Origin of the sequence: Geovibrio ferrireducens, from assembly GCF_026226615.1 — a bacterium.
GTDB classification, from domain to species: Bacteria; Chrysiogenota; Deferribacteres; order Deferribacterales; family Geovibrionaceae; genus Geovibrio; species Geovibrio ferrireducens.
Genome location: NZ_JAJAPB010000006.1, coordinates 115,343 through 171,969, shown reverse-complemented (window position 1 = coordinate 171,969; position 56,627 = coordinate 115,343). Strand labels below are relative to the sequence as shown.

Genomic DNA, 56,627 nt, shown 5'->3' with positions numbered 1-56,627 from the left:
AGTTTCAGCCTCGATTCCGCAAAGGTGCTAAAGCGGTGCTTGACACCTCCCTTGTTGACCCTTCGGCGGTGACAAGAACGGATGTTGAGTTCTACGGGCTGAACGCAGGGGACATTGCCCGCGATCTGGGGAATGTCAGGGTTGCCAACATGGTTATGATAGGCGGCCTTCTGGCTGTTTCCGGGCTCTTCACTCTGGAGGAGGCCGTTGCAGAGCTTCCCAATGCTCTCTCGAAGAAGCATCATGATCTGATACCTCTGAATGAACAGGCGCTGTCCAAAGGGTTCAGCGAGATTAAAAAAATAAACAAATAATTAAAAAGGGCGTCCTTCGGGACGCCCTGCCTGTTTTTGGAATAAAAATTAAACTAACCATAAAACTCTTTACAGTAAAGGGTTACGCAGTTGCTTAAGGGTTGCATAAGATTCATAAAATTTTCTATTGAGTTTTTTAATGTAATCCTCTAAAACAAAATACTTTTCTATTTTCGGAGGTTCTGATATGTCGCTTATGAATAAGTTCTGGGACATCGCCAAGTCCAGAAACAAGACGATTGTTTTGCCGGAAGGAACTGATGAAAGGACAATAGACGCCGCCAACGCCATAGTCGAAAACGGACTCGCCAAAGTTATAGTTCTCGGAGATGAGAAGGAAGTAAGGGGGCTCTTCGCACAGAAGGGCTACGCAGTGAAATGCGAAATCATCGACCCGAAAACCAGCAAATATCTTGAAGAATTTACAAACTATTATTACGAAAAGAGAAAATCCAAAGGGATGACAATGGAGGAAGCCTCCGAAAGCATGAAGGATGTGCTTTACTTCGGCTCCATGCTTGTGGAAAAGGGGATAGCAGACGGCGCAGTGACCGGAGCCTGTCACACAACGGGTGACGTTCTTAGAGCCGCCATCCGTGTTATCGGAACCAAAAAGGGGATGAGGACAGTTTCAAGCTGCTTCATCATGGTTACTCCCAAGCCCGAATTCGGCAAGGACGGCGCAGTTCTCTTTGCTGACTGTGCGGTTATCCCCAACCCTGACGCAAGAACGCTTGCTGAAATCGCCCTCGCCACAGCGGACAGCTGCAAAGCCTTCCTTGAGGTTGAACCGAAGGTGGCTATGCTCTCATTCTCCACAAAGGGGAGCGCTCAGCACGAAGATGTGGATAAGGTGACAGAAGCACTTAAAATAGCCAGAGAGCTTGCTCCGGAACTTGCCATTGACGGTGAACTTCAGGCGGATGCGGCGCTGCTTGCCTCTGTCGGTGCGAAAAAGGCTCCGGGAAGCAATGTGGCAGGACAGGCGAATGTCCTTGTTTTCCCCACTCTTGATGCAGGAAATATAGGCTACAAACTGGTGGAAAGAATTGCAGGCGCGGAAGCCATAGGCCCGGTTATTCAGGGGCTGGCAAAGCCTGTTAACGATCTCTCCAGAGGCTGTAAATACATGGATATAGTGAACGTTGCCGCCATTACGGCAGTTCAGGCTGATTAAGGAGGAAGTGCCGATGTTTATACTCGCTCTTAACTGCGGCAGTTCGTCCGCCAAGTACCAGCTTTATGACTGGGATAATAAGAAAGTTATCGCAAAAGGTGTTGTTGAGCGTGTCGGTATAGGTGACTCGTTCATAGTGCACGAAGTGGAAGGCAGGCCGACATACAGGGATGAATATGAGTGCCACGACCACGGAACTGCTGTGGAGCTCATAGTTAAGACCCTCACCGCCTCGGAAACCGGTGTTATCACCAATATGAAGGAGATCTCCGCTGTAGGGCACAGGGTTGTCCACGGCGGTGACAAGTTTAAGAGAAGCGTCAGGCTCGATGCGGATGTAATAAAAACCATAGAGGATGTTCAGCACCTCGCACCCCTTCACAACCCGCCCAACCTTGCGGGGATAAGGGCAGCATACGAGGTTCTGCCCGATGTGCCTCAGGTTGCTATTTTCGATACCGCTTTTCACCAGACAATGCCCGACTACGCATATATGTACGCAGTTCCCTATGAGTGGTATCAGGATTACGGCGTAAGGCGTTACGGATTCCACGGCACAAGCCACCTTTATGTCTCCAAGCGCGCGGCGGCTCTCCTCGGTAAAAACTCTAAAGACTGCAATATCATAACCATGCACATCGGCAACGGTGTTTCCCACACCGCCATCAAAAACGGCGTGTCCGTGGACACCTCCATGGGTCTCACACCCCTTGAGGGCGCAATAATGGGAACCAGATGCGGCGATCTCGATCCGGCCATCCCGCTTTTTATGCAGGGTCAGCTTGATATTGACTACCGCAAAATGGATGCAATCCTCAACAAAAAGTCCGGCATGCTGGGCATAAGCGGCAAATACACAGACAGAAGGGATATTCTCCAGTGTAACTTCCCGGACAGCAAGGACAGATGCCGTCTGGCAATTGATATGGAAGCCTACAGGCTCAAAAAATACATCGGCACATATTACGCGGTGCTCGGCAGGCTGGATGCGATCGTCTTCACCGCCGGAGTGGGCGAAAACGCCGGGATAATACGTCAGAAGGCTCTGGAAGGGCTTGAGGACATGGGTATTGTCGTGGATGAACAGAAAAACCTCACCACATTCTCCAAACACGGCGAGACTGAGATCTCCACTCCTGAGTCCAAGGTGAAGGTTTATGTGATCCCCACCAACGAGGAGCTTGTCTTTGTTGAGGACGTTGTGGCCATACTCAACGGAACCTACAAAGATCATACTGAGTATGAGTATTCATTTCTTAAATAGATAATCGCCGCACCTGCGTCCTGCGGTGCGGCTGAAACCGCTCGCGGACGGATAAACCGTCCTTCGCTCCGCACGGCGCAGTTCCATCCATGGAACTGTCATGGAACTGTTAAGACAATGCCGTGGTATTAAATAGCTGACGTATAATCGCCGCACCTGCGTTCTGCGGTGCGGCTTGTTCTCTTAAACTGTTCTGGTGTCATTGCGAACGAAGTGAAGCAATCTCTTACTGATATTGCCTGAGGTTTTCAGATCTGCTCAGAGTGATGCAGATGAACAGGACGTAAGCCTCCGGGAAAACGGAGGCTCATGTGTCTGCTAGGCTGCTCTTTCCAGAGCGTCGAATCTGCGTTTTGCCCTTGCGAGGCGAACTCTCTTAATCAGCAGGCTGAAATAGAGCAGAGTGAATATAAGGAGCGCGCACAGCATGGCGTGGAGCATCATGGGGTGAAGCCCGCCGCCCCCTTTCTGTACAACGTTGGGGTGTATGGTATTTTTCCAGATGCGGATAGAGAAGAAGACTATGGGTACGTCAATGAATCCGATTACACCCACAGCCGCAGCGAATCTCGCCCTTTTGCTGTCCTCGTCTATGAACTTTCTCAGCATTATGTAGCCGACGTAAATGAACCAGAGGATCGCCGTTGTGGTGAGTCTGGGATCCCATGTCCACCATGCGCCCCATGCCGCCTTGCCCCAGACGGGTCCGGTGGTGAGAACAATTGTGCAGAAAAGCAGACCTATCTCGGCGGAGCTTTCGGCAATATCGTCAAAGCGGAAGTCATCCTTAATCAGGTAAGCTATGCTGGCGCAGAAGGTTACGAAAAATGCGAAAAACGAAATCCATGCGGAAGCCACATGAAAGTAGAAAATCTTCTGATTAGGACCGAGTGATTTCGCCACAGGCGCGTAGATAAACGCCATATAAAGCCCGACAGGAACAAGGACAATAAGGGCTGCATCAAGAATTTTTTCTTTGCTCATAAGCTATTCCTCTACTATGAAGTCAAACACCGCAAACACGACTGCGGTGAAAATAATGTCAAAAACAAGGAGAATCTTAAGCCATGGATACGCCAGAGCGTGATCATGACCGAGAACGAAAATATTAAGACTCTGCACTGAGGCAAGAATTACCGGAACAAGTATCGGCAGAAGCAGAAGCGGAAGCATGACCTCCCTTGTTCTGGTGTTTACGGAAATGAGCGAGAACAGAGTTCCCAGAACGGCGAATCCGTATGTGCCGAGGAAGAAAACAGCAGCCGTCAGCGCTCCGCCTGCGAATACGTTTACGTTGTAAAGCACTGTGAAAATAGGGATAGTGATTATCTCCACCATAGCCATGAACGTGAAGTTGCTTATGACCTTGCCGAAAAAGACCGAACTGGGGTCAACGGGTGAGAGGAGAAGAGCCTGAAGGTTGCCCCCCTGAACCTCTGTCATCATGGATTTATTCAGCCCCAGAAGCCCCGCGAAAACAAAGCTCATCCACAATATGCCGCCTACAACCTCATTTTTCATATCGCTGCCGGGTTCAAATATGAAGCTGAAAACCACGACCACGAGGAGGGAGAAGACAAGCATGGAGTTAACCACTTCCTTAGACTTGAACTCCTCAAGAATATCTTTCCTGAAAATACAGAGAACAGTGTTGAAATAGCTCATTTCAGCTCACCGCCTGCATGTATATTTCCTCGAACTCCTTCTCCGGCACTTCTTCCTTCTTCTTATCCAGAGTGAATTTTCCGCCTTTGACAACGACAATCCTTGAGGCAAGCTCATAGCCTCTGGGGAGGTTGTGAGTGACCATCACAATGGTTTTTTTGAGGGAGAACTGTTCCTTGAGAATACCAGTGAGAACGAGGGATGCGTGCTGGTCAAGCCCTGTGTAGGGTTCATCCAGCAGTATAATATCGGGATCATGCATGAGCGCGCGGGCTATGGAAAGCCTTTGCAGCATGCCCCTTGAGAATGTTCTGACCCTGTCATGCTTTCTTGAAAGAAGCTCCACCCTTTTCAGGAGGAAATCCGCCCGTGCGGAAACATCCTTTATTCCGTAGAGCCTGCCGTAGAAGACAAGGTTTTCAAGCGCGCTGAGGTTTTCGTATAAAAAAGGCTGGTGAGAGATAACCCCGAAATGCTTTCTGAAATCATCCTTCATTTTCTTTATGGGCGTGCCTTTAAAAAAAATATCACCCTCACTCGGTTTAGTGAGGGTGGAAAGGATTTTCAGAAGGGTTGACTTGCCCGCGCCGTTTGGCCCGAACACGGACATAAAGTCCCCTTCGGCAAGTTCAAAGGTCACACCTTTAAGTGCTTCGGTGTGACCGTATCTCTTTTTAACATTATCCAGCCTGAAAATTGGTTCAGGCATTTTTTCTCCTGCCGGTAACAGTGTAGAAAGCGCCGATGCACATAATACCGCAGCCAATCCACAGCCACACGAGAAGAGGCTCGTAAACCACCTGAATCCCTATGTAGTTTTCAGGTTTGGAGTAGCTGGCGAGTATGAAGTAAAGATCGCCTTTCAGTTTGGAGTAGATAGCAACTTCCGCCCATGCTTCCTCGCGTTTTTCGTAGAAGCGTCTTTCCGGTGCGACAGTTACTATCTTCTTACCGTTTTCTGTTACTGTAACAGGAGCGTAGACAGATGTAAAGTTCTGACCCTGATTTACTGTGAGTTCGCCCACCTGCATTTCATAATTGCCGAAGGTGAAGCTTTCTCCCGGTGCTACCACATGCTCATCCTTGATGTTGTAGAAGGATGAGGCGATGATTCCGTAAGCCATGATAACAACGCCGATGTGAACCAGAAGGCCGCCGTAGTGCCTGCGCTGGGTAAGCACAACTTTGGGGCCGTTGTTTTTTATGGAGATTGCTATTCTTGTTATTATGGTAGCGAGTGAAAGGGTTGTCACCCCAGTGAGTATAAGGGGTATGGGGAGGGTGTAGCCCTTCACATACATGATTACCATTGAGGCAAGCGCCGCAATGACTCCGGGGATGATCTTTTTATAGAAGCTTTCACCTATCTCCTTACCGTACTGAGCCATGGGAGCAAGACCCGCAAAAAGCAGTATCAGTATAAAGAAAGGTGTGGAAACCTTGTTAAAGTAAGGGATGTTAACCGTAAGCTTGTTGCCCACAACCCCGAAAACGCCCATTACAGCATAATAAGCCTGAGAGATAAGGGGCATTGTTGTTCCCACGAGGACAACAACCATAAGACCGAGGAAAAGCCAGTTAGCGATAAAAAACATGCCTTCCCTGGAGGAGAAGTGGAAGTCTTTCTCTTCGGGGTCTTTGTAAAGTTTGATGTTGCTGAAGAGAACAATGGCGTATGCGATTGTGGAGACGATCATGAACACCACAAAGAAAGCGCCGAGGCTTGACTTTCCGAAGGAGTGAACAGAATCTATAACGCCGCTTCTCGTGAGGAAGGTTCCGAATATGCAGAGGATAAAGGATGTCATAAGGAGCGTGTGCGTCCATATTTTCAGCTTGTTTCTCTGCTCATATATGAGAGCGGAGTGGAGGTAAGCCGTTCCTGTTATCCACGGAAGGAGTGATGCGTTTTCAACAGGATCCCATGCCCAGTAGCCGCCCCAGCCGAGTTCAACATAAGCCCACTGGCCGCCGAGAACTATGCCTATTGTGAGGAAAACCCATGTGAATATAGCCCAGCCTCTGCTCTCTTTAACCCATAGGTTGGAGCCGTCGCCAGTCATCATGGATGCTATTGCGTGTCCGAGAGGCACGGTAAAGCCCGCATAACCGAGGAAAAGGGTAGGCGGATGGTAAATCATGCCGGGGTTCTGGAGAAGGGGGTTCATGCCCACGCCGTCCTGAGGAGTGAAGCCAAGCTCCGCAAAGGGGTTGGTCACAAAACAGGTAAGAATCAGGAAGAAGGAAGACGAAACGCTTATTACAAAGAGAACAGAGCTCTTGTATCTTGAATCGGAGTTCCTGAGCCTTACCATCTCAACTATGGCGAAAAGAACAAGAAGAAGCGCCCAGAAAAGGAGCGAACCGGCCTGACCGGCCCAGAAGGCGCTGAGTTTGTATGCCATGGGCAGCGCAAGGTCTGTGTACTGCGCGACATACTCAATTTTGAAGTTGCTTGTGACGAGTGCCAGAAGCAGAATAAGAGAGGCAACGCTTATTGCCGCAGTCTGTGCGATGAGGAAATATCCTCCGATTTTATCGTAAATTTTGTTTTCGCTTCTCATCCCTGTTAAGTAGAAGTAAGAAGCACCCGCGCCTGTTATCAGCGCAAGGAGCATAAACAAAAATCCTGCTCCGCCCACTGTTCACCTCGAAAATTTAAGATTTGCAAAACATCACCGCAGGTTTCAGCCGCATGGACAAAACCCGACTGCGTAATAAACTTTGCATAGTATACTAAGTTGATAAGGATTTGTATAAAAAGTTCTCTAAAGGATGCTTAATTTGTAAAAATTATCCTTTAGCGGCCTCTTCCTCAGGGTCTACCTCATATTTTGAGGGGCATTTGGTCAGAAGAGTTTTGGCAATAAACTTTTTGTTTTCAATATCATAGTTGCCTTCGATTATGACGTGGATCTCCTCTTTGAAGGTGTCGGGTATTATGCCTTTGTAATCAACGGTCATGACCGCTCCGCCCTCTTCAACATCCACAATATCGAAGACCAGGTGTCTTTCCTTTGTGTTTTTGGTGATAGTTCCGGCGATGACCTCACCGCTGACGCGCATACCTTTCTGGTTAAGTTTTTCAGGGTTGTGAAGAACTTCGCCTACTGTAAGATAGTAAACACCTTCCGATTTGAAGCCGCTGAAAAGCATGAATGAAATGGCAATGACAACGACCGCCGTGGCAACGAGAAACTTCTTGTTTTTGTTCATTGGCTGACTCCGTAATGTCCTGACTTTGGTTTATAATGTACATAAAAGGACAGTTGATCAAGGAAAAAGTTTAGTAAAAAATATAAACAAACTCAAGTTTTAAAGGGATTCTGATTATTGCTTTAACGTAATATCTGAATATAATATTGATTTTCTGCGGAACATTTCCGTCTCCCGTATGTCTTTACCTGTGAAAAAAATGAGTATAAGGTAGTGATTATGAATGAAATAGGATTTATTACGGCGTTTACTGCGGGTGTGCTCTCCTTTCTGTCACCTTGTGTGCTTCCGCTTCTGCCTGCTTATCTGTCTTTTATATCCGGCGAAACCATAGACACCCTCACATCCGGCGAATCAAAAAAAGCCAGAGTGAAGGCGGTTCTCGGTGCTGTCTGTTTCGGGCTGGGTTTTCTCCTTGTGTTTGTTATTCTGGGAGCCGGAGCAACCGCCGTGGGCAAGGCGCTCGCCCAGCATAAAATAATCCTTGGGCGCATAGCCGGGGTGCTTATAGTGATCCTCGGTCTGCATATGTCAGGTATTTTCCGCATAAACAGGCTTCTTGTACAGAAGAAGTGGAATTATCAGCGTAAATCCGGTGCGCCGTTTCTTATTCAGGCGTTTTTCCTTGGCGTGGCGCTCGTTCTCGGCTGGTCGCCCTGTCTGGGGCCTGTGATTGCGGCTATATTTGCCATGGCCTCCCAGCAGGAAACGGTCGGGCAGGGGATAGGGCTCCTTGTCACCTACGGCTTGGGTTTGTGGATACCTTTTCTGCTTGCCGCCCTCGCGGTCGGCCATGTTATCTCCGGTATGAGAAAGGCGGGCAGAGTGGTGATAGTTGTGGAGAAAATATCGGGAGCGCTTCTTATAGTAATCGGCCTTCTTATGGCCACAAACAGCATGGTGATTATGAGCGCCTATCTTGTAAGATGGTTTCCGATCCTCGGCAGCATAAACTTTTAGGCGCTTTCTGGCGATTTTATCCTTTTTTTGGAACTGAATTTATAATATTATATTCTGCTTTTTTCGGTCTGCCCGTTTTTATGCGGGTGTGCGAAGCGGTCTGAAAGATTAAAAATCTTATATTTATAAAGGAGCATTTTCAGTATGGCAGGACATAGTAAGTGGGCGAATATTAAACACAGAAAAGCGGCTCAGGATGCAAAAAAAGGCAAGGTCTTCACCAAAGTTGCCCGTGAAATCACGGTTGCGGCAAAGGAAGGGGGCGGAGATGCCGACATGAACCCCCGCCTGAGGCTGGCGCTTGATAAGGCAAGAGCCGTGAACCTGCCAAAGGACAATGTTGACAGAGCAATCAAAAAAGGCACGGGCGAAGGCAATGAGGCCGCATACGAGGATGTGACATACGAAGGTTACGGCCCCGGCGGTGTGGCTATTCTTGTCAAAACCCTTACAGATAACAGAAACAGGACAGTAGCCGAAGTGCGCAGCACCATGACGAAAAAAGGCGGCAGCATGGGCGAGGCCGGATGTGTTGCGTGGATTTTCGAGCAGAAAGGCATACTTGAAATATCCAAAACCAAGGCGGATGAGGACAAACTTCTGGAAGAAGCCCTCGAAGCCGGAGCAGAGGATGTTGTTGATGACGGCGATGTTTTCTCCGTTCAGTGCGCTTATGCCGACTTTATGGATGTAAAAACCGAGCTTGAAAAGAAGGGATATGCATTCGAGTTCGCGGAAATCACCATGAAGCCCAAGAACAGCGTTCCCGTCAGTGTTGAGGACCTGCGCAAAATCATGACCATTACCGATGCCCTTGAGGATCTGGATGATGTTCAGGAAGTTTACTCAAACTTTGAGGCTGACGACGAAGTTATGTCCCAGCTTGAGGACTAGTTGTCCCGGATAGTTATAGGGATAGACCCCGGTCTTAACTGCACAGGCGTTGGCATTGTACGGGCCTGGCCGGGCAAGGTGGAGCATGTTTTTCACGGTGTGCTCCGCACCGACAGTAAAAGAGAACTGCCCGAACGTCTCGGTGTCATATGCGCCGGACTGAGAGATATAATAGCGGAATACAGGCCGGAACTGTCCGCGGTTGAGGATGTTTTCCAGTCGGTAAATATAAAGAGCGCCATGCTTCTGGGGCAGACAAGGGGCGCTATAATTGCCACTCTGCTCTCCTGCGGGATGCCCGTGAGCGAATATACGGCGCTTCAGGTGAAGAAATCCGTTGTGGGCTACGGCAAGGCGGATAAGGAGCAGGTGCGCCACATGGTGGAGGTTCTGCTCGGCATTAAGATGGGCAAAACCCCGCTGGACGCATCGGATGCGCTGGCTGTGGCTGTGTGTCTGGGACTTGATATAACCGGGAGGCGGTATTGATCTACAGAGTTAAGGGCGAACTGCTGGAAAAACACCCGGATTTCGCAGTGATAGACACGGGAGCGGTTGCTTTCCGTGTGGGGATCTCCATGCAGAGTTTCGCTTCCCTGCCTGACATAGGGGAGAAGGCCTCTCTTTATACACTGATGAATGTCCGTGAGGACGACATAAGCCTGTTCGGTTTTGTCACCCTTGAGGAGAAAAAACTGTTCATCCTCCTCACTTCAATAAGTAAGGTGGGGCCTAAGATGGCGCTTGCCATCCTTTCCGGGCTTGATGTTAAGTCATTTGAGAAGGCTGTTGTCTCCGGGGATGTGGTGAAGATTAAGGGTATTCCCGGCATAGGGCTGAAAACGGCTGAGAGGATTATATTAGAGCTTAAGGATAAATTTGATCTCGTGTTCAAAACAGAGGCCAAGCCTGATGACAACTCGGAAGATGTGGTGAGCGCCCTGTGCAACCTCGGCTACTCAAGAAAGGATGCCGAAAACGCCGTCCGCGCCTCATACTCCGGTGACTGCTCATTTGAGGAAAACCTCAAGAAAGCTCTCAGGGGGCTTTCGGGGTAGCTTAACCTATTTGTATATAAGTGTTTAATATTATTTGTATTGACTTGCGGAGGTGAGAGGAATATAAACTCCGCATGCAAACTGTCGGATGTTCACATAAGAACACAGTAGTTTCAGATCTAAAAGCGGTACTTACTCCGCAAATATCATCAATCTTTCACACTCTTTTTCAGGAAAAAATTCAGCCTTAGAAATTTCAGGAGAATGTATGCGATTTGTATCGGGATTGAAGCCTTTTCAGTTTCTTGTACTGGGATTTTTATCCTATGTTATTATCGGAACAGCCTTTTTGTCCCTTCCGATCTCTCAGGTAACTGACGTAAAAGTAATAGACAATCTTTTTAATGTTACATCTGCCGTTTCCACAACAGGGTTGAGCACTGTCAGCGTATCGGATTCGTATACGCTTTTCGGACAGATAGTTATTCTGGTCTTATTCCAGCTTGGGGGAATAGGCTATATGACCCTGACTTCGTTTATCATACTCGCCAGAGGCAGGCAGCTTTCAAATGTGAGAAACGGAATACTGGGGACTGAGTTCAGCCTCCCTTCGGAGTTTAAAATCCACAGCTTTATTTTTCAGGTTGCAGTTTTTACACTGATAATTGAGTTTATCGGAACTCTGATCCTGTTTCTGGAGTTCAGGGCATCAGGTGTGGAGTCTCCGCTGTGGATGGCTTTATTTCATGCAGTGTCCGCATTCACCACTTCGGGTTTCAGCACTTTCAGCAACAGCATGGAGAGTTTTAAGGACAACTGGGTGATATGTGTAACGGTAGGTTCACTCTGCTATATGGGCTCGATAGGGTTTATTGTTCTGCATGATGCGTTTCTGGCGGTAAAGAGCAGAGCTTACAGGGTAACCTTCACATCAAAGGTTATTCTGGTGCTTACAGCACTGATCTTCTTCGTGTGTGTGCCTCTTTTTTATCTGTCCGAACCTTCGCTGAGAAACGCCGGATTCTCAGAAGGAATTCTTATTTCGTCTTTTCAGGTTATGACCGCCTCAACAACAGCCGGGTTTAACACCGTGCCTATCGGCAATCTTGCCCCTGCCTCTCTTACTCTTCTGATTATAGCTATGGTAATCGGAGCGTCGCCGAGCGGCACCGGAGGGGGGATAAAAACAACATCAGTATCCTCGTGCATAGGTATAGTGATGAGTATCTTAAGGGGCAGAAGCACCGTAACCTTTTTCGGACATTCAATTCCCGATATAAGACTTATGACTGCGGTTGCTTCCGTATCGATTTATATTGGAGTGCTTGCTGCGGGAGTTTTCACGCTGAGCATGGCGGAGGAGCAGGAATATATTAAGCTTGTGTTTGAGGCAGCCTCAGCATTGGGCACAGTAGGACTCAGCATGGGCATAACCGGTGAACTGGGAAATACGGGGAAAATCATTGTAACGCTTCTTATGTTTTTGGGAAGGGTCGGGCCGCTTACTGTGGGGCTTTCTCTTTTCCATTCGGGCAAAGAGTTGGGGAAAAACAAGAAAAGTGATTTGGCAGTCTAGTTTTAACGTCTCTTCCGTTGCTGAACACAGCGGAAGAGACTGCAGTCTTATTCCACTCTTTTTCCGGTTTCCGAATCTATAAGATGCAGGTCGCCGTTTGTTATGCCGATGCCCACTTCAAGGCAGCTGTAAACGAACTCTTCAAAGCTCATTCCGTTTACTTCGCAAGCCTGATTGATTTCGTCCATAAACTCTTTCTCCATGGCAAAAGCCATGCTCACCATATTCTCTTCATCAATTTCGTGGTCATGGTCGTGGCTGCCGCAGCCGCCGCTTCCGCATCCGCATTTGTCGCTCATGTTTTCTCCTTATATGAATCCGGTGAAATTATCTATCGTTCCGGTTAATGAGTCAATATCGAACTCTTTTGCATCTTTTGCAAGTTTTTCTGCCCAGTTTTTCAATTCTTTTATATTTTCCCTTTCGGCAAGGGAAAGAGCAAGTGCGGCGAAGTTTTCCATGTCGCTTATTACGAACCTGCGTGAGATCATCTGCCATCTATCATAGAGTTCGCTGCGGATAATTTTGCGCTGCTCTTCCGTTATATTCGCTGAAGGCTGGGGCGCTTCCTCTTCGGCCCGGTTCTCCTCACTGTGTTTAAGAAAGACCTTGAGTGCGTCGGTAAGTTCTGATGAAATTATGGGTTTTTTCACATATGCCGAGCAGCCGGAAGCGAATGCCTCCTCCACTCTGTCACTGAGTACATCCGCGGAAACGGCTATGAGCGGTATATGCGCTGTGGTCTGGTCGCTTTTAAAAAGCTTAGCCGCGGCGTAGCCGTCCGTTCCGGGCATTTTCATATCCAGAAGAACTGCATCCGGCAGATGCGCAGCCGCTTTTACGTATGCATCCCGCCCGTTTTCCGCCTCGATAAATGTAAAAGGATGATCTTTCAGCATCAGGCGGATCAGGAAACGGTTCTGCGGGCTGTCGTCCGCCACCAGTATAAGAGCCGGTTCAAAAGTCACTGTTCCCTTGGCTGCGGTTTTTTGCAGAGGCGCATCACATATTCTCACATCTCTGAACTTCACTGTGAAGAGCGAGCCACTGCCTTTCGTACTGGATACGGCAATCGTGCCGTTCATTGCTTCCGTGAGTTTTTTCGTTATGGCAAGCCCCAGCCCTGTGCCGCCGTATCTGGCGTGATCCTGCCCCTGCTGCTGTGCAAAGTTTTCGAATATGGTTTCAAGCTGACTTTCGTCAATACCCATGCCGCTGTCCTCCACCGTTATGATGACGGAACAGAGCCTGTCTCCTGTTTTTTCCTCACGGCACGAGAGCCTGATAAAGCCGGATTCTGTGAACTTCACGGCATTTCCCACCAGATTAAAGAGTATCTGCCGCAGTCTGATTCCGTCAAAAAGGATCTGCCCGCTGCATCCGCCAGTATTGAGAATGAGCTTAAGCCCCTTCTGCCCTGCTGTCTCGGAGAAGATTTTGACCGTTTCGTCAACAACGGAGCCTATGTTAAGCGGTGTGGGGTTGATGTCTATTTTGCCCGACTCTATTTTGGAAAGATCAAGCAGGTCGTTGATAAGTTTCATAAGGGTTTCGCCGCTGTCTCTGATGGAACTGAGGAGGCTGGCGTGTTCAGGCTCCCTTATGTCCCTGCCGAGTATTTCCGCAAAACCGAGGATGATATTCATGGGTGTGCGTATTTCATGGCTGATGTTGGCCAGAAACTCGCTTTTTGCTCTGTTGGCTGCATCCGCCGCTTCCTTGGCGGCTTTCAGTTCCTCTGTTCTGCTGACTTTCAGCAGGTTGTCGTGGTAGCGGGCAAAGAGGATATTAAGTGATTCTGTTAGTACGCCGAGCTCATCCTTGGCATGCCTTTCAGAAATATTAATGCTGTATATGGACTGGTTTGAGGGGTCTGCTCCGGCGAGCTTTTCGGCTATCTTCTGAATCTGCCGCACAAGGGTGAGGTGAAACGAAACAGCATAAAGCAGCGACAGAACAGCGGTGACAATGAATGTGCTTATGATTACCGTTCCGGCATGGGCGGCAAAGTCCTCTGAAATGCTTCGTATGTTGGGGTATATTTCGGCGTAGCCTGCATAGTGCCAGTTTTTGCCGTAGATCAGAGGGAAGCGGAAGGAGGTCTGCCCTGTGTACATATCTTCAAGGAACCTGATGGGGTATCCGGCTTCCGTGCTCCGTGCCTCGCTTATGGCTAGTATTTCATTTTTATCATTTACAAGGCTGACTTTTTTTACTATCCCCACTTCCACAAGGCCGTCTGTTATGCCCTGAGCGAGGCTTCTGTTTCCGGTGACAAGGGCATGCCCCGCCGTATGGGACATCATGGCGGTTATTTTTTCCAGACGCTCCTTCACACCTGCCTGTTCTTTCCTGAAATCGAACCAGAGCAGAACTATACTGAGCAGAAGCCCAAGGGTGAAGGCAATAAAAAAAGTCATCTTAGCCTGCTTATAAGGCAGACTTTGGGCAAATTTAACTTTCATAGCACATGATCAGGCAGAATCAGCAAATTATCAATATAAAAGTGTATGTTAAAGTGTATTTTCAGAGCCTTATCACTGTGCGTCCGGCGGCCTTTCCGTCCAGCATGGCTTTTATTTTTTCATCAAGCCCGCTGAGGTCTGTTTCCGCAGTGAACTCGGCGAGTGCGGCAGGTTTCCATTCCCCCGCAAGCCTGTTCCATGCCTTGATCCGCTTATCCTTCGGGCATTCCACGGAATCAACCCCTATGAGGCTTATCCCGCGGAGGATGAACGGGAAAACATTGATGTTAAGCTCCGGAGAGAGTGCGAGACCGCAGCAGGAAACAGCGCCGCCGTATTTAACTGATTTCAGCATGGCGGACAGGGCGCTTCCGCCGAGAACATCTATACCACCGTCCCACACGGGCTTCATAAGCGGCTTTTCCGAACCTGCGGTGAAGTCAGTAACGGAGATGACGTTTTCTGCTCCGAGGCTTCTGAGGAAAGGCTCAAGCTCCGGCTTACCGGTGACAGCCCATGGGGAAAAGCCTTCGGCAGCCAGAATTGAGAGAGCTACGCTCCCCACGCCGCCTGTTGCCCCTGTCACCGCTATGCTTCCGCCCCTGAGTCCCGAATGCAGCAGTCCGTCCACGCAGAGCGCAGCGGTGAGCCCCGCCGTGCCTAGGGACGTGCTCTCCTTCATTGTAAGCCCGTCAGGCAAGGGGAGAACCCACGCGGACGGAACACGTATATACTCTCCGAAGCCGCCTGAGGTGTTCATGCCGAGGTCATAGCCGGTGACAATTACCCTGTCGCCCTCTTTGAAGCTGCCGTCAGTGCATTTAGCCACCTCCCCGGCAGCGTCAATGCCGGGGGTGTGAGGATATTTTTTCGTAACGCCTTTATTGCCGGAGGCTGAGAGCGCATCCTTATAGTTCAGGGATGAATAGCGTACACGGATCAGTACCTCACCCGCGGGCAGATCATCCGTGCTGCGTTCGGTGATATTTCCTGAGTATGTGCCGTCTGTGTTTTCAGATACTACGTAAGCCCTGAATCCGATGCCCATATCCGCCTCCGTCAGTAAGCCATTTTGAGAATGGCAAGTATATCCTTTGATTTAAGCTTTCTGAACTCGCCTATTTCACCGAATCGCACAGCGCCTTCGGCCATTTTCTGAAGCGAATCCTCCTCCACTCCTGTTTCGGAGAGCCTTGCCGGGAGCCCTATGGAGCTGTAGAAGGCTCTCAGGCGGTCAATCCCCTCAAGGGCGGCGGCTTTTTTATCATCTCTTTCCGCAACGCCGAAAACATTTACCGCGAGACTGTAGAATTTATCGGCATTGCTGTCATCCATCACATATTTCATCCAGTTGGGAAAAAGGATCGCAAGCCCTGCCCCGTGGGAGATGTCAAATAATGCACTCACCTCATGCTCTATGGAGTGGTTCGCCCAGTCCCCTTCCCTGCCGAGGGAGAGGAGGGTGTTTAAGGCAAGGTTCCCCGCCCAGAGAATTTCCGCCCGCGCTGTGTAGTCGTGCGGGTTTTCCATAACTACCGGCGCGTATTTCAGGCATGTTTTCAGCAGTGCTTCTGAAAGCCTGTCCTGTGTGAAGGTGTCCGGCGTGGGGGAGAAATACTGCTCGAATATATGGCTCATTATGTCCGCAATGCCCGCCGCAGTGTGGAAGGGGGGCACGGTGTACGTGTATTCGGGATCAAGTATGGAAAACTTAGGCCAGAGTATGGGTGAGTACACCGCCAGCTTCTGACCTGTTTCGATGTTTGAGATTACTGCGTTTCCGTTTGATTCCGAGCCGGTGGCAGCGAGGGTGAGCACTGTGCCTATGGGCAGTGCTTTGTTTATGGCGGCTTTGCGCAGGCAGAAGTCCCACGGGTCGCCTTCATAGTTCACTGAACCCGCTATGAGCTTGGCGCAGTCTATAACGCTGCCGCCGCCGACAGCGAGGATGAAGTCTATGTTCTCCTCCCTGCATATGCGCACACCTTCGCGCACGCTTGTTATGCGGGGGTTAGGCGCGATTCCGCCCAGTTCTGTGTAAAAAAGCCCTCTGTCCGTGAGTTTGTCCGTGATGGTACGGAAAAGTCCGTCCTGTTTTATTCTTTTACTGCCGTAGCAGATGAGCACACGTGTTGCGCCGTATTTTTCTATCTGTCTGCCCAGAACCTTTATCTGGTTTCTGCCGAAGAAGATTTTAGTGGGGATGTTCAGTGTGAAGTTGTCCATTTATTGTCCTCCGTATTAATATAAGGATAGCATTTATACGGATTGGTTCAAGCCCCGTGTTCCCTATATTGCCTTTACTGTGTGCCTTTATTCTGGTATTAATCCGTTAAAGAGGGCGCTATGAAGAAAAACATAGGGAAAACAGCAATAAAGGTAATTATGGTTCTGCTCATACTCGGTCTGGTGGGCAGGGCTGTTTATGTTCTCAGCGGTGCACAGAGCGGTCATCTGCCGGAAAACACCGTGGCGGAGCTTTCGATAACCGGGATAATTTACGATGCTGATTCGGTTATAGAATCCCTTGAGGAACTTTCCAAAAACGAGAAGGTCAAGGGGATTATCATCAGGGTGAACAGCCCCGGCGGTGTCATAACGCCGACCAAGGAAATTTTCGACTATATCCAGACAATCAACAAGCCTGTTTATGCCTCCATGGAGAGTGTGGCGGCCTCCGGCGGATATTACGTTTCCGCTGCCTGCGACCGGATATTTGCCATGCCCACCACAATTACGGGGAGCATAGGGGTTATAATGCAGCTTTCCAACTACGAAAAGCTCATGAACACCATAGGCATAAAAAACTTTTCGCTGAAAAGCGGGGAATTCAAGGATATAGGCTCACCTGACAGGGAAATGACCGAGGCGGAGAAGCAGATCCTCATGACCACCGTGATGGATATGTATGAGCAGTTTATAGAGGATATACAAAAGCGCAGGAATATGGATGAGGCTGTGCTCCGCGCACAGGCGGACGGCAGAGTCTTCACCGGAAAACGCGCCTTTGACATGGGCTTTGTGGATAACCTCGGCAGCAGAAGGGACGCTTTCGAGGAGATGAAAAACGAGCTCAAACTTGAAAATGTGGAACTGAGAAACTTTGATAAAAAGATCTCCGTGTGGGATAAATTCTTCGGCAGAGTCGAAGGGCTGAATCTTGCGGGCGGAGCTCACTTCATGTATCTGTACAAAGGGTATTGAAAAATGCGTGTTTCGCTTCTGATCGCGCTTGCACTGGCTTTTCTGCTCTCTTCATGCACCAAAAGAAACATCTATGAAGGGATTCAGGCAAACGAGCGCAGGCAGTGCGAAGAACTCAGGGGAACAGACAGGGAAGACTGTCTGAAAAGGGCTGAACAGTCATACGACGAATACATGCGCGATATGGGGAAATAACCGCGGCTTAAAGGCTGCTCAGCTGCGGCGCGGTCTTCTTTTTCTCATCTTCGCATATGTGCTTTCTTGCGTGTGCAAAGGCTCCGCCCAGTGTAGGGAAAATATGCTGAGGCGGGAGATACCCGTTTATTTCAAGATCCGTAAGCCTTTCTTTCAGCGCGTCATTTGCCACTATCATGGCTATTATGCCGCTCTCTTTAATATTCACCAGCATTTCCGTGAGGGCGAAAAAACCCGAATAATCTATGAACGGAACCTTTGAACAGTTGAATATAATCACCTCATTGTCCAGTATGCTCCCCACCTTTCCCACAACCTGAGTTGCGGAACCGAAGAAGAACGGGCCGTTCACATCCACAACCCTTATCTGATGCCTGTTGCCCGCCGGTGAACCGCAGGGGGCGGAGTCTGCCGTTTCCAGATCCACGTCATCAACCTGAGTCTGTGTCTGTGTGGATATTCGGTAGGTGAGAAGAACGGAGGCCGCCACAAGCCCCACACCCACAGCCACAATGAGATCCACAAAGACCGTAAGCACAAGGACAATGGACATCACCGCTATGTCATGCCGCGGAGCCTTGCGGATTATTTTCAGGAAACGGTAGTCCACAATATCAAACCCGACCTTGATCAGTATCCCCGCCAGAACAGAGAGAGGCACTCTCTCAGCCTGTTCACCGAAGCCGAGAACGAACCCCAGAAGGAGAAGTGCATGTACGATCCCGGAGAGTCTTGTTGTTCCGCCGGATTTGACATTTATTACCGTGCGCATAGTTGCTCCCGCGCCGGGGATTCCGCCCGCCAGAGAGGAGAGCATGTTTCCCAGCCCCTGACCGAAAAGTTCCTTGTTGGGGTTATGTTTGGTACGGGTGAGCGAATCCGAAACAAGGGAGGTGAGCAGGCTGTCAATGGAACCGAGTACGGCGAGGCTCATCGCCGTGGTAACTATAAAAGTAAGCTGCGATATGGAAAACACCGGCAGATGAAACGAGGGCAGCCCGGATGGAATGTGGCCTATCACCGCAGTGTTAAATCCCATGAAACCGGCAAAAGCGGTTACCCCTATGAGCGCTATGAGCGGGGAGGGGAGAACGCGGGTCACCTTTTTAGGTGTGAGAAAAACAATGGCGAGGGTTATGAGCCCCAGCGCAAGGTCGTTTGGGCTGAAATCCGTGAAAATCCTGCCCGCCTCTGAAATCGCCATGATCGGGGAGCGCACGCTTCCGGCTCCGGTGAGCGGATGGATCTGGAGCAGGATTATAATTATGCCGATCCCAGTCATAAAGCCGGATATTACAGGATAGGGGATGTAGCGGATCAGTCCGCCTATGCGGCAGAAACCGAGAAGTACCTGAAACAGTCCGCCGAGGAAGATTATAGTGATGACAAAGGTCATATCCCCGTGGTAGAGAGCAACGGCGGATGCGGTAACCACCGTCATGGGGCCTGTGGGACCTGAAATCTGCACAGGTGTTCCCCCGAAGACTGCTGCTGTCAGCCCCAGAATTATTGCGCCGTAAAGCCCGGCCTGCGCACCTGCACCGCTGGCCACTCCGAAAGCCAGCGCAAGGGGGAGGGCAATAACCCCTGCGGTTATCCCACCGTATAAATCTCCTGCCAGCCGCTTTGTGTAGTCTCGCTTTCTCATAGGTTTGCCCCGCCTGTATGGGAAAGTTGTCAGTAAGCGCATGGGGTGGTTATGAACCATAACTTATAACCTGATTTTCCCTGTTTACTCAGCTTGTGTCAACCGCTTTTCAGGAAAAAGTTAAAAAAATATTGCTGCTGTATAAGCAGAAAATGAAATTTATTTAATAACAGTTAAAATGCCTGAGCTGTTCCCCTGTACTGCGCAAGCCTTTACTATTGAACATATCCTGTTTATTGACATATACTCCCATATTGTGACGGATTACGGAGGGGAGATGTTTTGCCGTATTTTTTCCGCCCATGTGGCAGGGATTGAGGGGGTTCTCATTGAGGTTGAGGTGGACACGGCTAATGTAGGCCTCCCGTCGTTCAGCATGGTGGGGCTTGCTGAGACCTCCGTGCGGGAAAGCAGGGACAGGGTGCGCTCCGCCCTGAAAAACATGGGTTTCTCCATATTCAACAAGCCGATCACAATCAACTTCGCCCCTGCGGACTTCCGCAAGGAGGGGACGGGTTTTGACCTGCCTGTTGCTGTGGGTCTTCTCAAATCCGCCGGGCACATAGACGCAGATACGGATAAAACCCTTTTCATAGGGGAACTTTCGCTGGACGGAAAGCTCCGCCCCGTGAGCGGGGTTTTGTCTGTAACCTATGCCGCCCGTGAGAAAGGGTTCGAGACTGTCATTCTGCCGAAGGAGAACATGGCTGAGGCCTCTCTCGTCAGCGGGATTAAGATAGGCGGTGCGGAAAACCTCTCGGAAGTGCTTGCGTGGCTTGGGGGAAACGGCGGGGTTACATTCGCCGGGAACAAGGATGCCTGTGAGCTTCCCGCCCGTGAGCTCATGCATGATTTCAGGGATGTAAAGGGGCAGTTCACAGCCCGCCGTGCAGCGGAGGTTGCCGCCGCCGGAATGCACAATATTCTCATGATCGGCCCGCCCGGAAGCGGCAAGACAATGATTGCCCGCAGGCTGCCGGGGATTCTGCCTCCGCTGGATATGGAGGAGGCTATAGAAACTCTCAAGATCCATTCTGTTGCGGGGCTTGTGAGGAATGTTTCCGATATAAGCTTTGAGCGCCCCTTTGTTTCGCCTCATCACACAAGCAGCTCTGTCTCAATAGTCGGGGGAACCTCCCGCGCCAAGCCCGGTCAGGTGAGCATAGCCCATAACGGAATACTCTTCATGGACGAGTTTCTGGAGTTTAACCGCAGTGTTCTTGAAACCCTCCGTCAGCCTATGGAGGACAAGGAGGTAACAGTGGCCAGAGCGGACAGAACAGTGAAATACCCTGCCTCGTTCATGCTTGTGGCAGCCTGCAACCCCTGCCCCTGCGGCTATTACGGCGATTCCAGACGGGAATGCACCTGCGCCCCCTCTCAGGTGCAGAAGTACCGCGCGCGCCTTTCAGGGCCTCTGCTGGACAGAATAGACATACATATGGAAGTGAAGGCGGTGGATTTGAAGGAACTGGCAGGGCTTGATGACGGAGAATCCTCCGAAAGCATGAGAGACAGAGTGATGAACGCCCACCGGATGCAGAAGGAACGTTTCAGGGGCGAGAAAATTCTCCTCAACTCCCAGATGGGTGAAAGGCAGATAAAGAAATACTGCAGGCTTGATGATAAAAGCATGAAACTTCTGGAAAATGCCTGCGACCGTTTCGGTTATTCCGCCAGGGCATATTCCAAAATCCTTAAAGTTGCCCGCACACTCGCTGATATGGATAACAGTTCTGATATTCAGTCTAAGCATGTGCTGGAGGCGCTCCACTACAGGCTTCTGGACAGGGAAAACTGAATAATAGCTAAATAGCGTATAAAAAGACTTTTTTCACCAAAACCGTCCTCTTTCACACTGATTATTAACTAGTAAATTATTTTTCATAATAAGCTATATGTCTGTGTAAATTTTAGGTCAGCCGTGATAATATGAATCATAATTAAGTACTAGGGTCTAACTTGGAATCTGATAATGTTTTTATAAGTAAAAACGCTCTTTGTGATCTGCTTGGCCATTCTTTTGAGAATGCTTCTGCTCCGCTTATCTGGCAGTCGGAAAACGGGGATATTCTGAGGGTCAATGCTGCTGCCTGCGCTTATTTCGGCTACAGCGCAGATGAAATGACAGGTATGAATGCAGTTAAGCTGTGCCCTGATCTGGATGCGGAAGCTCTTAAGACAGAGTGGAGGGAAATACTCCGCAGCGGCAGTATCTCTCTGTGCGCCCGCCATATATGTGCAGACGGGGGGATTAAGCACGCCGAGATTGTAAAAACACTTATCAGCACCGGTGAACACAAAATATCTCTGGTAACCGTTGAAAATGTCAGCCCCCTGAAACAGAAGACGGATGAGGTTCAGTTCCTCTACGGGATAATGGATATGTCCAGCGATGCGATCTTTGTGATACGCGCTGCGGACGGAAGAGTGATGTATGCCAATGACAAGGCCTGTGTAAGCCTCGGCTACACCGCGGAGGAGCTTAAGGATATGCATCTGGATGCCTTCCGTGTGCATCCCGCGGAGTGGGGTTCTTTTACGGCTTATCTTAACAGGCTTTCTGCAGCTAATGTAAATATGCTCTACTGTGTCCACAGGCGGAAGGACGGCTCATGTTATCCGGTGGAGACAAGCCTGAAAACCTTTGTCCGGGATAATGAGAAATACAACATAGCCGTGGTGAGAGACATAAGCGAAAGGCTGCGTTTTTTCACTGAGCTTGAGGATAAAAACACAGCACTTGAAAAGCTGAACGATATGCTCTCCGCCGAGGTGGAGGAGAGGACAAAGAAGCTTCTTTTTACCGAGGAGAAATACGAAACCTATGTGAAGAATGCTCCTGATCCGATCTTTTTCACTGACGAAAGCGGCAGACACAGGGATGTCAACGGGGCTCTGTGCCTCATAACCGGATATACGAAGGATGAGCTTCTGGCTATGGACTTTTTCGGCCTTGTGGCGGAGGAGAGCTTATCTGACGCTAAGAGCGCCTTCTCAGATATGCTGAAAACAGGCAGAGCCTCTGTTTCTCTCAAACTGGCAAAGAAAAACGGCGAGAAGTTTTATATATACCTCAATACCGCGGAGGTCGAGGGCGGGGTGTACATGGGCATCTGCAAGGATGTAACCCGCAGCGTTCTCCTTGAGGAGGCGCTCAAAAAGCTCAATGAGGAGCTTGCGGAGCGTGTGCGTGAGGAGGTTGCGCTCAGGCAGAAGCAGGAAGGCTTCCTGTTTGAGCAGAAAAAGCTTGAGGATATGGGGCTGCTCATAAACGCCATAGCCCACCAGTGGCGCCAGCCGATAAACGCCCTGATTCTGTATATTCAGGATATAATGGACACTTACGACTCCGGCGAGCTTTCAAGGGAGTATATACACACATTCGAAACCGTGTGTAAGGATCTTATTATCCATATGTCCAAAACCATAGACGATTTCCGCACCTTTTTCGCCCCTGACAAGACAAAGACGCACTTTGATGTCGCGTCTGAGATTGTGAAGCTGATGAAGCTGCTGCGCGTTCAGATGCACGACAGAAGCATAAACTACCGCATTTACTGTATCTGCTCCGGAGAGATGCATGACTGTACCGAAGCGCCCGTCTGGGGGGACTGCCCGGAGGGAAGGACAACTGTTTACGGCTATCTGGATGAGTTTAAGCAGGCTCTGATGAATATTGTTTATAACGCCGTGGATGCCATTGAGGAAAAAATGAGCGGTGATGATATTAAGAAGGGCTTCATCAGGATAGAGATAGAAAATATGCTCCGTCAGGTTGTACTGCGCATAAAGGACAACGGAACCGGAATCAGCCCTGACAGACTGCCCAAGGTTTTTGATCCTTACTACACAACCAAGGAAGAGGGCAAAGGCACGGGAATAGGGCTCTACATGGCTAAGATGGTCATAGAAAAGCATAACGGCGGCAGAATAAACGCCGGCAACTCAGAGGAAGGCGCTGTCTTTGAAATAGTTATTCCGAAGTTTACTGACTGAGAAATTACTTCCCCAGCTCATCAAGGCATTTAAAAAATTCATCCCTGTCAATGGGTTTGAAGAGCTTTTTAACCCCCTGAATAACCTCCGCCTCTTCGCGGTAGGCTGTGGTTATGACAATTTTGGTATCAGGGCTTTCCTCTTTTATTTTTTCCACGAGTTCAAAGCCGCTCATTTCGGGCATAGCCAGATCAGTTATAACTATATCCGGTTTATGCTCACGGAAAACGGCAAGGGCTTCCTTACCGTTTTTAACGGTATAAACCTTCTTAAACTCTCTGGCCAGTATCATGGACATTATTTTACTGACCATGAAATCGTCTTCTGCGTAAAGAATAGTCTTATTCTTCATCACAGGCTCCCCCTTTGGGCAGTATTATTGTAAAGCAGGCTCCGTTTTCCGTGTTGGAGGCGGTTATTTTACCTCCCATGTGCTGTTCAATGAGCAGCTTTGTCATATAGAGCCCTATGCCGGTTCCTTTGCCTTCCTCTTTTGTGGTGAAGTAGGGTTCAAATATTTTCAGAAGATACTTATCCGGAATGCCCGTGCCGTTATCTGAAACTGTTATACATACAGAATCCTCCGGGCAGCATATGTCAATATTTATTTCTCCTCTTTTGTCGGAAAGCAGCACGGCGGATTCTATGGCATCTGCGGCGTTATATATTATGTTTATCACAGCCTGCCGGAATTCGCCTGCGTAGCCGTAAACGAAAGCTCCGCCGCCTGCAGAGTATTTTCCGCTGTTAATGTTTATATCAATGTGTTTTGCCGCAAACTGAACTTCAATAAGCCTGCAAAGTTCGCTGATCTCCTTCACGGCATCATAAAGAATCTTCTTTTTATCCGGTGCGAAAAAAAGCCTGAAATCATCAATTGTGGATGAAATGTGCCTGATGATCCCCATGCTGGTTTCGGAAAAGGCTTTCATGTACTCATCATCGGCGAGACCTCTTTTCCAGAACTCATAGGCATCCTGCACATACAGTCCCAGAGCGTTTATCGGCTGTCGCCACTGGTGGGCGATGGCGTTTATCATCTGCCCCATATCTGCCAGTTTTTTCTGTTCCTGAATTATCTGTTCGTGCCGTCTTCTGGCTTCCACTTCTGTTCTGACCTGCTTTTTGAGGCTTGCGTTCATTTTTATCAGCTCATTTTCAAGCTGTACCGTGGCTGTGGCATCCTGGCAGAAGCCTATGTACCTGTCTTCTGCAAGCTTGAGTACGGATATGCGCATGAAAAAGGTTTCTTTATTTTTCCGCATAAACTCCAATGTGTCAGAAACAATTCCCTGCTCAAACAGAATCTCTTCCGCTTTGCGCGCATTCTCCATGGCATCCGCAGGCCACAGATCCGCAACGGTCATGGAGAGAAGCTCCTTCTCCCTGTAGCCGGTTACGCGGCAGGCCTCTTTGTTCACCTCAATTATCCGCCCGTTGTTATCTGAGATAAATATGCTCAGAGGAGCGTTATTTACATATGTGCGGTATTTATTTTCGCTGTATTCCAGCGCCCTCTGCCTTTGCATAAGTTCCTTATGGAAAAACTTGGCATCCAGCCAGCCTTTAAGCGCCGGAGCAAGCAGCATGACCGCTTTATTGAGTATTTTAACATCAAGTTCGTTGAATCCGTCCTCTTTTTCTGCAAGAACAATTTCGCCGAGAAGAAGATTTTTGTGAACAACAGGGGCGGCAATACAGTTGCTGAAGCCAATGTGACCTTCGGGTATGGAGACATTTTCATTCTCAACAACAATTCTTCTTTTACTGAGAGCCTCGCCCCAGATGCCGCTCCATGTCTCTCTGGGGAAGGAGGCGGAGGTTTTTCCTGTTTCAGGGAAAACGAGTGAGGGGCATACCAGTGTGCCGTCTATGTCTATGTAGCCTGCAAAACCGTGAAGGCATTTGATCTCTTTTCTGATAACTTCGAGAATGCCGCTGAATATGCCGCTTTCATCATTCATAAGGAATGAGTTCATAAGTCCAGCGTGCAGACGGTTATCAATTTCGGAGAGGGTTTTCTCCGTTATATCGTGAAAGATGTTAAATACGTACGGCTTACCATCAGCAATAAATACTGAGGAGTGGAACTCAAGGTGGTGCAGTCTGCCGGAGGAATCCCTGTGGCATGTCGTTACCGTGTCAACTCTGTTTTTCAGCACCTGCTCAACAAGCCTGAGTGTGCGCTCCGGTTTGGAGGTTGTTAAGTCCAGGATCCGTCTGGAGGTCAGCTCCTCAAAACTGTAGCCGTAAAGTCTGCATGCAGCTTCATTTGCATCGGTTATCCTTGTGGTTTCGGGATCAAAAGTAAGCATGCATGCGTTGGCGTGCCTGAATATTTGTCCGTAATCCGGTGCAGAGCCTCCGGACGGAGTTCTGCCTGAATTCAAAAATGTCATTCTCAATCCTTGGGTTGTGTATATGCTAAAGCATATATTTCCTGCTGTTAAAAGCAATAGAAATCAGGATTGAATATAAAGTTTAGAAGCCGGTTTCAGGCAAATTTATACCACACATTCATTGTTTCCGTTCCGCCGCAGATATTTGTGTTGTTAACCAGTCTGCCGCCGAAACTGTAGCCTCTTTTGGCAAAGGTGATGTTCATGCCGAAGGAAAGTGAGCGGGCGATGGTGTAAAAAGTGCTTATGCCGAGTTTCGGCACTTCCTGCTCCATTTTGGCCAGCAGCGCCCCGGCAAGGCCTTTGTTTCTCGCCTCCGGGAGGGTGGCAAAATCTGTCATCTCAGCGGCGCTGATGTACGGGTTCAGCTCGGCGCTGGCGAGGGCTGTTATCCTGCCGTTCTCCCTTATGCCGAAATATGCCGCGGATTCCTTCATTGTCTGCCTTATGTATTCAGGGTCATGTATGGGAAAGGGATATGATTCAAAAACCTGCCTGTAAACCCCGGCCATTTCTTCCGCATCAGCAGGTGTCATCCGTTCGCAGAGTTCCGTCATGGGGGGTTCGGCATCTTCCTGTTTGCTGCTGAGGGCTCTGAGCAGTATTTCGGACTGAAGCTTCTTTTCCCGCTCCTCCCTGCGTGCGGGGTCGGTGAATTTGGAGAGGAACACCGCCTTCTCATACGGAGCGTTTTTGAGGGGGAGCTCCGCCTCAGTTATGAAGCCTCTTTTTATAAATATCTCAGCTTTTTCCGCCGGAACTTTTGCTATTATTTTTGAATACCTGTTTTTTCCCGCAAGCTCCTCTGCCTTTGCCGCGGTCTCATCCCCGCAAGTGTCGGGGAAGGAGAGTATGTAGAGCCTGTCACTGAATTTTCCGTGGTGTACAGCCGCTCCGTCCAGATCTGTTATTTTATCCGTCATCGTTTCTTCTCCTCAGCCTTTCCGTGTCTTCGGGTATGAGGGTGATCTTGTCATCATAGTCCGCCATGAGCCTCTCTATGCCTATTGCCGCGGGATTTTCCTCCCCTGTGACATTAAGGACGAGGCTGCATGTATCGCAGTTTCTGTCGCAGAAGACAGGCTCGTATGAGTCAGGCTCCTTGTAGGAGCATATGACCCCTTCGTAGTTGCGGAGTATAACCTTATTTGTTGACCACGACACCAGATAGTTCGGGCTTACTGGTATTTTGCCTCCGCCGCCGGGTGCGTCTATTACATAAACAGGGACCGAGAAGCCGCTTGTGTGACCTCTCAGGGACTCTATGATCTCTATCCCCTTGCTCACAGGTGTGCGGAAATGAGACAGACCTTCGGAAAGGTCGCACTGGTAAAGATAATAAGGGCGCACGCGATGGCTTACAAGCTTCTGAACCAGCTTTTTCATTATATAAGGGCAGTCGTTCACCCCGGCGAGGAGAACAGACTGGTTGCCGAGAGGCACTCCCGCCGAGGAAAGCCTGCGCAGGGCGGCGGCTGAGGAATCCGTTATTTCTCTGGGGTGGTTGAAATGTGTATTCAGCCAGAGGTTAGGGTAGCTGCCCAGAAGAGCGGCAAGCTCTTCGGTAACCCTGTAAGGAAGGACAACGGGCATCCTTGTTCCTATGCGGATCACCTCCACATGCTCAATGGCGCTGAGTTCGTCCAGAATCCATTCAATGGCGGAATCTGTCAGCATGAGGGGGTCACCGCCGGATATAAGCACGTCTCTCACTTCGGGGGTCTTTCTGATGTATGCAAGCCCTTTCTCAAGGGTGTCCCTGCCGGGGATGAAGTCCCTGTCCCCGACCTTGCGCTTTCTGGTGCAGTGGCGGCAGTACATAGCGCACATATTGCTTACATGAAAAAGAACCCTGTCTGGGTAGCGGTGGGTTATGCATTCCGCAGGGCTGTCCTCATCTTCAGACAGGGGGTCGCTCATCTCCCAGCTTTCCGTAACTAGCTCATTAACTGAGGGGAAAGCCTGCCTGAATACCGGATCATCGCGCCAGTTTTCACGGTCTATGAGCGAGGCGTAGTATGGTGTTACTGCTATGGGAAATTTCTCAGCCGTCATTTCAAGGCGCTTTCGTTCCTCCGGCGTGAAGCTTATTCCCAGCACATCCTCAAAGGTTTTTATGTCCTTAATCGTTTTGCGGAGCTGCCAGTGCCAGTTTTTCCAGTCCTGCATGCCGGAATCAGGCTGAATGGATTCGGCTATGGATTTTTGGTTAGGTGTATATATACTCACCGTTGCCTCCTTTATTTTTATTAATTATAACTCATATGATTATGTTTTCAACATGAAATATAGATATATGCATGAATAAAACAGGTATAAATAGCTATATAAGGCTGATCAGGCGGCTTTTAAGATTATTTTGATGTTAAAAGTTCCTTAAATGTGCCGTTCTTGGTTGACAAACAGAAAGCCCTCTGATATTTCCGTTTAATTTATGAAACTGAAGATCGTGATGTCCTCGCGGATACGTGACAAGGCTGTCGAAGAACTTACTGCGGAATATGTGAAAAGAATGGGCGCATATGCCGAGTGTTCCGTGGTTGAGGCTTTTTCGGCCAACAAGGCAAAGCAGCTTCCTCTCCTGCTTAAGGCGGGCGAAGGCGCTCTGGTGGGTATGGACCCGAAAGGGAAAAGGTTCACCAGCGAAAAATTTGCCGGCTGGCTCGAAAAAAAGCTTGAAGAAAACGGCGCGGTTACTTTTTTTATCGGCGAGGCAGACGGACTGCACGAAGAGCTTAAGGCCCATTTAGACGATACCGTCTCTCTCTCGGACATGACAATGGCGCACAGAATAAGCCTTGTTGTTCTCGCAGAGCAGCTTTACAGGGCATTAACAATAATTAAGGGTCATCCCTACCATAAATAGGAGGGTAATGTTATGATGGATGCTGAAAGGTTAAGCTACCATAGACAGAAACTTCTCGATATGAAGAAAGAGCTTATCGAGAAGCTGAACGAGAAGTATAACGAAGCAATAAAGCTTGGTACTGAAGGGGTTCAGGATTCCGCTGACGAGGCTTACAACATCTACAACAAAAACCTCATGCTCGGTAAGGTCGAAACCGATGCGCTTAAACTCAGGCTGGTTGAGCAGGCTCTCCAGCGTATAGCGACCGGAACCTACGGAGTGTGCATCGAGTGCGAGGAGGAGATAGAGCAGAAAAGGCTCGAATATGTCCCCTTCGCCAGATACTGCACCGACTGCAAATCCGAACTGGAAAGAAAGGGTCTCATAAAAATGTAGCATTAATCCGGCAGGGCGGTTATCCGCCTTTGCCGGTGTTTTGTTTTATTTTGACTTGCCGGAAAAAGTCTTTTTCTGTTGCCGTTTTTCCCCGCCTCTATTATCTTAACGCGTGCGCGCATATCGCGAGAATATGGTATTGTTAAAAACATCTGATACCTGTTCATAAGTATTTTAAAGGTGTGCTATGGCAGCAAAACTCATTTTACTGATACTCGACGGCTGGGGCTGCCGTGAAGACAACAGAAACAACGCTGTTTCCCTGTCCCATCCTGCCAATTTCCTCAAGCTAATGAAAACATGCCCTCACACCCTTCTGGATGCCAGTGAGGAGCGGGTAGGGCTGCCCGCCGGGCAGATGGGCAACTCCGAAGTCGGACACACCAACATAGGCGCGGGGCGCATAGTCTATCAGGATTTCCTGAAAATAAGCATGGATGTACGTTCCGGTGTCATAAGGCAGAACACCAATATCAATACATTTTTCGATGACACTCTCAAGGGATCAGGCAGGCTTCACTTCTTCGGCCTGCTTTCAGGCGGCGGAGTACACAGTCACATCGACCACCTGAAAGGTCTGGTGAAAATGGCACAGGACAAAGGGATAAAGCATATCTTCATCCACGCCTTCACAGACGGCAGGGACACCCCCCCGAAAAGCGGCATAGATTACGTCAGGGATATTGAAGCATTCCTTGATGAGACAAAGGCAGGGCGGATTGCCACTGTCTGCGGCAGATATTACGCCATGGACAGGGACAAAAGATGGGACAGGGTGGAGAAGGCCTACAACATGCTCCGCCTCGGCGAAGGGAGGAAGGCTTCATCCGCTGTTAGCGCCGTGCTTGATTCATACGCCGAAGATAAAACCGACGAATTTATACAGCCCTCTGTGATTGAGGGTGTTGACGGAAGGGTAAAGGACGGGGATTTTGTCTTCTTCTATAACTTTCGCGCCGACAGAGCCAGAGAGCTCTGCCTCGCCTTCAATGACCGCAGCTTCGGCGGTTTTGCCCGCAAAGACCACCCCCAGGTAAATTTCATGACCCTCACCAGATATGAAAAAGGCTATGCCTTCCCCGTGGCTTACCCGCCGGAAGAGCTTAATGATATATTCGGCGAGGTCATCAGCAAAAAAGGCTTAAAACAGCTCCGCATAGCAGAAACGGAGAAATACGCCCACGTTACCTACTTCTTCAACGGTGGCAGGGAAACTGTATTCGACGGCGAGGTGAGGGAACTCATTGAATCGCCAAAAGATGTGCCGACTTATGACAAAAAACCTGAGATGAGCGTTTATAAGGTTGCGGAAAAATTCAGGGAAGTTTTCCTGAAAGGTGACATAGATGTGGCGGTAATGAACTTCGCAAATCCTGACATGGTCGGCCATACAGGTGTCGAGGAGGCAGCCGTGAAAGCCTGCCGCGCCGTGGATGAATGCCTCGGTGAGGTAGTCCGCATCGCAGATGAAACAGGCGCTGTGCTTGCCGTCACTGCGGATCACGGGAACTGTGAGCAGATGTGGGACTATGAAAACGATCAGCCCCACACGGCACATACCTTGAATCCTGTACCGTTTATAGTTTATAATTATAAATGCGTACTTCAAAGGGAAAAAGGCAAGCTGGCGGACATAGCGCCGACACTGCTTGACATCATGGGAATAAATCAGCCGGAAGCAATGACCGGAAAGTCGCTTCTGGTGAAATAAATTTATAAAGGGGGCGGGACAGGGAAATGTTTTCTGAGATTTTCCGCCCCGTATGCGCAGGCTGCGGTGAGGATTCGCCCGACGGCATATTCTGCGCCGATTGCAGAGACAGTCTGCGCCATCTGAAAATGTTTTGCAGAACATGCGGGCATCCTCTCAATGTTGATGCGCTGACCTGCGGTTTTTGCCCTTCGCGCCGGTACGACAGGCTGTTTACAGACTATCTGTATTCATCCCCGCTGAAGGAAATGCTGAAAAAAATTAAGTTTGCTTACGGGGTAAGAGGGATTTTTCACCTCGGTGAACTTATAAAACAGCCCGGAGACGTGTTTTCGGTGTATGATATAGTTACACCCGTGCCTTCGCACTTCACGCGGAAATTCCGCAGGATAATTCATCCGGCGGATGTTCTGGCAGAGCACATTGCCTCCCTCAGCGGAAAAAGAGCAGAGAGGCTCATTATCCGCAGAAAAAAGACGGGCTATCAGTGGAAACTGAAAAAGAAACAGAGAATAAGGAACGTGAGCGGGGCTTTCGCACTCAGCGGCGAATGCTCAGGTAAAAAGATCCTCATCGTTGACGACATTTACACAACCGGTTCCACTGTCAACGAGTGCGCCAGGGTTCTCAAAATAAACGGAGCCGAGCTTGTGGACGTTTACGCCTTAAGCTGCTCAGGGTATTATTGATGGAGTTTTTTAGATGAAGATGCTGAACATGCTTGCATCCAACCTTGCCGGTCTGGATTTTCCCATGTTTGCGTATCTGCCGCGTACGGGGAAAATGTACCGCTTGGACGGGGGGAAAACATCACCCATGCCCGTTCCTGAAACTATCAGGCCGGGGCTTGAGGATGAGTCTAAGTCTGTTATATATTTCAGGAAAGGGGACGAAATAATTGTCTTTTTCTTTTTCCGCATTCAGGCGGAAGGGAGCGAGATAATACTTGTCATTCAGGACAGCAAGGGCGGTCAGCGCCCTGCCAGAGTGCTCTCTGTTTTTGCTTCCAAGGCTCTTACCGAGCAAACAGCCCCCGCACCTGAACCTGTTTTCAAAAACTATGCGGCGGACGATACTCTGCGCCGTGAGCTTGAGCGGATGATAGGACGGATAACGGAGCTTGAGATAAGCCTGAGCGAAAAGGATGCGAAACTCCTTGAACTCCAGCGCAGGCTGTTTGTGCAGAACGAGCTTCTGGAAAGAATGGAAAGCGCGGACAGCAAGGATGAGAGCCGCCTTGAAGAAATAATGGAACTGAAAGAACAGATTGTGGCCAAAAACGAGGAGATAGCAAACCTTGAGGCGGAGATACAGTCACTTCATATCGAAGCTGAATCACTCAGCAGCAAGCTGGGCAGCTATGATGATGTTCTTTCTGATAATGATGTAAAGATACACGAGCTTGAGGCCGAGCTTGAAACACAGAGCGAGGAGCTGGTCAAGGCGGAAGACCTGCTAGGCATTGTCAAAACCAGCCGAAACAAGATCAGAAAGCTCATGGACGGACTGCCCATGCCGCTTTTCTCTGTGGATAAACACTATATTGTCAAAAACGTCAACCGTGCTGCGGGGGATTTTGCCGGAAACGGACCCCTGAACGAAATTGTAGGTCAGGAGTGCTACAAGGTTTTCTACGGCTTTGACGCGCCCTGTTCATGGTGCCGCCTTTCTGAAGCTTTGGAAGGAAAGGAAACCACAGAACATATAGATGTATATAAAAAAGATAAGCTTCTCAAGATACAGCAGCAGATGTATCCCGTACCCAATAACGAGGGCGAAGTGGACGAAGCGGGCGAACATCTCTTTGACATGACAGAGCAGTACGAGCTGATAAACTCCCTTGAGAACTACAAAGGGCAGATCAAAAAGTACAAAATGTCAAAACTCAGCGATATTAACGAGATAGAAGAACTTAAAAAGGAATATTCCTCACTGAATGACAGCTACGAGGAGCTCCAGACTAAGTTTCAGAAGATGCGTGTGACTCTTGAGAGGCTGCTCTCGGAAGATAAAATGAACGAGCTTCTGCGCACCAGAAACGAAAATGCGGAACTGCGCAATAAGCTTACCCGTGCGGCCAGCGCGCTGCGTAATTATCAGGTTAATCTGGACGACAGCAAAACCAGATACACCGAGCTGAATAAAAAGACGGTTTACCAGCTTGAAAGGCTGATAAACGTGCTCAATAACAAAACAACCCTCAAACAGCCCGATATGGAACAGAGTTTTGCTTTCATCAACAGCGAGCTTGCCCGCCTTAAACGTGATTATGATAAACTTTGTGGTGGAAAAACAGCCAAAACAAGTGTAAATGTTAGTGACGCCTCGGAAGGCGCGCCGGATGCGGACTGACAGCGTTTTTTACAGAACGCTGTCTCGTTTTCTGCCAAGGCTGCGTTCAGTCTCTGCAGGTGTATAAGGACGGCATGCTGACTCCGTTTTCACGGAGTTTTTCAGTCTGATGTAAAATATTAAAATATATTCAGGAGGCACATGATGGGTGTTAAAATCGGTATCAACGGATTCGGAAGAATCGGACGCTGCGCTTTCAGAGCGATTTTTGAGAGAGGACTTGACGTGGACGTGGTCGCAATAAACGACCTTACAAGCCCCGCGACACTTGCTCACCTTCTTAAATATGACTCTGTACACGGAATTTTCGGTTTCGATGTAAAAGCAGAGGCTGATGCCATCATAGTTAACGGCAAAAGAATAGCCATCAGCGCGGAGAGAGACCCCGCTAACCTTCCCTGGGGCAAGCTCGGTGTTGAAGTGGTTATCGAATCCACAGGTATATTCACCAGCAGGGAGAAAGCCGAACTCCACCTCAAAGCAGGCGCGAAAAAGGTTATTATCTCAGCACCCGCAACAGACCCCGATATAACTCTTGTTATCGGCGTTAACGATGACAAATACGACAAAACCAAACACAACATCATCTCCAACGCTTCATGCACAACCAACTGCCTTGCGCCCGTTGCTAAAGTGCTCAATGACAATTTCGGCATAGAGTCAGGCATTATGACTACTATCCACTCATACACTAACGACCAGCAGATCCTCGATCTTCCCCACAAAGACCTCAGAAGGGCAAGGGCGGCTGCTCTCAGCATGATCCCCACCTCCACAGGCGCAGCGAAGGCTGTAGGGCTGGTTCTTCCTGAGCTTAAGGGCAAACTTACGGGAACTTCCGTTCGTGTCCCCACACCCAACGTATCAATAGTTGACCTTACAGTAAGCCTTAAAAAGTCTGTCACTGTTGAGGAAGTCAACGCTGCAATGAAAAAAGCGGCAGACGAGCTCAAAGGCATCCTCTTCTACAGCGAAGAGCCTCTTGTTTCCATCGACTTTAACGGAAACCCCCACTCATCGATCTTCGATGCAGAGCTTACGACACTCATCGACGGCAAACTGCTTAAGGTTTTCAGCTGGTATGACAACGAATGGGGCTACTCAAACAGGGTTGCCGAACTCGTTACCAAAGTTCTTTAATCCTTCGCGGACAGAACGAAATGGCAAAGAGCATAAAGGATCTTGAATTAAAAGGAAGAAGGCTGTTTATGAGGGTGGATTTCAACATCCCCCTCAAAGACGGCGTGGTTCAGGACGATACGCGCATACGTGAGGCTTTGGAATCCATCAGGTACGCCAAGGACGCAGGGGCAAGGGTTGTTCTCGCCTCCCATCTGGGCAGACCGAAGGGCGAGAAAAATCCGGCGTATTCCCTTGAACCTGTTGCGGAATATATCAGCAAGAACTACTTCCATGTGGATTTCATAGACGACTGCATAGGTGAAAAAGTGCAGCAGGCTGTCGGCAGAATGCGTGACGGTGAAGTTCTGCTTCTTGAAAACCTGCGCTTCTACAAGGGCGAGGAGAAAAACATCCCTGAGTTTACGGCTGAGCTTGCAAAGCTTGCGGATGCTTACGTGAATGATGCCTTCGGCACATGCCACAGAAAGCATGCCTCCGTTTACGGGCTTCCCGAACTTGTTCAGGACAAGGCGGCGGGGTTCCTTGTTGAAAGAGAGATTAAATATTTCGAAAAGCTCCTGAAAAATGCGGACAGACCCTTTGCGGCCATCCTCGGCGGAGCTAAGGTTTCGGACAAGATAGGCGTTATCGAATCCCTGATCGAGCTTACCGACAGAATATTCATTGGCGGTGCTATGGCTTACACCTTCCTCAAATTTAAGGGTGTGAAGACGGGCATCTCTCTTGTTGAGTCTGATCAGGACGAAACTGTGGACAAAATCCTCAGAAAAGCGTCTGAGAAGGGAGTGCAGATCTACCTTCCCGTTGATCATGTGGTTGCGCCTGAATTTAACTCATTATCAGGGATAATCACCGAGGGAGCTGATATAGCTGAGGGAATGATGGGGCTTGATATAGGCCCTAAAACCACTCAGCTGTATATCAAGGCGCTTGATGAGTGCAAAACAGTGCTCTGGAACGGCCCTATGGGCGTATTTGAGAAGGAGCAGTTCTCCAAGGGAACCTTCTCTCTGGCGAGAGCTCTGGGCGACAGCGACGCTGTGGTGGTTGTAGGCGGGGGTGACTCTGTTTCCGCTGCCTGCCAGGCCGGGGTTGCGGACAAGCTGGCGCACATATCCACCGGCGGCGGCGCTTCTCTGGAATATATAGAATTCGGCAAACTGCCCGGAATCGAAATTTTAGGATAAAAAAATAAAGTTTCTGCTTCATTTGCGAAGCAGGTCAAAGTTTTTTAAGAGGTTTTGGGGAAGCTTTTTTCAAAAAGTTTCCCCATTTTTTTGGCTTAATTTACGATAGTTCAGAAACGGCACATCCTGTCCGTTTCTTCTCACGCTCGCGCCTTGCAGGCAAGGCTTCGCTCCGCACGGCGCACTCCCATCCATAGGAGTGTTTACTTTCCGCCGCTGACCTTATCTAAGGCCATGTCGTTGATTTTCTTTTCGTCCCCTTTTTTGATGGAGGTGAACTGGATTCCGCAGAGCTTGTGAGTGCGCCATGCAACACGTCCTTTTATTATGTCGCTGGCGAATAGATCGGCGGTAAGGGGCATATTGGGGCATTTGAGGCAGGCAATCTTCTTCATGGAGTGCTTGTTGCCTATTTCAACCTCTTCCCCTTCGAGCAGGTTATTATTATGGAAAATGCAGAGTCCGCCCGCGCTGTAGTCATGCACACGGGCAATAAAGCATGTGGAGGGTTCTTTCAGCCCTGTTTTTTTATCAGTTTTCAGAATAGTCACGCAGAGTCTGAAACCGCCGGATGCGCGTCTGAAATTTCTTTTGCGCTCACCTTTTCCGATGAGCCCTTTAATTTTATCAAGCATTGTGTGCTAACCTGCAAATATTTATACAATTCTACATGAAATTGTTATAAAATTACAAGACCTCGGAGAAAAAAATGACAGATGTTGCTGCGGCAGTGATTTTTAAAGACAATAAAGTGTTCCTCGCCAGAAGGAAACCCAATCAGAGGCTCGGCGGCTTCTGGGAGTTTCCCGGCGGAAAGATAGAGCAGGGGGAATCCGGCGCTGAGGCAATTATCCGTGAGATAAAAGAGGAGCTTGGTATAAATGTTCAGGTGGGCGGGCTCATCGGCCAGTGCATCCACCATTATGATACATGGTCTATCCGGCTTATTGTTTATGAGTGTGACTGGATTTCAGGCCGCCTCGTCCCCAGAGTTCATGATGACACTGCGTGGGTGGGTGCGGACGAACTTTCTTCATACAGCCTTGCGCCGGCTGATGTCCACTTTGTGGAATCAGTGCGCGCGATAATGCTCAGCCGCGCCTAAGCCTTATCCAACAGCATCTGCACTGCAAACTGTTTTGCTATCCTGCCGCTTCTTCCGCCTCTGTCCATGGCGTAGTTTTCCGCCAGCCTCTGCCAGTCTTCAATATTGAGTCCGAATTTATTAAGATAATGCTCTGCTATTTGTAAATACGGTTCACGGCGCATGGGGTAGAAGCCTATGTTTATGGCGAAGCGCGATTTGAGGGAGATCTTTTCGTTCTCTTCGTCACGGTCATAGATGTCGTTTGTGTCTGCCGCTTTATCCGGAACCATGTGGCGCATGTTTGACGTTGCCACTATCATGCAGTTTGACGGGCGCTTCTCCAGTCCGCCTTCGAGGATGGATTTGAAACGTCTGAAAAGAACATCATTCCTGTCGAATGAAATGTCGTCAAAGTAGATTATATAATAGTGCTTAGGGTCTCTGCGGATGGTGGAGTTGAGGGCGTGGAGCTCGTCTATGTCTTCCTGACGGAATTCCACAGCGCGCAGCCCCGCTTCATGATACTCGGTGAGGAGCATTTTTATAATGGACGACTTGCCCGCCCCTCTTTCGCCCCAGAGGAGCATATCAAGGTGAGCTCCTCCGGAAACAAACGATCGTATATTCTTTTCCGCCGCTTCAATCTGGTTTTCCAGACCAACAAGGTCTGTGCGGTAAACCGAGTCCATATCCTCTATGGTATCAAGCGCACCGTTTCTCCATCTGAAAGCGCGTACTCCGTTCATTAAAGCAGCCTTGCCGCGTCTTTGGCAAAGTAGGTGAGAATGAGCTTGGCGCCTGCTCTTTTCATGGAGAGCAGAGACTCAAACATCACTCTTTCATAGTCAAGCCAGCCTCTCTGAGCGGCGGCATGTATCATGGCGTATTCACCGCTTACGTTATATGCGGCGATTGGTTTGTCAAAGTTGTCAGCAAGTTCGCGTATTATATCCAGATAAGGCAGTCCGGGTTTAACCATGAGGATGTCCGCACCCTCCTCAACATCCGTCATTGCCTCTCGCAGAGCCTCACGCCTGTTTGCCGGGTCCATCTGGTAGGTTTTGCGGTCGCCGAATGCGGGGGTGCTTTCCGCAGCCTCACGGAAGGGGCCGTAAAAAGCGGAGCTGTATTTGACGGCGTAGCTCATTATGGGAATATTGTGGTAGCCGTTGCAGTCCAGAATGTCCCTGATGGTGATTATGCGTCCGTCCATCATGTCGCTGGGGGCAACCATATCTGCGCCCGCCTCGGCGTGGCTGAGGGCTTCAAGGGCGAGATATTTCAGGGTTTCGTCATTGTCCACATCGTTATTTTTTATTATTCCGCAGTGACCGTGGTCGGTGTATTCGCACATGCAGACATCTGTTATCACGTACATTTCAGGCACTTCGTGCTTTATGGCTCTTATGGCGTTCTGGATAATGCCGTGTTTGTCATAAGCCTGTGACCCCTCGGCGTCCTTATGCTGGGGGATTCCGAAAAGGATTACAGAGGGAACGCCCAGTGCCTTGAGTTTCTGACATTCGGTGACAATGTGCTCTATGCTCATCTGGTAAACACCGGGCATTGAGGAGATCTCCTTCTTGATGCCTTCACCTTCGGCAACAAAAAGAGGGTAGATCAGATCATCAACGGAAACCTGATTCTCTCTCACCATTCTTCTTATTGCGGGGTTGCTTCTGAGTCTTCTGCCTCTGTCTATGGGGAATGCCATGTCAAACTCCTTTGTAAAGATTAGCTGTAAGCTCCGTCATGCCTTCTATGGTCTGCACCTGAGGGTAAACGGATTCGTGCCCTCTCTCCTTGAGATACTGCCACGTGGTTTTCCCTATACTGACAAGGGTGACCTCGTTAAGGTTCTCTGTCTGCGCCAGAAGGCTTTCTGCGGCGCTTGGGGCGGTGAGGGTTATTATATCTATGCCGTTTTCTTTTATATATCTGTCAACGTAGCCTTTTTCATATATGACCGGAGATGTTTTGTAGGTGCTTATCTTATCCACCTCGGCCCCCCGCTCTTCAAGGTATCCGCAGAGATCCCCCGCGCGCTTCTCCGCACCGGGCGAGAGAACTTTCATCCCCTTCACCTCGATTTCGGAAAACATGCGGATAAGTCCCTCAGCGGAAAATTCATCCGGCACACCGTCCGGCGTTATGCCGTATTCCTGAAGCTTTTTCGCGGTTTTTGTGCCGACTGCCACTGTATAGCGGAACTTCACCCTGCCGAAATGCTGCGCAAAGGTTTCCACCGATACGGGGCTGGTGAACACTGCCACGTCATAATCCTTATCAGGGATCGGTGCACCCGTCGGAACTGTCTCAATCAGCGGGAGAGAGAAGACCTGAAAGCCTTCCTTCTCAAGGAGCCTGACAAGCTCCGCCGACTGGCTTTTCTGTCTGGTTACAAGAACCTGTCTCATTTTGAGTATATTTCGTCCAGAATTTCTTTTCCGCCTGCGGCGAGTATTGATTCCGCGAGTTCGTAGCCTATTTCCGCAGCGTCGTTCACGCTGCCTTTGTTCTCGGCTTCGATGTATGTTTCGCCTATAAGATCGGAAACAAGGCCTTTCATTATGATGCGGTCGCCTTCTATAACGGAATGTCCGGCTATGGGGGCCTGACATCCGCCCTCAAGCCTTCTGAGGAAGGTTCTTTCGCATCTTACCCTTGTTTCTGTGGGTTCGTGGCGGAGGAAGTCAAGGAGCTTCTTGCTCTCAGTGTCATCACTGCGGACTTCTATGCCGAGAATCCCCTGACAAACGGCGGGGAGCATGTCCTCAACGGAGATCACGTCTGTCACCCTGTCGTGGTATTCAAGACGCACAAGCCCCGCACGGGCAAGGATTATCGCATCATATTCCCCGTCATCAAGCTTTCTCAGGCGGGTGTTCACATTGCCTCTGAGGTCTTTTATCTCAAGATCGGGGCGGAGGCGGGCAAGCTGAACCTTCCTGCGGAGGCTGCTTGTGCCGACTACTGCGTTCTGAGGGAGATCGGCTATTGTTTTGTATTTTACTGAGACGAAAGCGTCCTCCGGAGTTTCCCCTTCGGGGCTTGCGTAAAGCTCCAGCCCTTCGGGAAGGAGCATCGGGACATCCTTCATACTGTGCACGGCTATATCTGCCTCATTTTCAAGCAGAGCGGTCTCTATCTCTTTCACGAAGAGCCCCTTGCCGCCTATTTTGGCCAGAGGCACATCGAGTATTTTGTCACCCTGAGTTTTGATTACAAGGAGTTCGCATTCTACCTTGTGCTCCTTCTCAAGCAGAGCCTTGATGTGATTGGCCTGCCACAGAGCGAGCATGCTTCCCCTTGTTGCGATTCTTACTTTTTTCATTATCTATCCCCTGATTTATTCTTTTAAGTCGAAAATAATTTTTACTGCTTCATCAAGGCTGTAGCGCTCCTTGCCGGGAGCCAGATCCTTGAGATTGTTAAGTGGGGTGTGCAGAACCTTGTTCATAAAAGCGCTGAGGAGGTATTCCAGCTTCCTGCGTTCGCCTGCGTCTGCGACCTTGAACTTGTCGCAGAAGCGGTCAAGCTCCAGCATGCGCTTTTCATCAAAGCTTTCACGCAGGGCTTTTATCACGGGCACAATCTTCATGGATTCAACCCAGCGGTAAAAGTCCGCCACGCCTGTTTCGATGTATTCCATAGCCTTCACGGCCTCTTTCTGGCGGAGTTTTTTGTTTGATTCCACCACGGCCTTAAGGTCGTCTATGTCGTAAACATATGCGTTCTCGATGTCCGCCACGGCGGGGTCAATGTCTCTGGGTACTGCTATATCTATAAAGAACATGGGTTTGTGCTTGCGCTTGATCATAACGGGCTTTATGTCGGCCGCTTCGATCATATAGCCGCTTGCCCCGGTGGAGGAGAGCACTATATCCGCATGGCTGAGTTCCTCACGGAACTGATCAAGCGGAACAGCTTTTCCGCCGACTTCCGCTGCGAGTTTTTCCGCCTTTTCAAATGTTCTGTTTGTGACCGTTATCCCTCCGATGTCTGCACCCCGGAGGTGTTTACAGGCTATCTCGCACATTTCGCCCGCGCCTACCACGAGTGCGTGCTTGTCCTCAAGGCTGCCGAAGATTTTGGAGGCAAGCTCAACAGCGGCTGAGCTGACAGAGACGGGATTATCGCCTATGCCTGTATTGGTTCTGACCTTTTTTGTGGTTTTGATAACGAATTCTTCCAGCTTGCGGATGAATGTTTTCGCCGCACCGAATTTTCGGGAGTTTTCGAAAGCGTCCTTCACCTGACCGAAGATCTGCGGCTCGCCCATCACCAGCGAGTCCAGCCCGCCTGCCACACGGAAAATGTGACGCACGGATTCCTCACCGCAGTGGATATAGGTGTATTTCTGGAGAATACTGCGGTCGATTTTGCATTGTTCAGCTATGATTTTGAGAACGCTGTCCACGTTACAGAGAAAATCGTCAGTGACTATGTAATATTCCACCCTGTTGCAGGTGGAGATCACCATCGCCTCGTATATTCTGTCATTCTGGAGGATGTCGCCGTAAAGCTCCTCCAGCACCGCTTCGGCGACTGCCAAAGTCTCCCGCACCTCAACAGGGGCGGTATTATGATTAAGTCCTACAACTGCCAACTGCATCTATATTCAGCCCATGAGAAAAAACGCGACACCGGCGTATGTCACTACGACGGAAATAAAACCCGCCAGAGTGGAGTAAGCGGTGCTTCTAGGCGTCATGCCTCTGTATTTTTTTAGATATGTTATCAGGCCGAATATCACCCATGTGATAACGGCGAAGATCATTTTAGGAAGAATTGAGCCTATCCGCTCAGGCTCGTAAATCATCCAGACGAAGCCTGAGATCAGCCCTACGCTGAAAAAGTAAAACCCAAGAATAAGGTTTACCGCGGTCAGGCGGTCGATCTGGTTCAGCGGCGGGAAACGCTTGAAGATTATCCCGAAGTTTTTGCGCTTGAGCTCTCTCTCCTGCAAAAAGTACATAATACTGGCAACTGTGGCGAACATGAAGAACGCTGTGCCGATCACGGTGAAGGGCAGGTGGATAAGAAGCCATATGCTGCTTATTCCCGCTGCGTCCTTAGGTGCGGCGGAAGGCAGCACCAAGACCAGCGCGCCCAGTATGATCACTATCGGGAATATGAAAAGCCCCAGAAGAGGCCGCCTGTATTTCATAAACAATATCAGGTAAATAAGGGTAAGCGTCATGGAGACCATGGCAAAAAGATCGCCAAGGGAATATGACGGGAAATGACCGAAATGCTTCCAGTGGGTGGCTATACTCCCCATGAAAAGGAGAAATGCCAGCACAGCGAACAGATTTGTCAGGTGCTGTAGGTATCTGCTCCCCAGAAAAAGATAAAGCGTAATATGTATAAAAGCGAGGATCGCCGCGCCCAGAGCAAAATCAAAGTGCATTTTTTCTCCTGCTTAAGCCAATGATTCGTAAGGTACAAAAATTATCCTGTTTTGTGAAGCCCGAATATTATTATATAAAATTTTCCCGCTTGCGTAAGCTTTTATTTTAACCGGCGTGTTTTATTCGTATTCGCCGCGGAATGAGGCTTGCCTGATCCGCTGTTTTTCCTGCCGTAAATTATGTTAATATTATTTCCCATTGAAAGAGGACAGTCCTTGTAGTATTTTCATCTGCTATGACTTGGGAAAAAATAAACTTACATCATAAAGACGTGCTTTACGAAAGATTCCGGAATATATCGGAACCTCTTTCCGAATATACCTTTGCAAACATTTTCCTTTTCAGGGGAACCCACGAATATGAAATAGGCCGGAACGGCGAGCCTGTCATAAAGGGGAAAACCTATGACGGGAAAACTTACATTCAGCCTGTTAACAGCATTCAGGCCTATTCAAAGGAAAAGCTCCTTGAACTCCAGAAAGATGCGGAGTTTTTCTTCCCCGTGTCGGAAGAGTGTCTGGCACTGCTTGATCCTGCAACAATAGAATATACCAGCGATGAGGCCGACTCTGACTATATATACACCAGAGAAAAAATGGCCACCTACGCCGGACGCAAACTGCACAAGAAGCGCAACCTTATGAAACAGTTCCGTGAGGAATATGCCGGAACCAGCCGCCCCATATGCGGCGAGGTGAAGGAGGATGCGCTCTATATCCTTGAAAAATGGCAGGAACAGGCGGATCTCCCGAAGGAGCAGACAGACTACAGAGCCTGTCTGGAGGCGCTGACCCACTGCGAGGAGCTTGTGCTCTGCGGGGAAATATACTACGCCGACGGCAGACCGTGCGGGTTTATTCTGGGTGAGGAACTCAACTCGGACACCTATGTTATGCACTTTGCCAAAGGGCTGGTGGATTTCAAAGGAGTTTATCAGTACATTTTCAACGAGTTTGCAAACCACCTTCCCGAAAAATATAAGTATATCAACTTCGAGCAGGATATGGGCAAGGAAAGCCTGCGCCAGTCAAAACGGAGCTACCTGCCTGATCTGCTCCTCAAAAAGTACAGGGTAAGGTTCAAGGGTTAGAGATCAGGGTACATACCCGTTATTTTTTCTTATTAAATCCAAGAAGTGTTAAATACTGTCACATAGTGGCCGTTTTCTCCATGTATTATCCGTCATCGCCCTATTCAAATAGGTGCTGATTTAAGGAGGAGAAAGATGGCTGAAACGCTTATTCAGAACAGAAGGCTTATTGAGGCAGACAGGACAGCGGTAATACCCGCTGAAGGGGAACTCCTGTACGCAACCGACACAAAGAGACTGTACATCGGTGACGGAACCACGGCAGGCGGTATCCCTGTGGGGGGTACATCATTTATTACGGAGGACATGACGCTGAATGTGCCTTCCGACTACGCAGACATCAACGAGGCGCTGAACTATCTGGCATCATTCAGAATCAAAAATACGGCAACAGTCACGATACAGGTGGCTGACGGTGTGTATACCTACACGGAAACGATACTTGTGAACCATCCCGATGCGCAGTTCATAAGAATCATCGGAAACGAGAGTGACCCGGACGCTTGTGAGATAAAAAACCCGCTGCAGACGTATATCATTCTTGTTGAAAGATGCAATCTCGGCTACCTCGGCGGGTTTAAGCTCAACGGCGCAGCGGATCCGGTTAACTATCCTGAAGGAGTTGGCGTAGAAAGGCGCGGACTGAGGGTCTTTTTCAATGCAAGTGCAATAATCGGCAATATGTCGGTTGTTAATTGCCATTACGGAATTCAGGTTTATATGAGCTCAGTGATACGCGGTACCAATGTCGCTCTGAATTTTAATTCATATTCAGGGGCAATTATTCAGCACAATTCAACTGCGTTATTTGACGGCTCCTGTTCATTTAGCAATAACTCGTTTGCTGGGGTACATCTTTCAACTAATGCAGCTTTTCAGATTCTTAGTGAAGGTACGCAAATAAGCAACAATTCTGAGTACGGTATATATGTTATAAGCAACTCTGTAGCCTCTCTTACACATATCACGGCAACAGGGAATACTAAAAAAGATGTTTATGTTTCCGGCGCCGGCTACGCAAGGATTACATCGTCTACGTATGGGACACTGTCTCCGGCTCTCAATGCAATCGGTAACGGTAATTCCATTATAACCGGCTGATATTTTCTGAAACAAAAAAAGCCGCCTCAAAAGGGCGGCTTTCTGCTGTATTTTAAAAACTTTTTTTTTCAGATTCCGATAACGTTGTACCCGCAGTCAACATGCAGTGTTTCACCTGTGATCATCTTTGAAAGATCGCTTGCGAGGAATGCCGCGGTATCTCCCACGTCTTCGATGGTCACGTTCTGGTTCAGGGGCTAGAGATCAGGGTACACGCCAGGAAGCCAGTACTTGAGCACCTTGTACGGGAATCCCAGACGGACTTTACCCTTTGGGGTTTCAGATGTCAGGATGCCTTCCGAAACAAGTTCGCTTATTATTTTGCTGCTGCTTGCGGCTGACATATCCAAAATATCGGCGGCGTTCCCTCTGCTGAACTCTCCCATAATCAGTGCTTCTTTCAGCAGTCTGAACGCTTTTTTATGCATTCTCCCTTTTGAGGCTTCGTTTCTGCAGTAAAACTCAATCCTTTCCAGAAGTTCGGTCAGTTTAAGCAGAGATGCCATAAACTCTGTCTGGTCTATGCACTGCTCCAGAAAATATATGCAGAAATCCTGTAACCCGATCAGCGAGAGTGAGCCGCGCCCGTCAAGATCTCCCTTGCGGTCGGAGTCCGCATATGCGAGCATTTCCTTGTATTTGGCTGAAGTTCGGGCAAGACCCCGTGATACAGACCAGAGGCTGCTGCCTATGCCGATCTCTTTCAGATACGCATGACTGAAAAGCCTTGCGGTACGTCCGTTGCCGTCAAGAAAAGGGTGTATCCAGAGCAGTCTGTGGTGGCTTGCCGCTGCTGCTGCCACCTGTTCGTGCCGTCCGAGTTTTTCGGGGTTATAAACAGCTACAAATCTTTCAATGAACGCGGGCACATCTTCAAAAGGCACAGCCACATGCCGCCCGACCTTCACATCCCTCTTTCTGTATTCACCGGGAATAACCGGAATCTTTTCTTCCGTTTCAGGGTCACTGACATATCGCAGTTCTTCAGGAAGCCTGCTGTAAAATTCTCCGTGAACCCAGCGGATAAACTCGCCAGATGTTGTTTTTGCAGGCTGCTCTGCTCTGTCTATCCTTTCCTGAACATAAATATGCGCCGCAGCCTCAAGCTGGAGACTGCGCTTTTCAGGCTCATTTGAATAATCCCTGTTAAGCGCTTTCTCTATATCCACCGGATGTGTGTAGTGCCCTTCTATCAGGTTGCTGTAATAGCAGTTCATGGAACGGACAAGAGCGCCTATGGAGCCCTGCACAACGGGGTTAAGAGCGCTGTTGAGCGCCGCTGCCCTCTCTCTGAGAACTGAGGCGAGGTTATCTATTTCACGTCTTTTTTCAGGACTTCTGCCATCCTGAAGAGGCATTGCAGGTTCCATATATTCAGGGCGCATCGTACCTCCTTGTGTGTGTTAAATCAGAGATCTTTTTACTCTTTATGATCCTGATTATATAAGGGTTATGATCGTTATTCAATAGATTTAATCAGAGATCTTTTCAGAGATCTTCTGAAACAAAAAAAGCCGCCTCAAAAGGGCGGCTTTCTGCTGTATTAAAAAAACTTTTTTTTCAGATTCCGATAACGTTGTACCCGCAGTCAACATGCAGTGTTTCACCTGTGATCATCTTTGAAAGATCGCTGGCGAGGAATGCCGCAGTATCTCCCACGTCTTCGATGGTTACGTTCTGGTGCAGGGGTGAGCGTTCCTCAATGTGGGCGAGGATGTTCTTGAACCCGCCTATGCCGGATGCGGCAAGGGTTTTGATGGGGCCTGCGGAGATGCTGTTTATCCTTATCTTCTTCACGCCGAGGTCGCATGAAAGGTAGCGTGTGGAGCATTCCAGAGCCGCTTTTGCAACACCCATGAGGTTGTAGTTGGTCACAACCTTTTCCGCACCGTAGTAGGAGAGGTTGATCACGCTGCCCCATTCGTTCATTATGGGTTCCGCAGCCTTGCAGAGCGCAACGAGTGAATAGGCGCTTATGTCCATGGAGAGCCTGAAGGCATCCCTTGTGGTGTCGATGTAGCGTCCTTTAAGCGCTTCGCCGGGGGCGTATGCTATGGAGTGGATGAGTATGTCTATATTGCCGAAGTCTCTGGCGATAATGCCGAAGGCCTTTTCTATATCTTCATCACATGTCACGTCACAGGGGACACAGAGCTTCGCGCCGAGTTCTTCCGCAATGGGAACCACTCTTGATTCAAGCTTTTCGCCTGCGTAGGAGACCGCAAGTTCCGCCCCTTCTTCCTTAAATTTTTTAGCAATGCCGTAAGCTATGCTTTTGTTGTTGGCAATGCCGAAGATAAGAGCCTTTTTTCCTGTCAGTAAGCCCATGTTTCCTCCTAGAATTTGTCAAGAAAGTCTGAAATATTTTTAACTGGGATTATATCAAGTTTTCCGTCAAAGTCTATCTTTTCGGGGAGATATGCGCGCTTTACACCAAATTTGACCGCCTCGGTCAATCTGTTTTTGATGTTGGCAACATTCCTTGTCTCCCCCGTCAGTCCTACTTCTCCGACGAAAATTGTATCTGTCCGAACGGGTTTTTCCCTGAATGAGGAAATTATCGCCGCGCACACCGCCAGGTCGGCGGAGGTTTCCGTTATCTTTATTCCGCCTGCAATATTCAGGTAGATGTCCGATGCGCCGAGGTTCAGCCCGCCCTTTTTGTCAAGAACAGCGATCAGCATGTTCAGCCTGTTGGTGTCAAAGCCGTTTGCGTTGCGGCGGGAAAACTGAAAGTAGGTGGGTGTCACAAGTGCCTGTAATTCCACAAGAAACGCTCTCGTTCCCTCCATCACGGGTACAAGCACCTTGCCCGCCGCGTCCGACTGGGTGCTGCCAAGCAGTCCGCCGTCCGGACATTCCAGAAGCCCCTGACTGCTCATCTCAAACAGTCCGACCTCGTTTGTGGGGCCGAAGCGGTTTTTGACCGAGCGGAGGATTCTTATCCCTCTGGAATAGTCCCCTTCGAAGTAAAGCACTGTGTCCACAAGGTGTTCCAGAACCTTTGGCCCTGCGATATATCCGTCCTTGGTAACCTGACCGACGATCAGGGTTGTTATTCCTTTCTGCTTCGCCGCCTCAACCATGCGGTAGGTGACATGCTTCACCTGTCCCACTGTGCCGGGGGCGGAGTTAAGCTCCTCCGAGGCGATGGTCTGCACCGAGTCCGCCACTATGTAGGCGAACTTGTCCCTGTCCGCCGCTGTGAGTATGTCCTCAAGCGAGTTTGTGGCGAGGATTGAGAGATTGTCTGTCGCTATGCCCAGCCTTTCGGCGCGCATTTTTATCTGTGAGGGGGATTCCTCGCCGGATGCGTAAAGTATCTTTGCGCCCCTTGTGCCGAGGATTCCCGCTACCTGAAGCATGATTGTTGATTTTCCTATGCCCGGCTCACCGCCCACAAGGACAACGGAGCCCTTCACGAAGCCGCCGCCCAGAACCTGATCAAGCTCGCCGATTCCGGTCTTTGTGCGGTCAACCTCAAGCCCTTTTATGGAACCGAGGAGAAGGGGCTGAACATCTCTTACCTTGGAGGAAGATGCTGTCTCGTCCTGAGGCATCTCCTCCACATAACTGCTCCATGCGCCGCATTCGGGGCATTTGCCTATCCATTTCGGGGAGACGCTGCCGCAGCTCTGGCAGATATATACTGATTTTTTCTTAGCCATTATTCACCGAGGAAATCATCAATGGTCAGCCCGCTGCGGGGTTCCATGTGAAGGTGTTCATAGGCAAGGCGGGTGGCAACCCTGCCTCTTGGGGTCTTTTTGACGAAGCCTTTATATATGAGGTACGGTTCTATGACATCCTCTATGGTGTCTTTTTCTTCAGAGAGTGTTGCGGCAAGGGTTTCAAGCCCCACTGGGCCGCCTTCGTATTTTTCGATTATGGCTTTCAGGAATCCTCTGTCTGACGCGTCCAGCCCCTCATTGTCAATTTCCAGACGCAGAAGTCCCTCGCGGGCTATCTCCAGATCTACCAGTCCGTTATTAAGCACATCGGCAAAATCGCGCACACGGCGGAGGATGCGGTGGGCGATACGGGGGGTTCCCCTGCTTCTGCGGGCTATCTCAAGTGCGGCTGCGTATTCTGTTTTGAGGTTGAGTATTCTTGATGCTCTGGTGATTATTGTGGCGAGGTTCTCCTCATCATAAAACTCAAGGCGCATGATGACCCCGAAGCGGTCACGCAGGGGTGAGGTGAGAAGCCCCGCACGGGTGGTTGCGCCCACAAGGGTGAAGCTTTGCAGATCAACCTTAATTGTTCTCGCCGCAGGTCCCTGACCTATTATAATGTCCAGCTTGAAGTCCTCCATAGCCGGATAGAGGATCTCCTCCACGTTGGAGTGCAGGCGGTGGATTTCGTCGATGAAAAGAACATCCCCCTCCTGCAGGTTGGTGAGAATGGCGGCGAGATCCCCCGCCTTTTCTATGACGGGGCCTGAGGTGGAGTTTATGTTTACCCCAAGCTCGCTTGCGATAATGTAGGCGAGGGTTGTTTTTCCCAGCCCCGGCGGGCCGTAAAACAGGCAGTGGTCTAGGCTCTGACCTCTCTGCTTGGCGGCCTGAACGAATATGCGCAGGTTTTCCTTGACCTTATGCTGGCCGATGTAGTCGTCCAGTCTTTGCGGACGTATGTGGCTGGTGAGGGTGTCCTCATCGAATTTATCTTTGGAGAAAATGCTGTCTGAATCCATGACAAAACAATATCAGGACTGTCCGCAAATTGCAAAGGGGTTGTTACGGGCGGAGGCGGGGCGGACAAAAGATTACCTCCCTGCGCAGGGGTTCAGAGCTTGTTAAGAATAGTTTCTGCGCAGATAATCTTCAAAAACCTTGTCAACAAGGGTATAAATATCAGCGTCCCTATGCACTAAATCCTCATTCAAGAGAGCCTTCAATGCAGACTGCAATGTGGCTGCGGAAGGCAGACTGTGCCTTCTGATGTAGTACTGCGCGAAAGGCTGTTTTGTGTTTTCACGTGCCAGTGCGGTCAGCAGGTTTCGCTGCGCTGATGCCAGAGGCTTAAGGTATGATTCCTCGAAAACGGTCTTTTCGCTCTCAAGCAGATCCTGATATGCGGCTATAAGGCTTTCCCTCGTAACTGCTTTGTCAGACAGATTAAATGTCAGCATTCCCAGCTTTTGTACATAAAATGTGTGTCTGTGGGCAAGCCGCACCAGCTCACAGGCTAGTTCTGCCTCGCAGAGAACGCCGCTGTGTTCAAACTGCTCTTTTATCCAATGTGACAGCTCATTTTCTGCTATTTTTTCCAGAGGGTAGCTCATTGCCATTTTATAAAACGGGCGCTTGCGCTCATTGAACATATCAGAAAGAATACGCCTTCTGCTGCCCACAAAGAAGAATGATGCACTGGTTTCCTGCATATATGTCCGCAGCAGAGCCTCAATCTTTGCCGAATCCCGCAGTGATGTAACCTCCTGAAACTCATCGATAAAAATATTCAGGGGGCTTCCTGCGCTTTGTGAAAATATTTTTAATGACTCAAGCACATCTTCCAGAAGCTCAAAGCCTGTTTTTCCGGATACGCTCAGCAATGTAAGGGACACGCTGCCTGTGAGGGGGTCTGTCTGAACGGCGGGGCGGAATGACTTAATGAGGCTCACTGCCTTTCTGTAGAGCGGCTCATGTTTTTTTGTTTCGCTGAAAACCGCCTTTGCCAGCCGTGCGGCTATATCTTCCACGGAAAAAACACTGAGGAAATCCGCCTTTACGGTAACTGCGCCTGATTTGTGCAGTCTTTCCTGCACCCTGTTCACAAGTGAGGTTTTGCCCTCTCTTCTGGGCGAATAGATGACAACGCTTGTTCCGCTGTATCCGTAGTTTTCAAGCTCCTTAAGCTCCCTGACCCTGTTGCAGAATGGGGCTTCCGGCGGCAGAACTTTAAGGTAGAACGGATTCTTTCTCAGCATGGCAAACCTCTTATGTCTGAGTCTAATTTATTATTAAAAAAAGAGCAAGCTTATTATGGCAGTATCATTATGATATTATAGTTATGATGTTATCATAATACATTTGAGGTTTGAAACGGCGAAGTCACAGGAGCATATGCGGGCTGCCTCACACCCGTTTTCATTGTCATGAATCCTCCGTTGTAAGGCATCTGTTTCATCAGTACATTCCATATTTGATATTGTAATCAACCCTGTTCAGACTTATTATCTCTAAAACTGCATAAACACCGTTTTACAGCTTGATCAAGCATAGGTGTTGTGCTATTGTTACTGCTTAACAATGTTTAGCCTCCCTGAAGTCAGAGAGGGGCGCAAACCTTCACAAGGCCTTGAAACCGCAGGGTTTTTAAGGCTTTTTTCTACATTAAGGAGAGCCTAATGCGAAGCGACAGAGTGAAAAAAGGTCTGGACAGAGCCCCTGCACGCGCGCTGATGTACGGCGCGGGCGTTCCCAAAAGCAGCATGGAAAGACCGCACATCGGCATCTGCTCCAGTTTCACCGACCTTATACCCGGACACACCGGGATGAGAGACCTAGAGCGTTTCATTGACAAAGGCATTCACACGGGCGGAGGGCACGGTTTTATTTTCTGCGTGCCGGGAATTTGCGATGGTATTTCCATGGGGCATACAGGCATGCACTACAGCCTCCCTTCCAGAGATGCAATCGCTGATATGATCGAGTGCGTGGTGGAAGCCCACGCTCTGGACGGAGTGGTTTTCCTCTCCAACTGCGATAAAATCACCCCCGGTATGCTCATGGCTGCCGCAAGGCTTAATGTTCCTTCAATCGTTGTCACCGCGGGGCCTATGCTCGGCGGCTCATGGCGCATGAAGAGGCGCTCCTTCATCACAGACAGTTTCGAGGCTATGGCTCAGTGCCGCGCGGGAAAAATCAGTGCGGAGGAGATGGACGGGCTTGAAATGAACGCATGCCCCGGTCAGGGCGCCTGTCAGGGGCTTTTCACCGCAAACACTATGGCATGTCTCACAGAGGCCATGGGAATGAGCCTTCCCGGATGCGGAACAGGAATTGCCGGTTCCGGCAACAAACGCAGAATCGCCTTTGAATCGGGCGTGCAGATATGCGAGCTGGTAAGGCAGGACATCAAACCCAGAGATATTATGAATGAAAAGGCGTTCAACAACGCAGTGAAGATGGATCTCGCCCTCGGCGGCTCCACAAACACCACTCTTCACCTTCCCGCAATAGCTTACGAAGCGGGTGTTGAGCTTAACCTTGATACTTTTGATAAATTCAGCAAATCCACGCCGCACATAACAAGCATCAACCCCGGCGGCGAATTTTATATGGAAGATGTTGACGCGGCGGGCGGAATCCCCGCTTTCCAGAAACGCCTTAAGCCTCTGCTTGAGGACAATATAACCGTAAGCTGCAAAACAGTTTACGAAATAGCCGACAAGGCGCAGATCTTCGATGAGGATATAGTGCGCCCGCTGGACAACCCTTATCACAAGGAAGGCGGAATCGCTGTCCTGAAAGGGAACATAGCGCCGAACGGCTGTGTTGTGAAACAGTCTGCCGTAAATGAGGACATGCTTGTTTTCAGCGGTAAAGCAAAAGTATTCGACAGCGAGGAGGCGGCTATGGCTGCCATCCACGCAGGTAAAATAGTTAACGGTGATGTTGTTGTCATCCGTTACGAAGGCCCCAAAGGCGGGCCGGGCATGCGTGAAATGCTTGCCCCCACCGCCGCCATCATGGGTATGGGGCTTAACAGAGTCACGCTTATTACAGACGGACGCTTCTCCGGCGGCACAAGGGGACCCTGCATAGGGCATATCTCCCCCGAAGCGGCGGAAGGCGGCATTATAGCGTTAGTTGAAGACGGGGATGTGATAAACATCAATATCCCGGAGAGAGGTATCGGTCTCGCCGTTTCCGAAGAAGAGCTTAGGAGACGGCAGGCCGGTTGGGTCAAACCCGAACCGAAAATCAAGCACGGCTACCTGCTGAAATACGCTAAGGGTGTTTCAAGTGCGGCAGACGGCGCCATCTTCAAAAGGGACTGAACCGTTTATCTAACCTTGTAATAGTTTTGTAATACTCAGGAGATTTTAAAATGCCGATCACCGGAGCGGAAATATTAGTTAAAGCCCTGCATGAGGAGGGAGCCGATCTTATATTCGGCTACCCCGGCGGAGTGCTTTTAGGGATATACGACAAACTCTTCGACGCGGATTTGCTCCACGTCCTTCCCCGCCACGAACAGGGCGGCATACACGCAGCGGAAGGCTTTGCCAGAGCAACAGGCAAGGTCGGCGTATGCTTCGGGACATCAGGCCCCGGCGCCACCAACCTTGTTACGGGAATAGCCAACGCCTATATGGATTCTATCCCCCTTGTGGTTTTCACGGGGCAGGTCTCCACAAATCTCATAGGCGGAGATGCGTTTCAGGAAGCGGACATAGTGGGGATTACACGTCCCATAGTCAAGCACAGCTATCTGGTAAACGATGTCAGAGACATGGCGGCAACCATAAAAGAGGCGTTCTACATAGCCAGAACAGGCCGACCCGGCCCCGTTGTGGTGGATCTGCCCAAGGATGTCGTGAATGCCAAGGCTGAGTTCAACTGGGATAAAGAGATAAGCCTTCCCGGCTACAGCCCCAATACCAAAGGGCATCCGGGACAGATACGCAAAATGCTCAGGCTCCTCGAAGGTGCGAAGAAACCGATCATCCTTTCAGGCGGCGGTGTTACCCTTGCCAATGCGGCGGATGAGCTTAAACAGCTTGCGGAGATAACCGGCGTTCCTGTTATAACCACCTTCCTCGGCCTCGGCTCATTCCCCGGAACCCATCCACAGAGCGTGGGCTGGCTGGGAATGCACGGCAACAAAGCCTCAAATATGGCAATAACCGAGGCGGACTATATAATAGCCGTCGGGACAAGGTTCTCTGATCGCTCAACAGGCAAGCTCAGCGGCTTTGCCCCCCATGCGAAGATAGCCCATATTGACGTTGACCCCGCATCGATAAGCAAAAATGTTCCCGTTGAAATCCCCATAGTAGGGGACTGCAAAATCGTTCTCGCTCAGGCACTGGAAGAGGTTAAAAACTTCGGATGGGACAAGCACAAAGCGGAAAGGAAAGAGTGGCAGGCGAAGATCGATGCATGGAACAAAGAACAGCCTTTTTCATACACTTTTTCGGATAAAGTCATAAAGCCCCAGTATGTTGTGGAACAGATCTACAATGTTACCAAGGGTGATGCCATTATCTGCACGGAAGTCGGCCAGCACCAGATGTGGGCGGGTCAGTTCTATAAGTTTGACCGTCCGCGCCAGTTCATCTCCTCCGGCGGCCTCGGCACTATGGGCTTCGGTTTTCCCGCTGCCATAGGCGCAAAGATGGGCATGCCCGATAAAGAGGTTTTCGACATAGCGGGAGACGGCAGCTTCCTTATGAACATACAGGAGATGACCACCGCCGTTCAGTACAGAGTCGGCGTTAAGGTGGCCATACTCAACAACTTCTTCCTCGGAATGGTGAGGCAGTGGCAGCAGATGTTCTTTGACAAACGCTACAGCAGCACATGCCTTGAATGCCAGCCGGATTTTGTGAAGCTGGCAGAGGCGTTCGGCTGCGTGGGTCTGCGCGCTGAGAAACCCTCAGAGGTGGAGGATGTCCTCCGTGAATCCCTGAAGATCAAGAATCTTCCGGTAATAATGGACTTCCGTGTGGACAGAGAGGAAAACGTTTTCCCCATGGTTCCCGCCGGAGCCTCTAACAATGAAATGCTTTTCAGGTAAGGGGGCAGAAAGATGAGACATATCATATCCGTTCTTGTTGAAAACAAATTCGGTGTCCTCTCCCGCATTTCCGGCCTTTTCAGCGGCAGAGGCTACAACATAGAAAGTCTCTCCGTGGGCGAAACAGTGGAAGAGGGGCTCTCCATAATGACCATAGTCACCAGAGGGGATGATGCTGTGATCGAGCAGATCATAAAGCAGCTCCGCAAGCTGGTGAATGTTATAAAAGTGCGCGATGTTGTTTCCATGGATCACATAGAGCGTGAAATGCTCCTTGTGAAGGTTCATGCCACAGGACGCACAAGACCTGAGATCTTCAATATCGTCAGCACGTTCAGGGCGAAAACCATTGACCTCAACGGTGAATCGCTGGTTATTGAAATCACAGGCACAAAGGACAAAAACACCGCCTTCCTCAAGGTGATGGAACCCTACGGAATAATCGAGGTCGTCCGCACCGGAAGCGTCGCTATCGCAAGGGGCAGTAAAGCTACGAGCGATAAGTAAGCGGTATTCGATTTTTTGGGAAGAGTGTGAGAAACCGTTTTTTTTCGTGAAAAAAGGGTTTCTCACTTTATAAAAAAGAATTAAAAAAGATTGTAAATAAACAGCTAAACAGCCGGAGGGAATTGCACAATGAAAGTTTACTATGAGAAGGACACCAACCTTTCACTGATAAAAGGGAAAAAGGTTGCCGTAATCGGTTACGGTTCACAGGGTTACGGACACACCAACAACATGAAGGACAGCGGCGTTGACGTTGTTGTGGGACTGAGAAAATCCAGCCCTTCATGGAAAAAAGCCGAAGGCGCGGGTCTCAAGGTTATGGAAGTGGCAGAAGCTGCGACATGGGCAGATTTTATAATGATTCTCGCTCCGGACGAGTCTCAGGGCGATATATACAGAACAGCCATTGAGCCCAACCTCAAAGCTGGCGATACTCTCGCCTTCGCCCATGGGTTCAATATACATTTCAACCAGATCGTTCCTCCTGCGGACGTTAACGTTGTCATGATCGCCCCCAAAGGCCCCGGTCACCTTGTGAGAGCTGAATACCAGAAAGGCGGCGGTGTTCCCTGCCTTATCGCCATCTATCAGGATGCCTCAGGAGATTCCAGAGAGGTTGCACTCTCATACGCCAACGCTATCGGCGGTGCGAGAGCCGGTGTTCTTGAAACTTCCTTCAAGGAAGAGACTGAAACAGACCTTTTCGGCGAGCAGGCAGTTCTCTGCGGCGGTCTTGCACAGCTTATAAAATACGGCTACGAAACCCTTACAGAAGCGGGCTACGCTCCTGAAATGGCATATTTCGAGTGCCTTCACGAGGTTAAGCTCATAGTTGACCTTATATACGAAGGCGGCATATCCAACATGCGCTACTCTATCAGCAACACAGCCCAGTACGGTGACATGACAAGAGGTCCCAGAGTAATCAGCCCCGAAGTGAAGGAGACGATGAAACAGGTTCTCAAAGAGATCCAGACAGGGCAGTTTGCAAACGAGTGGATGCTCGAAAACAAAGCGAACAAACCCATGTTTAAAGCCCTTGAGCGCATAGGCGAGGAGCATCCCATTGAAGAAGTGGGCAAAAAGCTTCGCGGCATGATGAGCTGGCTGGGCAAAAGTAAGATTGTTGACAAAGATAAAAACTGATATATTGTAATTATTCAGGGCGGTGTTTCCGCCCTGAAATAATTTTTACCGGAGTTCTCCCTTGTTTGCGAAAGAAGGTTATCCTTTCATTCTTGTCGCGCTTGTCGCGTTTCTCATCATTTTCTTTTTGCCGAAAGGTCTGCTCACATTCCTTTCACTTGTTATCCTCGCCCTGTTTCTCTGGTTTTTCAGAGATCCTGAGAGAGATATTCCCCCGTTCGATGAAATAGCTGTTTCAGCTGCGGACGGAAAAGTGATCGATATTGCGGAAACGGAATTTGAAGGAAGAACATACAACAAAATCAGCGTTTTCATGAATGTTTTCAACGTGCATGTAAACAGAATGCCAGTTGCGGGCACAATCACGGGAATACGCCATAAGCCCGGCTCGTTCATCCCTGCCGACAGACCGGACGCCGGGGAAAGAAATGAGCAGAACGTTATCTACGTTGACACGGAATACGGCCCCATGATTGTTAAACAGATTGCAGGTCTCGTTGCCAGACGCACAGTGTGCTACTGGAACAAAGGGGACAAGGTTTCCTTCGGCGACAGGCTGGGGATAATCAAGTTCTCTTCACGTGTTGACCTGTTCCTCCCCAAAAGCTTTGACATAATCGTCAAAAACGGCGATATTGTGAAAGCGGGCGAAACTGTTATTGCAAAATATAACGAAAAGCTTGATACAGACGATTAGACACTAAGGCGAATTAAGTGAAAATATTCAAAGAGGCAGAATTGGTAAATAAGAACGCGATTTTTCCGAACTTCGTGACGCTTCTGGGGCTTTTCAGCGGCTTCTACTCCATCGTAGCCACGCTGAACGGCAACTACGTGATGGCGGCCTATGCAACTCTCGTTGCGTTTGTTTTTGACGGGCTGGACGGGAAAATAGCGAGAATGCTCAATGCCTCAAGTGAG

Annotated in this window: 54 protein-coding genes and 1 pseudogene (2 of these 55 running past the window's edge); 28 read left to right on the top strand and 27 right to left on the bottom strand. The window is 49.4% G+C overall.

Annotated elements, in window-relative coordinates:
* From OSQ85_RS08620 to OSQ85_RS08610, 3 genes are all read left to right on the top strand, one after another.
* A protein-coding gene (locus OSQ85_RS08620; RefSeq protein ID WP_265822461.1) for a 2-oxoacid:acceptor oxidoreductase family protein crosses the window boundary here: on the top strand, positions 1-314 show its 3' portion. Its footprint begins 238 nt before the window's first position; only the last 314 of its 552 coding nucleotides appear in the window; its start codon lies beyond the left edge, outside the window; its stop codon occupies positions 312-314.
* 187 nt (positions 315-501) lie between these two features.
* On the top strand, positions 502-1,491 hold the full coding sequence (gene pta, locus OSQ85_RS08615) for a phosphate acetyltransferase (RefSeq protein WP_265822459.1): 990 nt from the start codon (positions 502-504) through the stop codon (positions 1,489-1,491).
* 13 nt (positions 1,492-1,504) lie between these two features.
* Positions 1,505-2,755, top strand: coding sequence for an acetate kinase (locus OSQ85_RS08610; protein ID WP_265822458.1), 1,251 nt, complete (start codon positions 1,505-1,507; stop codon positions 2,753-2,755).
* Positions 2,756-3,073: 318 nt separating this feature from the next.
* Here OSQ85_RS08610 and OSQ85_RS08605 read toward each other — a convergent pair whose 3' ends face one another.
* The 5 genes from OSQ85_RS08605 to OSQ85_RS08585 form a co-directional block, all read right to left on the bottom strand.
* On the bottom strand, positions 3,074-3,739 hold the full coding sequence (locus OSQ85_RS08605; protein WP_265822456.1) for a cytochrome c biogenesis protein: 666 nt from the start codon (positions 3,737-3,739) through the stop codon (positions 3,074-3,076).
* Between the two features lie 3 nt (positions 3,740-3,742).
* Complete coding sequence (locus tag OSQ85_RS08600) at positions 3,743-4,420, bottom strand: heme exporter protein CcmB (RefSeq protein WP_265822454.1); 678 nt, start codon at positions 4,418-4,420, stop codon at positions 3,743-3,745.
* Between the two features lies 1 nt (position 4,421).
* Positions 4,422-5,129: an ABC transporter ATP-binding protein gene (locus OSQ85_RS08595; RefSeq protein WP_265822453.1), complete on the bottom strand. Its 708-nt coding sequence runs from the start codon at positions 5,127-5,129 to the stop codon at positions 4,422-4,424.
* Positions 5,122-7,038: a heme lyase CcmF/NrfE family subunit gene (locus OSQ85_RS08590; RefSeq protein ID WP_265822481.1), complete on the bottom strand. Its 1,917-nt coding sequence runs from the start codon at positions 7,036-7,038 to the stop codon at positions 5,122-5,124. Before OSQ85_RS08590 ends, OSQ85_RS08595 begins: the two co-directional genes overlap by 8 nt.
* 175 nt (positions 7,039-7,213) lie before the next feature.
* A complete protein-coding gene (locus OSQ85_RS08585) occupies positions 7,214-7,636 on the bottom strand; it encodes a cytochrome c maturation protein CcmE (RefSeq protein WP_265822452.1) in 423 nt (140 codons plus the stop codon).
* A 219-nt stretch (positions 7,637-7,855) separates the two neighbouring features.
* On the opposite strand from OSQ85_RS08585, the gene OSQ85_RS08580 reads away from it, so the two are divergent.
* The 5 genes from OSQ85_RS08580 to OSQ85_RS08560 all read left to right on the top strand — a co-directional run bounded on the left by OSQ85_RS08580 (position 7,856) and on the right by OSQ85_RS08560 (position 12,064).
* Positions 7,856-8,596 (top strand): cytochrome c biogenesis CcdA family protein, encoded by a 741-nt coding sequence (locus OSQ85_RS08580; RefSeq protein ID WP_265822451.1) that lies wholly within the window; start codon positions 7,856-7,858, stop codon positions 8,594-8,596.
* A 144-nt stretch (positions 8,597-8,740) separates the two neighbouring features.
* The gene (locus tag OSQ85_RS08575) at positions 8,741-9,490 is read left to right on the top strand and encodes a YebC/PmpR family DNA-binding transcriptional regulator (protein ID WP_265822450.1); all 750 of its coding nucleotides are present in this window, start codon (positions 8,741-8,743) and stop codon (positions 9,488-9,490) included.
* Positions 9,491-9,979, top strand: a complete 489-nt coding sequence (gene ruvC / locus OSQ85_RS08570) for a crossover junction endodeoxyribonuclease RuvC (protein ID WP_265822449.1) — start codon at positions 9,491-9,493, stop codon at positions 9,977-9,979.
* The gene (gene ruvA, locus OSQ85_RS08565) at positions 9,976-10,548 is read left to right on the top strand and encodes a Holliday junction branch migration protein RuvA (RefSeq protein WP_265822447.1); all 573 of its coding nucleotides are present in this window, start codon (positions 9,976-9,978) and stop codon (positions 10,546-10,548) included. The genes ruvC and ruvA overlap by 4 nt, the downstream gene beginning before the upstream one ends.
* Before the next feature lie 208 nt (positions 10,549-10,756).
* Entirely contained in the window at positions 10,757-12,064 is a 1,308-nt protein-coding gene (locus OSQ85_RS08560) for a TrkH family potassium uptake protein (RefSeq protein WP_265822446.1), read from the top strand.
* A 47-nt stretch (positions 12,065-12,111) separates the two neighbouring features.
* Here the strand turns inward: OSQ85_RS08560 and OSQ85_RS08555 are convergent, their stop codons facing one another.
* The 4 genes from OSQ85_RS08555 to OSQ85_RS08540 form a co-directional block, all read right to left on the bottom strand.
* The gene (locus OSQ85_RS08555) at positions 12,112-12,363 is read right to left on the bottom strand and encodes a hypothetical protein (protein WP_265822445.1); all 252 of its coding nucleotides are present in this window, start codon (positions 12,361-12,363) and stop codon (positions 12,112-12,114) included.
* A gap of 9 nt (positions 12,364-12,372) precedes the next feature.
* Positions 12,373-14,484 carry an ATP-binding protein gene (locus OSQ85_RS08550; RefSeq protein WP_265822444.1) on the bottom strand — a complete coding sequence of 704 codons (2,112 nt, stop codon included), beginning with the start codon at positions 14,482-14,484 and terminating at the stop codon, positions 12,373-12,375.
* Between the two features lie 106 nt (positions 14,485-14,590).
* Entirely contained in the window at positions 14,591-15,577 is a 987-nt protein-coding gene (locus tag OSQ85_RS08545; RefSeq protein WP_265822443.1) for a YhdH/YhfP family quinone oxidoreductase, read from the bottom strand.
* Positions 15,578-15,588: 11 nt separating this feature from the next.
* Positions 15,589-16,755 (bottom strand): iron-containing alcohol dehydrogenase, encoded by a 1,167-nt coding sequence (locus OSQ85_RS08540; RefSeq protein WP_265822442.1) that lies wholly within the window; start codon positions 16,753-16,755, stop codon positions 15,589-15,591.
* A 120-nt stretch (positions 16,756-16,875) separates the two neighbouring features.
* On the opposite strand from OSQ85_RS08540, the gene sppA reads away from it, so the two are divergent.
* Together sppA and OSQ85_RS08530 are read left to right on the top strand one after the other, a co-directional pair.
* Positions 16,876-17,733, top strand: coding sequence for a signal peptide peptidase SppA (sppA, locus tag OSQ85_RS08535; protein WP_265822440.1), 858 nt, complete (start codon positions 16,876-16,878; stop codon positions 17,731-17,733).
* A gap of 3 nt (positions 17,734-17,736) precedes the next feature.
* A complete protein-coding gene (locus tag OSQ85_RS08530) occupies positions 17,737-17,928 on the top strand; it encodes a hypothetical protein (protein ID WP_265822439.1) in 192 nt (63 codons plus the stop codon).
* A gap of 7 nt (positions 17,929-17,935) precedes the next feature.
* Here the strand turns inward: OSQ85_RS08530 and OSQ85_RS08525 are convergent, their stop codons facing one another.
* Positions 17,936-19,576 (bottom strand): SulP family inorganic anion transporter, encoded by a 1,641-nt coding sequence (locus tag OSQ85_RS08525; RefSeq protein ID WP_265822437.1) that lies wholly within the window; start codon positions 19,574-19,576, stop codon positions 17,936-17,938.
* Positions 19,577-19,853: 277 nt separating this feature from the next.
* Here OSQ85_RS08525 and OSQ85_RS08520 point away from each other — a divergent pair, with 277 nt between their 5' ends.
* Complete coding sequence (locus OSQ85_RS08520) at positions 19,854-21,377, top strand: YifB family Mg chelatase-like AAA ATPase (RefSeq protein ID WP_265822435.1); 1,524 nt, start codon at positions 19,854-19,856, stop codon at positions 21,375-21,377.
* 161 nt (positions 21,378-21,538) lie between these two features.
* The gene (locus tag OSQ85_RS08515) at positions 21,539-23,575 is read left to right on the top strand and encodes a PAS domain-containing sensor histidine kinase (RefSeq protein ID WP_265822433.1); all 2,037 of its coding nucleotides are present in this window, start codon (positions 21,539-21,541) and stop codon (positions 23,573-23,575) included.
* 4 nt (positions 23,576-23,579) lie between these two features.
* Here OSQ85_RS08515 and OSQ85_RS08510 read toward each other — a convergent pair whose 3' ends face one another.
* The 4 genes from OSQ85_RS08510 to kamA all read right to left on the bottom strand — a co-directional run bounded on the left by OSQ85_RS08510 (position 23,580) and on the right by kamA (position 28,203).
* Positions 23,580-23,927, bottom strand: coding sequence for a response regulator (locus OSQ85_RS08510; RefSeq protein ID WP_265822432.1), 348 nt, complete (start codon positions 23,925-23,927; stop codon positions 23,580-23,582).
* Positions 23,917-25,974 (bottom strand): PAS domain S-box protein, encoded by a 2,058-nt coding sequence (locus OSQ85_RS08505; protein ID WP_265822431.1) that lies wholly within the window; start codon positions 25,972-25,974, stop codon positions 23,917-23,919. The genes OSQ85_RS08510 and OSQ85_RS08505 overlap by 11 nt, the downstream gene beginning before the upstream one ends.
* A gap of 95 nt (positions 25,975-26,069) precedes the next feature.
* Entirely contained in the window at positions 26,070-26,897 is an 828-nt protein-coding gene (ablB, locus tag OSQ85_RS08500; RefSeq protein WP_265822429.1) for a putative beta-lysine N-acetyltransferase, read from the bottom strand.
* The gene (kamA, locus tag OSQ85_RS08495; protein WP_265822427.1) at positions 26,887-28,203 is read right to left on the bottom strand and encodes a lysine 2,3-aminomutase; all 1,317 of its coding nucleotides are present in this window, start codon (positions 28,201-28,203) and stop codon (positions 26,887-26,889) included. The genes ablB and kamA overlap by 11 nt, the downstream gene beginning before the upstream one ends.
* A gap of 205 nt (positions 28,204-28,408) precedes the next feature.
* Here kamA and OSQ85_RS08490 point away from each other — a divergent pair, with 205 nt between their 5' ends.
* From OSQ85_RS08490 to OSQ85_RS08460, 7 genes are all read left to right on the top strand, one after another.
* The gene (locus OSQ85_RS08490) at positions 28,409-28,840 is read left to right on the top strand and encodes a 23S rRNA (pseudouridine(1915)-N(3))-methyltransferase RlmH (protein WP_265822425.1); all 432 of its coding nucleotides are present in this window, start codon (positions 28,409-28,411) and stop codon (positions 28,838-28,840) included.
* A 12-nt stretch (positions 28,841-28,852) separates the two neighbouring features.
* A complete protein-coding gene (locus OSQ85_RS08485; protein WP_265822424.1) occupies positions 28,853-29,218 on the top strand; it encodes a TraR/DksA family transcriptional regulator in 366 nt (121 codons plus the stop codon).
* Positions 29,219-29,405: 187 nt separating this feature from the next.
* The gene (gpmI, locus tag OSQ85_RS08480; RefSeq protein WP_265822423.1) at positions 29,406-30,929 is read left to right on the top strand and encodes a 2,3-bisphosphoglycerate-independent phosphoglycerate mutase; all 1,524 of its coding nucleotides are present in this window, start codon (positions 29,406-29,408) and stop codon (positions 30,927-30,929) included.
* A gap of 26 nt (positions 30,930-30,955) precedes the next feature.
* Positions 30,956-31,618 carry a ComF family protein gene (locus OSQ85_RS08475; protein WP_265822422.1) on the top strand — a complete coding sequence of 221 codons (663 nt, stop codon included), beginning with the start codon at positions 30,956-30,958 and terminating at the stop codon, positions 31,616-31,618.
* A 13-nt stretch (positions 31,619-31,631) separates the two neighbouring features.
* Complete coding sequence (locus OSQ85_RS08470; protein ID WP_265822421.1) at positions 31,632-33,281, top strand: PAS domain-containing protein; 1,650 nt, start codon at positions 31,632-31,634, stop codon at positions 33,279-33,281.
* A gap of 144 nt (positions 33,282-33,425) precedes the next feature.
* Positions 33,426-34,421 (top strand): type I glyceraldehyde-3-phosphate dehydrogenase, encoded by a 996-nt coding sequence (gene gap / locus OSQ85_RS08465; protein ID WP_265822480.1) that lies wholly within the window; start codon positions 33,426-33,428, stop codon positions 34,419-34,421.
* A 20-nt stretch (positions 34,422-34,441) separates the two neighbouring features.
* Complete coding sequence (locus OSQ85_RS08460; protein ID WP_265822420.1) at positions 34,442-35,611, top strand: phosphoglycerate kinase; 1,170 nt, start codon at positions 34,442-34,444, stop codon at positions 35,609-35,611.
* A gap of 203 nt (positions 35,612-35,814) precedes the next feature.
* On the opposite strand, the gene OSQ85_RS08455 is transcribed toward OSQ85_RS08460, so the two are convergent.
* Entirely contained in the window at positions 35,815-36,246 is a 432-nt protein-coding gene (locus OSQ85_RS08455; RefSeq protein WP_265822419.1) for a PilZ domain-containing protein, read from the bottom strand.
* A 74-nt stretch (positions 36,247-36,320) separates the two neighbouring features.
* Between OSQ85_RS08455 and OSQ85_RS08450 the strand changes: the two genes are divergently transcribed.
* The gene (locus tag OSQ85_RS08450) at positions 36,321-36,716 is read left to right on the top strand and encodes a (deoxy)nucleoside triphosphate pyrophosphohydrolase (protein WP_265822418.1); all 396 of its coding nucleotides are present in this window, start codon (positions 36,321-36,323) and stop codon (positions 36,714-36,716) included.
* Here OSQ85_RS08450 and OSQ85_RS08445 read toward each other — a convergent pair.
* The 6 genes from OSQ85_RS08445 to OSQ85_RS08420 are packed head-to-tail and all read right to left on the bottom strand — an operon-like array spanning position 36,713 to position 42,111.
* Positions 36,713-37,444 (bottom strand): DUF815 domain-containing protein, encoded by a 732-nt coding sequence (locus OSQ85_RS08445; RefSeq protein ID WP_265822417.1) that lies wholly within the window; start codon positions 37,442-37,444, stop codon positions 36,713-36,715. The two genes, OSQ85_RS08450 and OSQ85_RS08445, sit on opposite strands and share 4 nt — an antisense overlap.
* On the bottom strand, positions 37,444-38,412 hold the full coding sequence (gene hemB / locus OSQ85_RS08440; RefSeq protein ID WP_265822416.1) for a porphobilinogen synthase: 969 nt from the start codon (positions 38,410-38,412) through the stop codon (positions 37,444-37,446). Before hemB ends, OSQ85_RS08445 begins: the two co-directional genes overlap by 1 nt.
* A gap of 1 nt (position 38,413) precedes the next feature.
* Positions 38,414-39,115, bottom strand: coding sequence for a uroporphyrinogen-III synthase (locus OSQ85_RS08435; RefSeq protein ID WP_265822415.1), 702 nt, complete (start codon positions 39,113-39,115; stop codon positions 38,414-38,416).
* Positions 39,112-40,032, bottom strand: coding sequence for a hydroxymethylbilane synthase (gene hemC / locus OSQ85_RS08430; RefSeq protein WP_322874095.1), 921 nt, complete (start codon positions 40,030-40,032; stop codon positions 39,112-39,114). Before hemC ends, OSQ85_RS08435 begins: the two co-directional genes overlap by 4 nt.
* Positions 40,033-40,047: 15 nt before the next feature.
* On the bottom strand, positions 40,048-41,313 hold the full coding sequence (gene hemA / locus OSQ85_RS08425; protein ID WP_265822414.1) for a glutamyl-tRNA reductase: 1,266 nt from the start codon (positions 41,311-41,313) through the stop codon (positions 40,048-40,050).
* Between the two features lie 6 nt (positions 41,314-41,319).
* Positions 41,320-42,111: a cytochrome C assembly family protein gene (locus OSQ85_RS08420; protein ID WP_265822413.1), complete on the bottom strand. Its 792-nt coding sequence runs from the start codon at positions 42,109-42,111 to the stop codon at positions 41,320-41,322.
* A 272-nt stretch (positions 42,112-42,383) separates the two neighbouring features.
* Here OSQ85_RS08420 and OSQ85_RS08415 point away from each other — a divergent pair, with 272 nt between their 5' ends.
* Positions 42,384-43,202 carry a DUF2156 domain-containing protein gene (locus OSQ85_RS08415; RefSeq protein ID WP_265822412.1) on the top strand — a complete coding sequence of 273 codons (819 nt, stop codon included), beginning with the start codon at positions 42,384-42,386 and terminating at the stop codon, positions 43,200-43,202.
* Between the two features lie 135 nt (positions 43,203-43,337).
* Entirely contained in the window at positions 43,338-44,303 is a 966-nt protein-coding gene (locus OSQ85_RS08410; RefSeq protein WP_265822411.1) for a right-handed parallel beta-helix repeat-containing protein, read from the top strand.
* A 68-nt stretch (positions 44,304-44,371) separates the two neighbouring features.
* On the opposite strand, the pseudogene OSQ85_RS08405 reads toward OSQ85_RS08410, so the two are convergent.
* The 6 genes and pseudogenes from OSQ85_RS08405 to OSQ85_RS08380 all read right to left on the bottom strand — a co-directional run.
* Positions 44,372-44,500: pseudogene (locus OSQ85_RS08405) on the bottom strand (SDR family oxidoreductase); the annotation flags it as partial.
* The gene (locus OSQ85_RS08400) at positions 44,501-45,688 is read right to left on the bottom strand and encodes a Fic family protein (RefSeq protein WP_265822410.1); all 1,188 of its coding nucleotides are present in this window, start codon (positions 45,686-45,688) and stop codon (positions 44,501-44,503) included.
* Positions 45,689-45,863: 175 nt separating this feature from the next.
* Complete coding sequence (locus OSQ85_RS08395) at positions 45,864-46,631, bottom strand: enoyl-ACP reductase FabI (RefSeq protein WP_265822409.1); 768 nt, start codon at positions 46,629-46,631, stop codon at positions 45,864-45,866.
* 8 nt (positions 46,632-46,639) lie between these two features.
* Positions 46,640-47,971 (bottom strand): DNA repair protein RadA, encoded by a 1,332-nt coding sequence (gene radA, locus OSQ85_RS08390; RefSeq protein ID WP_265822408.1) that lies wholly within the window; start codon positions 47,969-47,971, stop codon positions 46,640-46,642.
* Positions 47,971-48,999 (bottom strand): Holliday junction branch migration DNA helicase RuvB, encoded by a 1,029-nt coding sequence (ruvB, locus tag OSQ85_RS08385; RefSeq protein WP_265822407.1) that lies wholly within the window; start codon positions 48,997-48,999, stop codon positions 47,971-47,973. Before ruvB ends, radA begins: the two co-directional genes overlap by 1 nt.
* Before the next feature lie 102 nt (positions 49,000-49,101).
* A complete protein-coding gene (locus tag OSQ85_RS08380) occupies positions 49,102-50,235 on the bottom strand; it encodes an AAA family ATPase (RefSeq protein WP_265822406.1) in 1,134 nt (377 codons plus the stop codon).
* 420 nt (positions 50,236-50,655) lie between these two features.
* Between OSQ85_RS08380 and ilvD the strand changes: the two genes are divergently transcribed.
* The 6 genes from ilvD to pssA form a co-directional block, all read left to right on the top strand.
* Positions 50,656-52,311, top strand: a complete 1,656-nt coding sequence (gene ilvD, locus OSQ85_RS08375) for a dihydroxy-acid dehydratase (RefSeq protein WP_265822405.1) — start codon at positions 50,656-50,658, stop codon at positions 52,309-52,311.
* A 50-nt stretch (positions 52,312-52,361) separates the two neighbouring features.
* Positions 52,362-54,053, top strand: coding sequence for a biosynthetic-type acetolactate synthase large subunit (gene ilvB, locus OSQ85_RS08370; RefSeq protein ID WP_265822404.1), 1,692 nt, complete (start codon positions 52,362-52,364; stop codon positions 54,051-54,053).
* Between the two features lie 12 nt (positions 54,054-54,065).
* Positions 54,066-54,560 carry an acetolactate synthase small subunit gene (gene ilvN, locus OSQ85_RS08365; RefSeq protein WP_265822403.1) on the top strand — a complete coding sequence of 165 codons (495 nt, stop codon included), beginning with the start codon at positions 54,066-54,068 and terminating at the stop codon, positions 54,558-54,560.
* Between the two features lie 129 nt (positions 54,561-54,689).
* Positions 54,690-55,706 carry a ketol-acid reductoisomerase gene (gene ilvC, locus OSQ85_RS08360; RefSeq protein WP_265822402.1) on the top strand — a complete coding sequence of 339 codons (1,017 nt, stop codon included), beginning with the start codon at positions 54,690-54,692 and terminating at the stop codon, positions 55,704-55,706.
* Positions 55,707-55,767: 61 nt separating this feature from the next.
* Entirely contained in the window at positions 55,768-56,403 is a 636-nt protein-coding gene (locus tag OSQ85_RS08355) for a phosphatidylserine decarboxylase family protein (RefSeq protein ID WP_265822401.1), read from the top strand.
* Between the two features lie 41 nt (positions 56,404-56,444).
* Positions 56,445-56,627, top strand: partial view of a CDP-diacylglycerol--serine O-phosphatidyltransferase gene (gene pssA, locus OSQ85_RS08350; RefSeq protein WP_265822400.1) — the 5' portion only. Its footprint extends 549 nt past the window's final position; only the first 183 of its 732 coding nucleotides appear in the window; the start codon lies at positions 56,445-56,447; the stop codon falls past the right edge of the window.

Excerpts from the sequence above, each read along its gene's own strand:
- OSQ85_RS08435 (WP_265822415.1), bottom strand. The coding sequence starts at position 39,115 with ATGAGACAGGTTCTTGTAACCAGACAGAAAAGCCAGTCGGCGGAGCTT.
- hemC (WP_322874095.1), bottom strand. The coding sequence starts at position 40,032 with ATGAAAAAAGTAAGAATCGCAACAAGGGGAAGCATGCTCGCTCTGTGG.
- OSQ85_RS08470 (WP_265822421.1), top strand. The coding sequence starts at position 31,632 with ATGAAGATGCTGAACATGCTTGCATCCAACCTTGCCGGTCTGGATTTT.
- ilvC (WP_265822402.1), top strand. The coding sequence starts at position 54,690 with ATGAAAGTTTACTATGAGAAGGACACCAACCTTTCACTGATAAAAGGG.
- ablB (WP_265822429.1), bottom strand. The coding sequence starts at position 26,897 with ATGACGGATAAAATAACAGATCTGGACGGAGCGGCTGTACACCACGGA.
- OSQ85_RS08455 (WP_265822419.1), bottom strand. The coding sequence starts at position 36,246 with ATGCTTGATAAAATTAAAGGGCTCATCGGAAAAGGTGAGCGCAAAAGA.
- OSQ85_RS08560 (WP_265822446.1), top strand. The coding sequence starts at position 10,757 with ATGCGATTTGTATCGGGATTGAAGCCTTTTCAGTTTCTTGTACTGGGA.
- OSQ85_RS08575 (WP_265822450.1), top strand. The coding sequence starts at position 8,741 with ATGGCAGGACATAGTAAGTGGGCGAATATTAAACACAGAAAAGCGGCT.
- radA (WP_265822408.1), bottom strand. The coding sequence starts at position 47,971 with ATGGCTAAGAAAAAATCAGTATATATCTGCCAGAGCTGCGGCAGCGTC.
- OSQ85_RS08450 (WP_265822418.1), top strand. The coding sequence starts at position 36,321 with ATGACAGATGTTGCTGCGGCAGTGATTTTTAAAGACAATAAAGTGTTC.
- OSQ85_RS08610 (WP_265822458.1), top strand. The coding sequence starts at position 1,505 with ATGTTTATACTCGCTCTTAACTGCGGCAGTTCGTCCGCCAAGTACCAG.
- OSQ85_RS08420 (WP_265822413.1), bottom strand. The coding sequence starts at position 42,111 with ATGCACTTTGATTTTGCTCTGGGCGCGGCGATCCTCGCTTTTATACAT.
- ilvD (WP_265822405.1), top strand. The coding sequence starts at position 50,656 with ATGCGAAGCGACAGAGTGAAAAAAGGTCTGGACAGAGCCCCTGCACGC.
- OSQ85_RS08525 (WP_265822437.1), bottom strand. The coding sequence starts at position 19,576 with ATGAGAAAGCGAGACTACACAAAGCGGCTGGCAGGAGATTTATACGGT.
- sppA (WP_265822440.1), top strand. The coding sequence starts at position 16,876 with ATGAAGAAAAACATAGGGAAAACAGCAATAAAGGTAATTATGGTTCTG.
- hemB (WP_265822416.1), bottom strand. The coding sequence starts at position 38,412 with ATGGCATTCCCCATAGACAGAGGCAGAAGACTCAGAAGCAACCCCGCA.
- OSQ85_RS08600 (WP_265822454.1), bottom strand. The coding sequence starts at position 4,420 with ATGAGCTATTTCAACACTGTTCTCTGTATTTTCAGGAAAGATATTCTT.
- OSQ85_RS08460 (WP_265822420.1), top strand. The coding sequence starts at position 34,442 with ATGGCAAAGAGCATAAAGGATCTTGAATTAAAAGGAAGAAGGCTGTTT.
- OSQ85_RS08510 (WP_265822432.1), bottom strand. The coding sequence starts at position 23,927 with ATGAAGAATAAGACTATTCTTTACGCAGAAGACGATTTCATGGTCAGT.
- OSQ85_RS08400 (WP_265822410.1), bottom strand. The coding sequence starts at position 45,688 with ATGCGCCCTGAATATATGGAACCTGCAATGCCTCTTCAGGATGGCAGA.
- OSQ85_RS08545 (WP_265822443.1), bottom strand. The coding sequence starts at position 15,577 with ATGGGCATCGGATTCAGGGCTTACGTAGTATCTGAAAACACAGACGGC.
- OSQ85_RS08490 (WP_265822425.1), top strand. The coding sequence starts at position 28,409 with ATGAAACTGAAGATCGTGATGTCCTCGCGGATACGTGACAAGGCTGTC.
- gap (WP_265822480.1), top strand. The coding sequence starts at position 33,426 with ATGGGTGTTAAAATCGGTATCAACGGATTCGGAAGAATCGGACGCTGC.
- OSQ85_RS08585 (WP_265822452.1), bottom strand. The coding sequence starts at position 7,636 with ATGAACAAAAACAAGAAGTTTCTCGTTGCCACGGCGGTCGTTGTCATT.
- OSQ85_RS08475 (WP_265822422.1), top strand. The coding sequence starts at position 30,956 with ATGTTTTCTGAGATTTTCCGCCCCGTATGCGCAGGCTGCGGTGAGGAT.
- OSQ85_RS08550 (WP_265822444.1), bottom strand. The coding sequence starts at position 14,484 with ATGACTTTTTTTATTGCCTTCACCCTTGGGCTTCTGCTCAGTATAGTT.
- pta (WP_265822459.1), top strand. The coding sequence starts at position 502 with ATGTCGCTTATGAATAAGTTCTGGGACATCGCCAAGTCCAGAAACAAG.
- OSQ85_RS08530 (WP_265822439.1), top strand. The coding sequence starts at position 17,737 with ATGCGTGTTTCGCTTCTGATCGCGCTTGCACTGGCTTTTCTGCTCTCT.
- OSQ85_RS08605 (WP_265822456.1), bottom strand. The coding sequence starts at position 3,739 with ATGAGCAAAGAAAAAATTCTTGATGCAGCCCTTATTGTCCTTGTTCCT.
- OSQ85_RS08520 (WP_265822435.1), top strand. The coding sequence starts at position 19,854 with ATGTTTTGCCGTATTTTTTCCGCCCATGTGGCAGGGATTGAGGGGGTT.
- OSQ85_RS08505 (WP_265822431.1), bottom strand. The coding sequence starts at position 25,974 with ATGACATTTTTGAATTCAGGCAGAACTCCGTCCGGAGGCTCTGCACCG.
- OSQ85_RS08540 (WP_265822442.1), bottom strand. The coding sequence starts at position 16,755 with ATGGACAACTTCACACTGAACATCCCCACTAAAATCTTCTTCGGCAGA.
- OSQ85_RS08595 (WP_265822453.1), bottom strand. The coding sequence starts at position 5,129 with ATGCCTGAACCAATTTTCAGGCTGGATAATGTTAAAAAGAGATACGGT.
- OSQ85_RS08555 (WP_265822445.1), bottom strand. The coding sequence starts at position 12,363 with ATGAGCGACAAATGCGGATGCGGAAGCGGCGGCTGCGGCAGCCACGAC.
- OSQ85_RS08485 (WP_265822424.1), top strand. The coding sequence starts at position 28,853 with ATGATGGATGCTGAAAGGTTAAGCTACCATAGACAGAAACTTCTCGAT.
- ilvN (WP_265822403.1), top strand. The coding sequence starts at position 54,066 with ATGAGACATATCATATCCGTTCTTGTTGAAAACAAATTCGGTGTCCTC.
- ruvB (WP_265822407.1), bottom strand. The coding sequence starts at position 48,999 with ATGGATTCAGACAGCATTTTCTCCAAAGATAAATTCGATGAGGACACC.
- OSQ85_RS08445 (WP_265822417.1), bottom strand. The coding sequence starts at position 37,444 with ATGAACGGAGTACGCGCTTTCAGATGGAGAAACGGTGCGCTTGATACC.
- OSQ85_RS08380 (WP_265822406.1), bottom strand. The coding sequence starts at position 50,235 with ATGCTGAGAAAGAATCCGTTCTACCTTAAAGTTCTGCCGCCGGAAGCC.
- OSQ85_RS08410 (WP_265822411.1), top strand. The coding sequence starts at position 43,338 with ATGGCTGAAACGCTTATTCAGAACAGAAGGCTTATTGAGGCAGACAGG.
- ilvB (WP_265822404.1), top strand. The coding sequence starts at position 52,362 with ATGCCGATCACCGGAGCGGAAATATTAGTTAAAGCCCTGCATGAGGAG.
- OSQ85_RS08580 (WP_265822451.1), top strand. The coding sequence starts at position 7,856 with ATGAATGAAATAGGATTTATTACGGCGTTTACTGCGGGTGTGCTCTCC.
- OSQ85_RS08395 (WP_265822409.1), bottom strand. The coding sequence starts at position 46,631 with ATGGGCTTACTGACAGGAAAAAAGGCTCTTATCTTCGGCATTGCCAAC.
- hemA (WP_265822414.1), bottom strand. The coding sequence starts at position 41,313 with ATGCAGTTGGCAGTTGTAGGACTTAATCATAATACCGCCCCTGTTGAG.
- gpmI (WP_265822423.1), top strand. The coding sequence starts at position 29,406 with ATGGCAGCAAAACTCATTTTACTGATACTCGACGGCTGGGGCTGCCGT.
- OSQ85_RS08590 (WP_265822481.1), bottom strand. The coding sequence starts at position 7,038 with ATGCTCCTTGCGCTGATAACAGGCGCGGGTGCTTCTTACTTCTACTTA.